The organism is Klebsiella planticola ATCC 33531, from assembly GCF_000735435.1.
GTDB lineage: Bacteria > Pseudomonadota > Gammaproteobacteria > Enterobacterales > Enterobacteriaceae > Klebsiella > Klebsiella planticola.
On sequence record NZ_JMPP01000051.1, the window covers coordinates 1 to 57671 of the forward strand.

Consider the following 57671-nt stretch of genomic DNA (forward strand, 5'->3'; position numbering starts at 1 on the left):
GTTTTTTATGAGTTTTCCGTGGCGGAATCCGCGGCGGGCTTCTTGTCTTTCGTTTTCGCTTTGCTTTTACCTTTGCTAAAACTCTTTTTACCGCCGCCCGGGGCGACAATGCCGCGGAACTGACGCACCGGCGTACTCCTGGCCTGCTCAATCAGCTGATAAAGCGTGCCGACCAGCGGCTGCATAAAGTCCTGATAACGGCACTGCTTCTCGCTGATTTGCGTCAGTACCGACTCCCAGTGGGCGGTCATATCCGGCCGCGCAGCCATCTCCGGCAGGGAGTGAATCAGCGCGCGTCCGGCATCGGAGGAGTGAATATAGCGTCCCTTTTTAACTAAAAAGCCCCGCTTAAACAGCAGCTCGATGATCCCGGCGCGGGTCGCTTCCGTACCCAGACCGTCAGTCGCACGCAGAATCTTTTTCAGTTCTTTATCCTGCACAAAACGGGCAATCCCGGTCATCGCCGACAGCAGCGTTGCATCGGTAAAATAGCGCGGCGGCTGAGTTTGCCGTTCCACCACTTCGCCCTTTTCACACAATAGCTCGTCGTCTTTTGCCACGACCGGCAGCGGGGTACCGTCGTTCTCTTCATCCCGCTCTTTGTTACCCAGCAGCGCGCGCCAGCCGGCTTCGGCGAGGAAACGCGCTTTGGCGACAAATTTGCCATTGGCAATATCAAGATCGATCTGACACTTGCGGAACACCGCATCCGGGCAGAACTGCATCAGATACTGGCGCGCAATCAGGCTATACACCTTCTGTTCGTTATCGGACAGTTTCACCTGACTACTGCGGGCGGTCGGGATGATCGCATGGTGCGCATCAACTTTTTTATCGTCCCAGCAGCGGTTGCGGATTTCCGGATCAACCGCCGGCTGCGGCAACAGATCCGCCGCATGAACCCCGATGGCATTAAGAACCGCATGCCGACCGGCAAAATGCTCTTCCGGCAGATAGCGGCTGTCCGAACGCGGATAGGTAATCAGTTTGTGGGTTTCATACAGTTTCTGGCAGATATCCAGCACGTTTTGCGCGCTAAAGCCAAAGCGCTTCGCCGCCTCAATCTGCAGCGTCGAAAGCGAAAACGGCAGCGGCGCCGGCTCCGAATCTCGCTTATCGTTGTAGGCGGTCACCCGCGCTGGCTGGCCCGCAATGCGCGCAACCACGTGTTCGGCCAGCGGACGATGCAGCAGACGCCCCTCTTCATCCTGATACGGTTCGCAGGCATCGCTCGGCACCCAGGTGGCGACGAAACGCTCATCCTTCGGCGTCACGATATGCGCCTTGACGTCAAAGAAATCTTTGGCGACAAAGTTCTCAATCTCTTCGTCACGCCGCACTACCAGCCCCAGCACCGGCGTCTGCACCCGCCCGACCGACAGCACGCCCTGGTAACCGGCATTGCGGCCGAGCAGCGTATAGGCGCGGGTCATATTAATCCCGTAGAGCCAGTCAGCGCGGGCGCGGGCCAGAGCCGAAACGCATAGCGGAATAAACTCGCTGTTAGCGCGCAGGCGAGATATCGCCCGCTCCACCGCCTGCGGGTTAAGATCGTTAATCAGGCAGCGCTGAACCTGCTGGCGCTTTTCCGGCGCCAGCTGCAGATAGTCGAGAACTTCGTCGACCAGCAGCTGTCCCTCTCTGTCCGGGTCACCGGCGTGAATCACCTCCTGCGCATCGCCCAGCAGACGCTTGATGACGTTGAGCTGTTTGGTCACCGACGGTTTTGGCTGCAGCTGCCACTTTTCCGGCACAATAGGCAGGTCGAGCAGATTCCAGCGCGCATAGCGCCCGTCATAGACGTCCGGCTGAGCCTGCTCGAGCAAATGGCCGATGCACCAGGTGACCACCTGCCCGTTACCGCACTCAATATAACCATCACCTTTGCGATGCGGTTTGGGGAGCACGTCGGCGATGGCGCGACCAAGACTGGGTTTTTCCGCAATAAACAACCGCATGTAATCAACGGATCTCGATCATGGGACGTCCGCCGCGTGCGGTCACCAGCTCGCCGATGGCGGCAAGCTTAATTCCGAACTCTTCGGCTGCGGCACGCACTTCGGCTTCCGCTTCCGGCGTCACCGCCAGCAGCAGACCGCCGGAGGTTTGCGGGTCACACAGCAGATCGCGCCACGCCGCCGGCATGTCGCCCATCAGATGGCCGTAGCTGGCAAAGTTGCGCCCGGTGCCGCCGGGAACGGCGCCCGCCGCAATGTACTCTTCAACGCCCGGCAGTTTCGGGATATCCGCGTAGTTCAGTAGCGCCTGAACACCCGCGCCGCGACACACTTCGCTCAGATGCCCCAGCAGGCCGAAACCGGTAACGTCGGTCATCGCTTTTACACCGCCGATGGTGGCAAAGGCCGCGCCGGCGAGGTTCATCTGGCACATGGTTTCCGTTGCCAGCCCCTGGTGCTCCGGTTTGAGCAGCGATTTTTTCTCTGCGGTGGTCAGCACGCCAATGCCTAGCGGCTTAGTAAGATAGAGTCTGCAGCCCGCCTCGGCGGTGCTGTTTTTCTTGATCCGCTCGGTGGGCACCACGCCGGTGACCGCCAGACCGAAAATCGGCTCCGGGGCGTCAATCGAGTGGCCACCGGCCAGGGAGATGCCCGCCTGCTGGCAGGCAAAACGCCCGCCGTCCACGACTTCGCGGGCAATTTCCGGCGCCAGGGTATTAATCGGCCAGCCAAGAATGGCAATCGCCATAATCGGTTTTCCACCCATCGCGAAAATGTCGCTGATGGCGTTGGTGGCGGCGATACGACCAAAGTCGAACGGGCTGTCGACTATCGGCATAAAAAAGTCGGTGGTGCTGATGATCGACGTCCCGTTGCCAAGGTCGTAAACCGCCGCATCATCACTGGTCTCATTCCCCACCAGCAGGTTCGGATCGATAAACTTCGCCCGATCGCTCTTCAGAATAGTTTCCAGTACTTTAGGGGAAATTTTACAACCACAACCGGCTCCGTGGCTGTATTGCGTTAAACGAATAGCTTGCTCGCTCATGGACATCTCCTGTCATTGCAATCCCGCTATGGTAGCGCTCAAACGCCAAGGTGGTAAGTATGACAGTCCGAAATCGCGAATGGTTGCTCATTAAGCAGACAAATAGACGATTTTGCGATGGACAACCCTCTTGAGCGCGCTATTTTCACTGTCGCTGAAAGTCCGATGAGGTTCAGGATTATCAGACATCTCAGACAAAATGCGGATCGGCGGGACGGTAAAAATCAGCGCCTTCCATCGCGAAATTCTGCGCCCGGGATCCTGCCGCCATTTTCACGCTTAGCGGGCCAGCCTGCCACCGAGCGGCAGCGCGCCGCTATGGCGCTTCTCGACGTAGCTCAAGCGTAAAATCATAGTAATCATTCAGGCACCAGGTCCGGGTGTATTCCACGGGCCTGTCATCGTAGGTGAAGCCAATCCGGGTCACCAGCAAAAGCGGCTCATCTTGTTTGATGTTCAGATAGTAAGCCAGCTGACTGTCCGTTGATACGGCCCTGAAGTGCTGAGTTGCCCGCAGTACCGGTGAGCCTTTGGTCTCCAGGTGCTGATATAACGATTCATCCATTTCGCTGATTTTATCCAGCAGAAGCGCCGGCAAAACCGCCGTCTGCAAAGAAACGGCGATACCGTTAATTTTCCTGAGCCGGGTCAGTTCGACAATTTCACTTTGACCTTCTGTCAGTTGCAGAGCATGGCGCTCCTCCTGGGTTGCTAACCGCCGCAGATATCCCACCAGCTCGCTTTGTGCTGTGCCTCCGCTCGCTGCCGCCATTTCAGTAAAACTTTCCAGCGACGGCAGGGACTGGCGCACATGAGGAGCCACGAAGGTCCCGGATCCCTGATTGCGGATCAGCACCCCCTCCTCCAGCAACTGCTGTAATGCTTTTCGGGCTGTGCCTCGCGCAATATTCAGCATCTCTACCAGCGCCCGTTCTGACGGCAGAACATCGCCAGGACGGAGCCGGCCTTCAGAAACGGCTAACTTAATGGCATTCACCAGTTGCATATACAGCGGCAACGCGCTGGATTGATCGAGATAAAACCCGGGATGCGAAGTTGTGTTCATCGTCTCTCTGCGCAAGTGGTAACTGGTCCAGTTTCTGTGAACCAATTCTTAACCAGGAATCGCTCGTTGTCATCCTCAAATCAGCGACAGAGAAAAGCCTCTCAGATCACAAAATGGCCATTTTGTCGTAGGCAGGATCCATTTTTATTCTGTATGGTTCACTAATGGTACACAAGTGGTTTAGTTTTAACTGAACCAAAGATGGCTGATGATGACTGAGGTAAATTGATGCAGGGAATTTTTTCCGCCAGCATGCCGCGGCGGGTCGAGGCGCTGATACTGCCTGCTCAGGCCGCAGGAAAAATCAGAGAACTGACTCAGCAACGAGGCATATATCAATGACAACTAAACGTTTACTGGACTGCTGTGCTTCCGATTTTGTGTCGATGAATAAAGCGCAGCTGCTGTATGCCATTCGCGCCAGCGAAGGCCGGGTCATGGTCAGTGAATCTATCGCCATCACTCAGCCATTGCTGAACAATGTCACCAATGCCGAGCTTGCCGCATCGCAGGGCGCGGATATCCTGCTGATTAATATGTTTGACTGTGAAAACCCGCATATTGAGGGGTTGCCTGCCGATATCGCGCCGGAAAAAACGCTGCATGAACTGCAGCGCCTGACCGGGCGCATTATTGGTGTCAATCTGGAGGCCGTAGACCCGGAATTTGCGGTTGCCCATGACGATATCTGGAAAATGAGACCGGGGCGCTCGGCAACGGCTGACAATGCCCGTAAGCTGGTCGCCATGGGGGCGAAAATTCTGGTGTTAACGGGCAACCCGGCTAACGGAGTCAGCAACCGGGCGCTGGGGATCGCCGCCGAAGAGATTCGCCAGGCGGTGGGCGACAGCGCGGTGATTATCACCGGGAAAATGCACGGTGCGGGAGTGGTGCGCGAAAGCGGCAGCAGCATTATCAGCGAGCAGGATGTTAGCTGGTTCGCCGCCCAGGGGGCGGATATTGTGTTGCTCCCGGCCCCAGGCACGATACCGGGAATGAGTCAGCAACGTGTGGCATCGCTTATCGATACGGCGCATGCGCATGGCGTGCTGGCGATGACGGCGATTGGGACCTCCCAGGAAGGCGCTGATGTCGGCACCGTTCGTCAGATAGCGTTGATGAGTAAAATGGCGGGCGCCGACCTGCACCATATTGGCGATACGGGTTATATGGGGATGGCATTACCGGAGAATATTCTGGCCTACAGTATTGCTATTCGTGGGGTCAGGCATACCTACACCCGCATCGCACGTTCGGTTTATCGGTAAACAGGTATCAAAGGTACCTGAGTCGTCTCTCATCCGGCAAAGAAAAACGCGCCGGATGAGAGAGTTTAGCGTCTATCCCGGCAGGCGTTATTGGCACAGGCAGGTTGCGCACGGGCCGCCCTGAAAGGTGAAATCGTTGTCAGCGTTGCCCGGGGCAAAATGCTCCGCAAAATAGCCCTGAGGAGACAGACTCTTAATTTCAGCAAAACAATGGATCTTAATGCGTCAGTTTCGCTCCATTGTCCCCCTCCACCACAATAAGGATATCTTGATGAAAAAGCGTGTACTCGCCCTTTGCCTTGCCAGCCTCTTTTCAGTTAGCGCCTTTGCGCTGGTTCCCGCCGGCAATGATGCCACCACCAAGCCCGATCTCTACTATCTGAAAAATGCCCAGGCCATTGACAGCCTGGCGCTGTTGCCACCGCCGCCGGAAGTGGGCAGCATTGCGTTTTTAAACGATCAGGCGATGTATGAGAAAGGCCGTCTGCTGCGCGCCACCGCCCGCGGCAAGTTGGCGGCAGAGGATGCCAACCTGAGCGCGGGTGGCGTGGCCAACGCCTTCTCCGCAGCATTCGGCTCCCCGATCAGCGAAAAAGACGCCCCGGCGCTGCACAAACTGCTCACCAACATGATTGAAGACGCGGGCGATCTGGCGACCCGAGGCGCGAAAGAGAAGTATATGCGTATTCGTCCGTTTGCCTTCTACGGCGTGTCCACCTGCAATACCACCGAACAGGATAAGCTGTCGAAAAACGGCTCCTACCCTTCCGGACACACCTCTATCGGCTGGGCGACCGCCCTGGTGCTGGCCGAAATCAACCCGCAGCGCCAGAATGAGATTCTCAAGCGCGGCTATGAGCTCGGTGAAAGTCGGGTGATCTGCGGTTACCACTGGCAGAGCGATGTTGACGCCGCGCGGATTGTCGGCTCGGCGGTGGTTGCAACCCTGCATACCAATCCGGCCTTCCAGCAGCAGCTGCAAAAAGCCAAAGACGAGTTTGCGAAACAGCAGAAATAGTCGGCGCGACAGCCCGGCGGTTCACGCCTGCCGGGCTGTTCTGACTCTGCGTTGCTCAGAAACGGACCACAAACGGCGCGGTGTCCGGCAGAGAAACGGTCGTGGAGGCTTTAAGCTGCGGCGTTCCCAGATAGAGAAAACCGACGATTTTATCCTGCTCGCGGCAGGCAAAACCTTCCCGGACGATCGGGCTTTCGGTCAATGCGCCGCTGCGCCAGATACCGTTAAAGCCCTGCGCCAACGCCGCCATCTGCATGGCCATCACGGCGCAGCCGGCCGACATTTCCTGCTCCCATTTCGGCACCTTCGGGTGATCTTCACAGCGGGCGACGACGGTGATAATCAGCGGAGCGCGGAACGGCGCACTGCGGGCCTTTTCAATACCTTTGTCATCATGCCCGGCCTCAATCGCCCCTTTCTCCAGCAATTGACTGAAGCGTTCACGGCCTTCATCAGAAATAATAAAGAAACGCCAGGGTTGCAGCGTCCCATGATCCGGGGCGCGCAGTCCGGCGCGGAGAATGTTTTCCAGTTGTTCACCGCTCGGTGCCGGCTCTGCAAGACGAGAAGCGCTGCGGCGGTTTATCAGTAGTTCGAGAGCATCCATCTGTGTAACTCCTGTGATGTCATTTTGCATAAAATTAACATGCGCAAGAATTTTGTTACAGCACGACCGGTGATTCCTGCTGACAACCGTCAGCCGTCTCTTTAGGATAACCAGACGCGGCAACCCATGCGGTTAGCCCATTTTTAACAATGTTAGGGAGAATACATGCGAACTCTTTGGCGGCTGCTCGCCGGATTTTTTAAATGGACATGGCGGGTACTCAACTTTATTCGCCAGCTCGCACTGAACGTGGTTTTCCTGTTGCTGGTTCTGGTTTGTGTCGGTATCTGGGCACAGTTCAGCAGCACCACAACGGAACATACCGCTCGCGGCGCGCTGCTGATGGATATCACCGGCGTGGTGGTCGATAAACCGTCCGCCAGTAGCAAACTCGGCGTGATCGGTCGTCAGCTCTTTGGCGCCAGTTCCGACCGTCTCCAGGAAAACTCGCTGTTTGATATCGTACAGACCATTCGTCAGGCGAAAGATGATCGCAATATCACCGGTATCGTCCTCGATCTGAAAAATTTTGCCGGCGGCGATCAGCCTTCAATGCAGTATATCGGTAAGGCGCTGCGCGAATTCCGCGATAGCGGTAAACCGGTGTATGCCGTGGGGAGCAGCTACAGCCAGGGGCAGTACTATCTGGCAAGCTTCGCCAATAAAATCTGGCTTTCGCCGCAGGGTGAGGTCGATCTGCACGGTTTTGCCACCAACGGCCTGTATTACAAATCTCTGCTCGACAAGCTAAAAGTCTCAACCCACGTTTTCCGCGTCGGGACCTATAAATCGGCGGTCGAGCCGTTTATCCGCGACGATATGTCGCCTGCCGCCCGTGAAGCCGACAGCCGCTGGATTGGCGAGCTGTGGCAAAACTACCTCAATACCATCGCCGCTAACCGCCAAATCACGGCTCAGCAGCTGTTCCCTGGCGCTCAGGGGCTGATTGACGGTCTGCGTAAAGTGGACGGCGATACGGCGCAGTACGCGCTGAACAACAAGCTGGTAGATGAGCTGGGTACCGCCACCGACGTGGAGAAGGCGCTGACCAAACAGTTCGGCTGGAGCAAAGCGGATAATAACTATCGCGCGATCAGCTATTACGATTACAGCGTGAAAACGCCGTCTGACCAGGGCGCTACCATTGCGGTGATCTTCGCTAACGGCGCGATCATGGACGGCGAAGAGACGCCGGGTAACGTCGGCGGAGACACGACCGCCGCACAGATTCGCGATGCCCGCCTCGATCCGAAGGTGAAAGCGATTGTCCTGCGCGTCAACAGCCCGGGCGGCAGCGTCAGCGCCTCGGAAGTGATTCGTGAAGAGCTGGCGGCGGCGAAAGCCGCAGGTAAACCGGTGGTGGTCTCCATGGGCGGCATGGCCGCTTCCGGCGGCTACTGGATCTCCACGCCGGCCAACTATATCGTCGCCAACCCAAGCACCCTCACCGGCTCGATTGGCATCTTCGGCGTCATTAACACCGTCGAAAATACGCTGGATTCGATCGGCGTCCATACCGATGGCGTGGCGACGTCGGCGCTGGCCGATGTCTCCACCACCAAATCGCTGCCGCCTGAGGTTCAGCAGTTGATGCAGCTGAGCATCGAAAACGGCTACAAACGTTTTATCACGCTGGTGGCCAACGCGCGTAACAGTACGCCGGAGAAAATCGACCAGATTGCCCAGGGCCATGTCTGGACCGGTGAAGATGCGAAAGCTAACGGGCTGGTTGATAGCCTGGGCGACTTTGACGACGCGGTGGCAAAAGCCGCGGAGCTGGCGAAGCTTAAACAGTGGCATATCAACTACTATCAGGAAGAGCCGACGTTCTTCTCAATGGTGATCGATAGCCTGACCGGTTCGGTCCGCGCGTCGCTGCCAGCGGCACTGCAGGCCTGGCTGCCGGCGCCGGTTGCCGCCGCGGCCAATGCCGTCAAGGCTGAGAGCGATAAGCTCGCCGCGTTCAACGATCCGCAGAACCGCTACGCGTTCTGCTTAACCTGTGCCAATATCCGCTAATTCCTCCATCTGGCCCCTCTCCCCCGACAACGTCAATGTTGTCGGGGGAACACGCGCCCCAACGCACCTGCAACTTGAAGTATGAAGGGGATTGCGCTGTATTTTTTTTAGCGGTCACCTTATACTGCGCCTGTCTATGTACAACCTAAGCGATGATATGCAAAAGAAATCGATTTACGTTGCCTACACCGGTGGGACCATCGGTATGCAGCGCTCAGAACACGGTTATATTCCCGTTTCCGGCCACCTGCAGCGTCAGCTGGCGCTGATGCCTGAGTTCCACCGTCCGGAGATGCCGGACTTTACGATTCATGAATATGAACCGCTGATGGACTCTTCCGATATGACGCCAGAAGACTGGCAGCACATCGCCGACGACATCCGCGCGCATTACGACGAGTACGACGGCTTTGTTATCCTGCACGGCACTGACACCATGGCCTTTACCGCCTCAGCGCTGTCGTTCATGCTCGAGCATCTGGGTAAACCGGTTATTGTGACAGGGTCACAAATCCCGTTAGCCGAGCTGCGCTCCGACGGGCAGATCAATTTGCTGAATGCTCTGTACGTTGCCGCTAATTACCCGATTAATGAAGTGACGCTGTTCTTCAATAACCGTCTCTATCGCGGCAACCGCACGACCAAAGCCCATGCCGATGGTTTCGATGCCTTCGCCTCCCCTAATCTGGCTCCTTTACTGGAAGCCGGGATCCACATTCGTCGCCTCGGCACGCCGCCAGCGCCACACGGTATCGGCGAGCTGATTGTGCATCCCATCACGCCGCAGCCAATTGGCGTCGTTACGATTTATCCGGGCATTTCTGCCGATGTGGTGCGAAATTTCCTGCGTCAGCCGGTGAAAGCGTTGATTCTGCGCTCCTATGGCGTCGGCAACGCCCCGCAAAACGGCGAGTTCATCCAGGTTCTGGCGGAAGCCAGCCAGCGCGGGATCGTGGTCATTAACCTGACCCAGTGCATGTCCGGCAAGGTCAATATGGGCGGGTATGCCACCGGTAACGCCCTCGCCCAGGCAGGCGTCATCAGCGGTTTTGATATGACCGTTGAGGCCACGCTGACCAAGCTACACTACCTGCTGAGTCAGAATCTGAGCGTCGATGAGATTCGCAACCTGATGCAGGAAAACCTGCGTGGCGAACTGACCCCCGATGAGTAAGGAGAACCGATGACGAATCGCGCACTACTGCTGGTCGATTTACAAAACGATTTTAGCGCGGGCGGCGCACTTGCCGTACCGGAAGGTGATAGCACCATAGATATCGCCAACCGACTTATCGACCATTGTCTCGCCCGCGGCGAAACCGTTGCCGCCAGCCAGGACTGGCACCCGGCAAACCACGGCAGCTTCGCCAGCCAACATCAGGTCGAACCTTATACCCAGGGACAGCTCGATGGCCTGGCGCAAACGTTCTGGCCCGATCACTGCGTGCAGAACGGCGAAGGTGCGGCGCTGCATCCGCTGCTGCAGCAGCAGGCGATAGCCGCGGTGTTTCATAAAGGGGAAAATCCGGCGATCGACAGCTACAGCGCATTTTTTGACAACGGACATCGGCAAAAAACCCGGCTTGATGAGTGGCTGCGCCAACGCGATATCACCGATCTGATCATTCTTGGGCTGGCGACCGATTACTGCGTCAAATTCACCGTGCTGGATGCGCTGAATCTCGGCTATACCGTCAACGTCATTACCGACGGCTGCCGCGGGGTCAACCTCCAGCCGCAGGATAGCGCGCACGCCTTTATGGAGATGGCCGCCGCGGGCGCTACGCTGTACACCCTCGACGACTGGCTGGAAACTCAGGCTTAAAACAGGCCGGCGGGAAACCTGCCGGCCTGTTATCTCAAACCAGAGTTGAAATCTCTTCCAGCGAAACCTTGCGCGTTTCGATGCCAAAGCAGAACAGAATCAGCGCACAAAGCACCAGCATCACGCCGAGGACGATAAAGACCGTAATCGAGCCGTAGCGGGTCAACAGAATGGCGACGCCGTAGGGCGTAAATACGGCGACAATTCTCCCCACCGCGTTAACAAAGCCCGAACCACGTAATCGGAGATGCGTTGGCCACAGCTCCGGTACATACACCGCCGAGGCAAAGCAGACATACATGTACAGGAAAAAGATCATCACCAGGCCGTAGCTCAAAATAGCCCACTCTTCTGTTTGAATGGAATAGAAGTACCCGAGCATTGCAATAATAATCAGCAGGGATGAGCCAAATAATCGCCGCGGAAAACGGTCAATAATCAGTGCAGCAATAAATATCCCAACCGGCGCGCCAATCATAATAATCGCGGTCATCAAGATAGATTTTGTCACGTCGATCCCCGAATTGACAAAAATCGTCGGGATCCACACCGTAATGGTATAGAGCGAAATATTCATGGCGATAAGTACCGTGATCGCCACCAGCGTTCGCCGCAGCATCTGGCCTTTAAACAGTAGCCAGAACGACCCGCTTTCCACGCCCGGGTCCGCCATATGGCCAGCGCTGTGCCAGGCGGGCAAGGTGATTTTTTTCTCTTCCTCGATTTGTGACTCCACCTGCAGGAGGTGCTTTTCCGCCGCGCTTCGCTGTCCTTTGCCCGCAAGCCAGCGAGGAGATTCAATAAAATATTTCCCCGACAGATACCAGGCCAGCAGCATTGCCGCACCGCCAAGCAGGAACATCACCCGCCAGCTTAAAAAGGCAATAACCACGACGCCAATTGCCGCCGATAGCATTGGCGACCAGTTGCCGACAAATGACAGCCGGGCAGACCATTTCCCGCGCACCGCGGGAGGAATAAATTCGGTAAATGAGGCATAGCCCACCATAATTAGCGCCCCCATTCCAGTGCCCATCAAACAGCGGAAAAAGATAAGCCAGTACATGTTGGGTACAAAGGTTGCCGCGCAGGCAGAGACCCCGACGATCAGTAAATTCACGCGAAATGCTTTACGTCGTCCGAGATAATCGCCAATAAACCCACCGGCCAGCGACCCGAGAAAGTAGCCAAACATCAGTGCCGAGGTGAATGCCGCATTGAGGTAATTATTTGACCAGCCGTTACTGACTAACTTGGCCAACACCACGTTACCGGAATAGCTGAGAAAGCCAGTGATTAATAAACTAAAACTAATGATACCGAAAATACGAAAATGAAATCGGGATAAGGGTAAGCGATCTAATCTTGCGCCGATAGGGTCACATTGTTCCATCTGGATGCCTCAAATTCAGCTAAAATATAGAATATGGCGAGCGCAGCAGAGTCATTTTCCCGCGCCACCATCATCATTAAATTTTTATGGCATGATCCAGGTACAAGCTAAAATAATATCGACACGACCAACCCTGGAGTTAATAAACGAGTTGAATATTATTTTCTTTACAAAATGCAATCCACTCTGCACCCGGAGCCTTATTGGTTATAAGATAATTAATATGGCTAAAATCCACGAGTTGGACGAAAGCTTTACGATCAAATTTTGAATGATCGACCAGCAGAGCCACTTCCGTGGCCTGGCGGATCATGGTTTTCTTGATTTCTGCTTCCGCTTCGTTAGAGTCAAGCGCCCCGCTCTGCATATCCAGACCTTTGCAGCTCATCACCATAATATCAACATGATAACGACTAATAATTTCCTTAGTGATCCTTCCCTGCAGCGACAGCGTATTCTTATTCAACTCGCCGCCGGTAGAAACCACGTTGATTTCAGACTGCGCCAGCTCATGAAAGGCTTCAGCCGAGTTGGTTAGCAGCGTGAGATCGTTGCGTTCCTTCAGCAGCTTTAATAATTCCATCGCCGTACTGCTGGAGTCGGCAGCCATAGTAGTTTTATTTTTAATAAATGGTAATGCATTACGAGCGATGGTCTGCTTCTCTTCTAAAAAAGACTTTGCACGTTTATAAAAATGAATATTGTCGGACAACGCGGTAGTATTTAATACCGCACCACCATAGGTTCGGGTCAAAAAACCTTCATTTTCTAGTTTTTCCAGATCGCGGCGAATGGTTTCTTCAGTAACCTGAAAAATTGAACTTAAATTAGAAACCGCCACCCTCTTATCGTTCGCAACCATTTGCTTGATGGTCTGAATTCTGTCTTTTGCCGCCACGATGACACCCCTGTTTCCTGCAAAGTAATAATAAGACCCAAGTATCTCACAGACTATATTTACTTTCAAAAAAACATGTCTGAATCACAGATTTTAATGTTATTTCACACAGAAACAGAGGTCAATACATCAATCTTATTTCGTCTCCAACGCTTCCGCCATTCGCCTCATCAACAATGAGTCCTCATCGGTCAAGGCAATGGTCAGGGCGTCGACATTTTCACGCACCTGCTCTGGCGCCGTTGCGCCGCTCAACAAAGTGATTAAAGCGCTTTGCTTTAAAATCCACGCGAGCGCCAGTGCGGGGATAGTACAGCGATATTTATCACAAAGCGGCTGCCACTGCTCAAGCATATCAATCACCCGCAGCATGTTTTCACGCTGGAACCAGACTTTATTGGCCCGCGCACCGCCCGGGATATAATCTCGCGCGATAGTGCCCGTCAGCAGTCCCTGCTCAAGCGGTGAATAGACCTGTAACACGATGCCATGCTGCTCGCATAACGGCAGTAGTTCTGCTTCCAGCGCTCGATCGAGAATGCTGTACTTAGCCTGCACGATATCCAGCTCGCCATGCCTGAGATACTCCCTGATATGCCCGGCATCCACGTTAGCCGCACCAATTGAACGTATTTTCCCCTCCTTCTTCAGCTCGTTTAGCGTGCTGACGGTTTCAGCAATCGGCGTAAAAAAGGGTTCAACCGACTGCCAATGGGTCATATAAATATCGATGCTTTCGATGCCAAGTCTTTGCAGGCTGGCATCCACCTCCTCCCGAATCGACTCGGGGGTAAGGTTTTTATACAGCTGGCGATCGCCGACTTTATTAAACAGACTGCCCGTACGCTCCCAGACAATACCGCATTTGGTTTCAACCACGATCTCGCTGCGCGGCAGGTGCTTCAGCGCCTGACCGACAATGACTTCGCTGTTACCGAAGTTGTAGCCTGGCGCGGTATCAATCAGATTAATGCCACAGCGATGCGCCTCAACAATGGTGTCGATACAAATCTGCAGGTCGAGATCGCCGTTCCATGCCGGGCCGCCGCCAATGGCCCATGTCCCTAATCCCATGCGAGAAAGCGTAATATCCGTACTGCCTAAAGGAATCATATTCATCTGCCGCTATTACCCTTCGTATTCGTCGAGAAGTTGTTCAACCAGCTTTCTGTTTTTCACGCCCGTCGTGGCGCCCACGCTAAGCACCGAGATCGCAGCCGTTGCGTTAGCAAACAATGCGCACTCGCGCAGCGGCTTACCTTCAAGCAGCGCGGAGATAAATCCCGAGGCAAAGTTGTCCCCCGCGCCGATGGTGTCGATGGCGGTAATTCCTGAAACCGCCGGAACCTCCATCTTCATATCAGCACGCTTAATAAAGCAGCCTCTCTTGCCGGTCTTAATGACCACCGTTTTCACGCCGCAGCTCAGGAAACTGTCGGCAATCTCATTCAGCGTCTCTTTGCCGGTGAGCAGTTTTGCTTCGGCAAAATTGGGAAACAAATAATCTACGTAGCTCAGCGCCTGTCGAATATCTTCCAGCGTTTCGTTAAGCCGCGGCTTAATCATATCGGCACAAATAATTAATCCGTGCGCTTTCGCCTGAATGAAAATCTCCGTTAACGCTTTACCGTCGAGCAGCGGACTATTAAAAATACTCGCCAGCGACAGCAGCTTTGCCTGAGAGAAGCGGTCAAAATCGACATCATTAATATTCAGCTTCCACAGACTGCCGTTGCGGTTAGTCACAAAAGTACGCTCGCCATCAGCGGTAACTAAGCCCACGTTGATTGAGGTATCAATTTCGCCATCCTGCCTCAGACTGTGAATATCAATATTCTCACGCCGGCAGTGCTCTACTATAAAATGCCCGGCAGCGTCATCCCCTATCCGGCTAATTAACGCGGTACGATGACCAAGACGAGAAATAATAGTCGCTTCATTAATTGCGTCTCCCCCGGTGGTCATGGCGATTCGTTCTAAAGGATAAGAGTCGACATCAAAAATATTTTTACTCACCGGCTGTAAGGGAATATCAACGATTGCCGCCCCTATACAAATAACCTCGATATGATCCATATTGTCATTCCGCTTTACCGTCAGAGCCAAACAGTTTGATTTTCTCCAGCGCGCGCTGTTTTACCGCTTTGCGGACTTCGCGCTCAACGTGCAGGAAAGGCTGATTCTGGTTCTCCTGCACAGCCGACATTGCCGCCTGACACAGTTCAGTGTGGATATTGATTTTCGAAATACCTAATGAAATGGCCTTCTTAATATCCGCATCGCTAATGCCGGACGCGCCGTGCAGAACCAGCGGCACGGAAACCGCCTCGCGCACGCGTTTAACCACATCAAAATTCAGTTTCGGTTCAGAAGTATAAACGCCGTGCTGGTTGCCAATCGCCACCGCCAGTGAATCGCAGCCGGTACGCTCGACAAATTCCGCAGCCTGATCCGGGTCGGTATAGTGATAGCCCGCCAGCGCTTCTTCGTAGACCGTTTCATTCCCCACGTGCCCCAGCTCCGCTTCGACCGGAACACCCAGCGGATGGAAGTAGTCCACCGCCTCTTTGGTCAGGCGAATATTCTCTTCGAAATCAAAGGCGGATGCGTCGCGCATCAGTGAATTCATGCCGTGGGTCCAGGCGTTGTGGATAATCTCCATACTGCGCCCGTGATCCCAGTGGGTGATCACCGGTACCGAAGCCTTTTTCGCCATAGAAACCATCATATGCGAAAAATCTTCAAACGAAGTATTTCCCACAAATCCGGTGCCGAAAGAGATAATCACCGGTGATTTAGACTCTTCCGCCGCATCAATTACCCCCATTAACATTTCTGCATTCCACACGTTAAAGTGGGCAATCGCATAATGTTTATTCTGAGCATCGTTTTCCCAATATTTAATATCTGCCAACATGGTTGTTTCTCCCTTTCCAATAAATTAATGATTAACTTTAATAACGCCTTTAATAATTTCGCGTTTGTTGTTAACGGATTCATCAAACGCGCGCTGAACATCCTCATAATCGTAAATATGTGTCACCATCGACTTCACATCGAAACGCCCGGAAGAGATAGCTTCAATGGTGACCGGATAGCGGTTGGCATAGCGGAAGACAGTCTGAATCGAAACTTCACGGTTAATCTTGAGGAAGTTAATCGCTGAATCGCCGGGAACCGTACCGACGATCATGATTTTTCCCCCACGCATAACCAGATAGGGTGCCTGCTTAACGGTGATGGCCGAACCGGCAGTTTCGAAAACGATATCGGCCCCCATCTCGCCGGAGAACTGCTGGCAGCGCGCAAGGGTGTCCTCGTTTGCCCCGTTGATAACGGTTTTGGCCCCGAGCTTCCCGGCCATGGCAAGGCGTTTATCCAGCACATCAACGACAGCGATGTCGGTTGCGCCCATGCACTTACACGCCTGGAGGGTCATTAAACCAATACAGCCTGCGCCAAGAATAACGATCTTCTTACCCGGCTTAACGTCCGCCAGCATCGCAGCGTGCATACCGACCGCAGCGGGTTCCACCAGCGCCCCTTCCATGGTGTCCATGTTATCAGGTAGCCTGTAAGTGAAGCTCTCTGGATGGCACAGATAGTGGGTTAGCGCGCCGCGGTAATTAGGCTGCGTGGCCATAAAGTCAACGTCGGGACAAATATTATATTTCCCCTCCAGGCAGTAGCGGCAGTGGCCGCACGGCACGCCGGGTTCAATATTCACCCGGTCGCCCGGCTTAAATTTGCTAACACGATTTCCTACCGCCACCACCGTACCGGCGCATTCGTGCCCCAGGCCAATTTCCTGATGGGGATCTTTCGGCGGAATAAAGGGGCCTGACTCAAACCCGTGAACATCTGAACCGCAAATACCGACGTATTCAATTTTGATCAGCACTTCATGTTCTTTGGGCACCGGGATATCGGCAGCAATAATTTTCATTGTGCCCGGAGTTTGCAATATCGCTTTCGAATTTTTCATTTTATTTCCTGTGAATATTATTTACTGGTAACTGCATCAATACCGAGACTTTCGACAGAGACGCCTTTGGTTTCAATTCCGATAGTAGCGATAGCAATAGCGACAATAATTGAGACGGCCCCCAGTAGCACAAACACCCCCGTCACGCCGTAAGCGCTAAGCAATACCGCAACTGCATAGGGCGCAGCGATACCGCTGATTCGCCCGACCGCGTTCGCCAGGCCAGAACCGCGGAGCTTCGCTTCGGTTGGCCATATTTCCGGGACATAAACCGCAGAGGCGTAACAAACGTACATATAGACAAAAGTAATCAGGAAGAAACCAATTAACGTAATCAACAGCATGCTAGTTTGCAGCGAGTAGATATATCCCAGGACGGCAATTAACACTAACAGTCCCACCCCCATGGTCTTTCTGGGTATTTTATCCATCACCAGCATGGCAATAAAAATCCCGAACGGTGCGCCGAACATACTCATGGTATTTAAAACTATAGAGTCTTTCAGATTAATTCCCTGGGTCATAAATATCGTCGGCAGCCAGTTAATCAAGGTGTACTGCACGACATTCATGGCAATCAGGACGAAGGAGCCTAAAATAACCCGTCTGAGTAATACGCCCGTTAACAAGGCCGAATAGGGAACGGCACGCGGCGGTTTTCCGTCATCTTCGAGAGCCACCGGCGGCAGCGGCTTGCCCGTCTGCTGAACCACGCCCTCTTCAATGGTCAGCATCACCTTTTCAGCTTCCGCATAGCGTCCGCGAGACTCCAGCCAGCGGGGCGATTCAGGGAAACTGCGCCAGGCAATAACGGTGGCAATCAGCGACAGCACGGCAGGGATCAGCAATTGCACGCGCCAGTTCCATTCCGCGCTAATTAGCGGCGTTAATCCCATTGCAATCAGTGAACAGAGTGGATAGGACCAGTTGCCGATGAACGAGACCCGACTGGACCAGGTGCCACGATTTCTACCGGGCATATATTCAGTAAAACCGGCAAATAAGGTCACCAGCAGCGCGCCTAATCCCACTCCCATGACAAAACGGCAGGCGATCAGGAAGTGCATATTCGGGGAAAACGCCCCGACGACCATGGCAATAATATGAATCGCTTCATACAGAATGAACGCGTTTTTACGGCCGATCTTATCGCCAATGATGCCGCCGCCGAGCGCCCCAAGAAACATTCCCGCCGTCGTCATGGCGGAAAACGTAGCGGTAGTAGAATTATCAGTCCAACCGAGTTCTTTTAACTGCGCAAGAATTAACCCGCCGACGGCATTACTCCAGCAGACCAGTAGTCCGAAAGCGACCATGGCAAACATCGTAGTGTGCCAGCGACAGTCAGGCAGGCGATCCAGCCTGGCGCCGCAGTGCGGTTTTGCTATCTGTTCCATCCGAAAACCTTCCTTAATATGCCCTGAATAATTCGAGTTGAAGGAAGGCGGCAATTGAACGAAACCCGATGAGCTTACGGTAGTAAGTGATTCGGGTGAGCGAACGCAGCCAGCACACCTGCAACTTGCTGTATGACGGGTATAAATGGATTATTTATCAAAGTCGTAAGTCATAATGACCTTAATCGCGGTTTTATCGACCATGGCGTCAAAACCTTCGCGCCATTGCGACAGGCCAATGCGGTGAGTAATCATCGGCTTGACTTTGATCGCGCCGCTGGCGAGCAGGCGGATGGCGTGGCGCCAGGAAGTGGAGTCATAGGCCATATGGCCAATAATGCTTTTATTCCAGGCGGTGATGTCGTTGATGGAGAAGTCCAGCGGTTTGAAGCCCATACCCACGCGAACCACTTCACCGTTTGGACGCAGCATTTCTATAGCTTGTTTGAGGGCAATATTGGCGCCCGAACATTCGATGACCAGCCCCAGATTGTCTTTACCGCAGATATCCTGACAACGCGCGACCACATCTTCGGTCGAACCGTTGACCACTGCCGTCGCGCCCAGCGCTTCAGCAATCGGGAAGCGCACCGCCACATCCTCTTCCAGCCCAACCATCACGATATTGACGGCCCCCATAATGCGCGCCATCTGTACGGAAAAGAGCCCTAATGGGCCGGTACCGAAAACCACGACATCCTGACCGGGAAGAAATTTGGATTGCTGGGCGATAGATTTGTAGGCGTTGCAGATAGGATCCAGCACAGCGGCTTCTTCATAATCAACACCCTGCGGGATTTCCCACAGCGCATGACGGTGAATTTTGAGGATTTCCCCCGGTACCAGGCAGTATTTCGAGAAGCCGCCCCCCCAGGTATTGTTGTCCAGACCGAGGTTGACTTTTTCTGTACAACACAGAAAATCACCTTGTTCGCAGGCAGGACAAACGCCACAAACGTGTCCGCTGTTGTCAGAAACCACCCGCTGACCAACTTTCCAGTCTTTAACCTTGTCACCCACTCGCACAATTTGACCGGCGAATTCGTGACCACGAACCGAGTTGAATTGATCGGATCCGCTATCAACATTGTAGTGTTTCATGTCCGCACCACAGATGGCCGCTGCTTTGATTTCAATCACTACGTTGTCCGGGCCACACTTTGGTTCTGGTACGTCAATCAACTTATAGCCGCCAAAGGCCTTACCAAATCTTGCCAGTGCTTTCATTGCCTCTTCCCTTATGTTTGGTGTGCTTCAGTGACAGCAATACTTAACCACAAAATCTTTAAGGTCAATGTGAAATCTTTAAAAAGCAGATATTGATCTGCTTTTCACAACTTAGATCACAAATACGCCTGCGCAGTTTCAGGGAATGACGCAAGGAGGGACGACTATCGCAACGCTGATACAGCCGTGAACCTCTTCGCAGTTTTACTCTGCGGAAGATGCTAGTCTTTACAGGCTGTTTTTTCGCCACGCCATTCACGTGGCGTGTTTGTTTTTTAATGTCACTTATTTAAGTCAAAGAGGATCTGATATGAAGCTTTTGCCTTTACTGGCAGCATTACCCCTGCTCTGCGTTTCCGTGGTCTCCGCCAGCTCCCTGATGTCCGTCGGCTACTTTAACGGCGGCGGCGACGTCACTGCCGGTCCCGGTGGCGATATCGATAAGCTGGACGTGCGGCAGATAACTCATCTCAACTACTCGTTTGGTCTGGTCTATAACGACGAAAAAGACGAAACCAATGACGCTTTAAAAGATGCCAGCAAGCTGCATCAGATTTGGCTGTCGCCGAAAGTACAGGCTGACCTGCAGAAAATCCCGACATTGCGCCAGCAGAACCCGAATCTGAAAGTCCTGCTTTCCGTCGGCGGTTGGGGGGCGCGCGGATTCTCCGGCGCAGCGGCGACGAAGGAATCCCGGGCGGTGTTTATTCAGTCCGCGCAGGAGATTGTTGAAAAGTATGGTCTGGATGGCATCGATCTCGACTGGGAGTATCCGGTCAATGGCGCTTGGGGACTGGTCGCCAGCCAACCGGCCGATCGCGATAACTTCACGGCCTTACTGAAAGAGCTGCGCGCGGCATTTGGGACGAAGAAACTGGTGACCATCGCCGTGGGCGCTAACGCAGAGAGCCCGAAAAGCTGGGTGGATATCAAAGCGATTGCTCCGTCGCTCGACTATATCAACCTGATGACTTACGACATGGCCTACGGTACCCAGTACTTCAACGCCAACTTGTACGATTCAACCCGCTGGCCGACGGTAGCGGCTGCGGATAAGTACAGCGCCGATTTTGTGGTCAATAACTATCTCGCCGCCGGTTTAAAACCGAGCCAGATGAACCTGGGGATCGGCTTTTATGGCCGGGTGCCAAAACGCGCCCTTGAGCCGGGTATCGACTGGACGAAGCCGGATGCGCAAAAAAATCCCGTCACTCAGCCGTGGTTCGGACCACAGCAAATCGCCCTGTTTTTATCGCTGGGCTTTGATCTGACTAAAGACACGTACGTGAAATATAACGACATCGTCGAGAAAATGCTTAACGACCCGCAAAAACGCTTTACCGAACATTGGGATGATGAGGCGAAGGTGCCGTGGCTGTCGGTCCAGTCGGCAGACGGCAAAGCGCTGTTCGCATTGTCGTACGAGAATCCGCGTTCGGTGGCGATAAAGGCTGATTACATTAAGCAAAAAGGTCTGGCGGGGGCTATGTTCTGGGAGTATGGCGCCGATGACCACAATCAGCTGGCGAAGCAGCTCGCGACATCGCTTGGGATTAAACATTAATCGGCGATCGGCCGTCGGGTGATTGAGCGGCGTCTTACCCGAGTTGTCAATTGTCACAACCTTGCCCGGTAGCGGCGTTGCCTTACCGGGCCTACGTCATTCAACCTCAGGCCCGGAAGGGTGACTTAACGGGCCTGCGCTATCCAACTACAGGCCTGCCGGAGTTGCCTTAACGAGCCTGCGCTATCCAACTACAGGCCCTGAGCCGGGCATCAGGCGCTGGGCTACTGCATTTTCAGCGTTGCAATCGGTTTGGGCGCGATGCCAAAATCTTCTTTCAGCTGCTGCTTGCTCTTCATCACCATCTGGCCGTTGGTGTCGATGGTCATGTGCTGCGCGTCGCTGTTATGTCGCGCCTGATAAAGCATCACCAGCTGCAGGCTGTTCTCTTTCTGCCCGGAAGTTAAGGCCACACCATCCGGCCATTTTCCCAGCTCCACCGCCGTCGCCAGGCGCTGATACACTTCCGGCGTCATACTGTCTATTATTTGCTCGATTTCCATGGTCCGCTCAACTCCGCACTGGAATAATTTGCTGAATCGTTTCTTTAGCCTTTAATCTGCTCGCCATTATCGTCGTCATTGAAGCTTAATGAGGCCGAATTGACGCAAAAACGCTCACCCGTCGGCTGCGGTCCATCGGGAAACACATGTCCCAGATGCGCATCGCAGTTTCCGCAGCGAATTTCAGTGCGCTGCATACCGTGAGAGTAATCGTTCAGATAGCGAATCGCCTCCTCGCTTACCGGCTCGTAAAAGCTCGGCCAGCCGCAGCCTGAATCATACTTCGTTTGCGAGTGAAACAGCGGCGCGTCGCACACCAGGCAGTGGTAGACGCCGTCCCGTTTGTTATGGAGCAGTCGTCCGGTGAACGGCGGCTCAGTACCGTGATTCTGCGTCACGTAAAACTGCATCTCGCTCAAATTTTTTTTGAGCTCGTCCGAGGAGGGTTTATTCGCCATGTGCTTGCTTCTCACTGTGAAAGGACAACTTTACGCCTCGATTCTAACAAAACATTAACAATGAAGCGTGGACTTTTGTTCTAAACTTATTCGATGCCAAAAGGCAGCCCAGATAATTGTGATTAACATCACATTTTTATCTTTAACGCCCTTTAAAATTCCGGGCGCGGCCCCAATATGGAATTGGGCTCAAAGGGAGAGTGAGGCAAAACATTCGAGCAAAGGTATGCTCAGGATTGATTTGTCGCAATGATTGACACGATTCCGCTTGACGCTGCGTAAGGTTTTTGTAATTTTACAGGCAACCTTTTATTCACTAACAAATAGCTGGTGGAATATATGACTATCAAAGTAGGTATCAACGGTTTTGGCCGTATCGGTCGCATTGTTTTCCGTGCTGCTCAGGAACGTTCTGACATCGAGATCGTTGCAATCAACGACCTGTTAGACGCTGACTACATGGCATACATGCTGAAGTATGACTCCACTCACGGCCGTTTTAACGGTACCGTTGAAGTGAAAGACGGTCATCTGATCGTTAACGGTAAAAAAATCCGTGTTACCGCTGAACGTGATCCGGCTAACCTGAAGTGGAACGAAGCAGGCGTTGACGTTGTTGCTGAAGCAACTGGTCTGTTCCTGACTGACGAAACCGCTCGTAAACACATCACTGCTGGCGCGAAAAAAGTCGTTCTGACTGGCCCGTCCAAAGACAACACTCCGATGTTTGTTAAAGGCGCTAACTTTGACAAATACGAAGGCCAGGACATCGTTTCTAACGCATCCTGCACCACTAACTGCCTGGCTCCGCTGGCTAAAGTTATCAACGACAACTTCGGCATCATCGAAGGCCTGATGACCACCGTTCACGCGACCACCGCTACTCAGAAAACCGTTGATGGCCCGTCTCACAAAGACTGGCGCGGCGGCCGCGGCGCAGCACAGAACATCATCCCGTCCTCTACCGGTGCTGCTAAAGCCGTCGGTAAAGTACTGCCAGAACTGAACGGCAAACTGACCGGTATGGCGTTCCGCGTTCCGACTCCGAACGTATCCGTTGTTGACCTGACCGTTCGTCTGGAAAAAGCAGCGTCTTACGAAGAAATCAAGAAAGCAATCAAAGCGGCTTCTGAAGGCGCAATGAAAGGCGTTCTGGGTTACACCGAAGACGACGTTGTTTCTACCGATTTCAACGGCGAAGTTTGCACTTCCGTGTTCGATGCTAAAGCAGGTATCGCACTGAACGACAACTTCGTGAAACTGGTTTCCTGGTACGACAACGAAACGGGTTACTCCAACAAAGTTCTGGACCTGATCGCTCACATCTCCAAATAAGTTGAGATGAGACATTGATCCAAAAAGGCGACTTCGGTCGCCTTTTTTTATGGCTTCACGTTTACGGCTAACCTTTAGGATTGCACCATGATTAACAAAATTTTTGCTCTCCCGGTAGTTGAACAACTTACCCCTGTCCTCTCCCGCCGCCAGCTTGATGAGCTGGAGCTTATCGTTGTTGACCATCCGCAGGTGAAAGCCTCCGTTGCGTTTCAGGGCGCGCACCTGCTCTCCTGGAAACCGGCTGGCGAAGAAGAAGTGCTGTGGCTCAGCAACAATACGCCATTCAAAAACGGCGTGGCCCTGCGCGGCGGCGTGCCGGTTTGCTGGCCGTGGTTCGGCCCGGCGGCGCAACAGGGTTTACCGTCCCATGGCTTCGCCCGCAACCTGCCGTGGGCGCTGAAAGGCCACGATGAAGATGAAAGCGGCGTGATGCTGACCTTTGAACTAAAAAGTAGTGATGCAACCCGCAAATACTGGCCGCACGAATTTACGCTCTATGCGCGTTTCAAGCTGGGTAAAACCTGCGAGATCGAGCTGGAGGCGCACGGCGAATTTGAAACCACCTCCGCACTGCATACCTACTTCAACGTCGGCGACATTGCGGCAGTGAAGGTCAGCGGTCTGGGCGACCGTTATATTGATAAAGTGAAAAATGCCGAAGAAGGCGTATTAAGCAACGGAACAGAGACCTTCCCTGACCGTACCGACCGCGTATATCTGAATGCCGAAGCTTGTAGCGTGATTCACGACGCTGCGCTGAACCGCAACATCGATGTTGTCCACCACCACCACAGCAACGTCGTGGGCTGGAACCCAGGTCCGGCGCTCTCCATCAGCATGGGCGATATGCCGGATGACGGGTACAAAACCTTTGTTTGTGTCGAAACCTGTTGCGTCACCGAAGCGCAGAAAACCAGCGAAGAGAAACCGTCTCGCCTGGCGCAAACTATCCGCGTGGTAAAACGAGGCTAGTCCCTTCCACTCCCGATTGCCGGGAGATGAGGGATTAAAAACAGGGCGATATCGCCCTGTTTTGTTTGCTGACACTCGTGACGTTTTTCCGTTACCAGAATCCCACCAGTTTCATCCACGCGCCTCCCAACACTAACCAGATAGCAATAGAGGCCAGCGATACCACGAAACTGACTCCCCACCACTGCCCTGTCGTGTTATATCCCGAGCCAAACAGCGCTGGCCCCGGGCCCCCGGAGTATTGCGTGAGCCCCATCGACAAATTAGAGGTATACCCCAGCACCAGCGCGGCAAAAAGCGGCGGTACGCCGACGGAAACGGCCACGGCAAGAAACGCCAGATACATCGCGGAAATATGCGCCATCGCCGACGCGAAAAAATAGCGGGTGTAGAAATAAACCACGACAAGCAGTAAAAAAACCGTTATCCATTCGAAGTGACCGACATAGCCGACAATTCGCTCAGATATCCAGCTAATCATGCCGTACTTATTGAGCGCATTTGCCATCATCACCAGTACGGCAAACCAGAACATGGTGTCCCAGGCCGTTTTTTCTTCAATAATATTCTTCCACGACATGATGTTGCTGATAAGCAGCACCATCAGCCCAATAAACGCCGAAAGCGTCGCGGGAATCGAAAAGAAAATATCACCGACGGTCCATAGCAATATCAGCAGGACAAAATCAAACGCCAGAATTTTTTCTGCCAGCGACATCGGTCCCATTTTGCGCAGCTCTTCCCGGGCAATCGATGGTATCTCCGGCGTCTTCTTCAACTGCGGCGGATAAATCGCGTAAATCACCAGCGGCAGCAGGATCAGTGAGACAATCCCCGGAGCGATGGCCCCGACAAACCACGTCGTCCAGGTGATCTCTATTCCCTGGCTTCTTGCCAGTTCGGCGACCAGCGGGTTACCCGCCATCGCCGTTAAAAACATGGTGCAGACGATGGCATCGATCTGTGAAACGCAAATCATTAAAAAGGCGCCGGCTTTTCTCGCCGTCGCGCCAGGTTCTGACTGGTACGCCGTGGCAATGGACTGCGTAATCGGGTACATAATTCCACCGCCCCTCGCTGATGCCGAGGGGATCCCCGGTCCGAGGACGACATCTGACAGCGCCAGTCCATAGGCAACACCCAACATGCTGGAACCGCATTTAGAAATAAACCACAGCGCCACCCGCTTACCCAGCCCGGTCTTGATCACCGCCCGGGAGATGAACATAGCGATACCAATCAACCAGATAGTACCGTTGGCAAATCCGGATAACGCCGCAACTTTGTCGCTTTTACCCGGCGAGAGAGGCGTCACGCCCAAAAACGCAGAGACGATCAGCGCAATCATCGTCACCGCCCCCATCGGGAGCACCTTAAGAATGATGGCAAAGATAGTGGCGGCAAAAATGGCAAACATTTGCCATGCGTGGAGGGCGAGTCCATCAGGCGGCGGAGTAAACCAGATAATAACGCCAAAGAGTATCGTGAGAATCGCTTTCCACAGCGGGAAAGCCAGCTTCACATCCAGAGGCTTGTTCAGTTCAGTCATGTAAATCTCCTTTTTCTTTTATCTTTAAGGAGATAATCACCACTGAACCTTGATTTTCATCAACTAAGCGCCAGTGTTTTGGCGAATAATTGTTCTTTATACCATATCGAGCGGGACTTTTTTGCCCGGCGCGGGAAAGGCATTATCCAGCTGCGCCAGCTCCTGCACGGTGAGCGTTATCGTCAGCGCATCGGCATTTTGGGCCACATGTTCTACGCTTGCGGCTTTCGGGATAGCCATGACGCCCGGATGACTGATAACCCAGGCCAGCAGAATTTGGGCCGCGCTCACCCCTCGCTGTTCAGCAATATTTTTCACAACGCTGTGATTTAAAAGTCCATCGCGCAAGCGTCCGGCCTGAGCCAACGGGCTGTAGGCCATTACCGGCAGCGACCGTTGCTGACACCACGTCAGCAGGTCATGCTCAATTCCTCGCGACGCCAGGTGGTACAGTACCTGATTGGTCGCGCACCGTTGGCCACCGGCAACCTGCCACAGCGCCTGCATCGCGGCAGTATCGAGATTCGATACGCCCCAACGGCGAATTTTTCCCTGCGCCACCAGCGTCTCCATGCCCTCAACGGTTTGCGCAAAGGAAAATTCGCCGGCCCAGTGCAGCAGGTACATATCGAGGTAGTCGGTCCCCAGGCGGCGCAGGCTGGCTTCGCAGGCATCCATCATCTTCTGTCCAGCGGCATGCCACGGGTATACTTTGGAGACCAGTACGACGCGATCCCGCAGGCCGCGAATCGCCTCTCCGACCACCTCTTCCGCACCGCCATGCGCGTACATTTCAGCGGTGTCGATGACCGTCAGCCCGCGTTCCACGCCCGCTCGTAGTGCAGCAACCTCCTGCGCGCGTCGGGCCCTGTCTTCACCCATATACCAGGTGCCCTGCCCGATGGCAGGAACTGCCGCACGATCGCCAAAAGATACCGTTTTTTCCATCATCGCCCCCTTCGGTTATGCCGTTGCACCACCGTAATGCAAAACAGGGCGCGACGCCCTGTTTTGATGCACGAATTTCTTCGTTATGGTGCACGATCGTCTGCTCGACGATCGCGCTCGTGTTCAATCAGAAGGTGTAGGTAATCCCCGTGGAGATCAGACCGCTCCAGGATTTGTCCACCATCGGGCTGTCGGTGATTTCATTAGACAGGCGGGTGTAACGCGCCGCGCCATACACGCTCCAGTCGCCGAGGAAACGGTAGTTAGCCGACAGCTCAAGATACGGGTTCCAGCTGCTATCCGGGTCGTAGCTACGCATGCCGCTACGATTCGACTCATGCTGTGAAACGCCGTAGTAGTATTCGTTCTGGTTATCGCTGTTCCACTCCAGGCCAATCCCCGGCGTCAAGGTCAGGTTGCCGTTGGTATAGCGATAAAGCCAGGCCGTATCCCAGGTGATACCGTTGCTGTTACCCAGCGTGTCGCCCGCAAGCGTAGTACGCAAGAAGCCGTACTGCGTGTTGTGGACATAAGAGAGCCCGGCCATCATGGTTGTTTTACGGCGATCCAGCTTGCGCATTTGCTCACTATCGCTGTCGCCCGGCTTGAAGTACATCGGCGACCAGTAAGCGGTCACGGACAGCTTATCGGTGTTGTCATTCCACAAATAGTAGCCGCCGCCGAGACCACGAAACCAAAAGCTGTCGCTCTCATAGCTAATTGCCGGGACGGGGAAAACATCGGCATCGTATTGTTTATAAGGGTTCTCGACGATACCCACGCCGGCCCCTAACGTAAATTTCCCTTCCGCGTGGGCAGCCGAAACAGAGGCCGCAAGGCACACGCTGAGTGCCAGAGGTTTGATCTTATTCACAATCCATATTCCCGTTTGTCAATTAATACGCCGGGGCAGTTTACCGTCGTAGGCCTCATGCCTCAAATTCTTTACCCGTCATTACATAAACCATTCAATTTCTCATCGCCAGATGACCATAACTTGCAGCCGGATGACAGCACCATGACGCGGCCTGGCAAGACGTGCGAAAAAGCGCCTTTTTTCCGGATGAGTTATTGATATGTCATTGAAATTGATTTTTGACGGCATGCAAGTTTTCTAAATGCATCTACGCTTTAATTTAGAAGAAGTGATTTTAGCGCACGTTGTCTGTGTCGCTTCGACAACCTGGCATAAGGGTTGCTGGAGAATCGATGAACGTCGCGCAGTTTACCTCTTCCGGGAGCTCCCACTATTCATATGAACGGCTCTCAACTTGTGCTAAAAACGAAAGGACGGCATGCCATGAATATATTCGATCACTATCGCCAGCGTTATGAAGCTGCCAAGGACGAAGAGTTCACACTGCAGGAGTTTCTTACCATCTGCCGGCAAGATCGCAGTGCTTATGCCAACGCGGCAGAACGGCTGCTGATGGCCATTGGTGAGCCAGTCATGGTCGACACGGCCCTGGAACCCCGGCTGTCCCGTCTCTTTTCAAACCGGGTTGTCGCGCGCTATCCGGCATTTGAAGAGTTTTACGGTATGGAAGATGCTATCGAGCAGATCGTCTCTTACCTGAAACACGCCGCACAAGGTCTGGAAGAGAAGAAACAGATTCTGTATCTGCTGGGCCCGGTGGGTGGGGGTAAATCGTCGCTGGCTGAACGTCTGAAATCCTTAATGCAGCGTGTACCTATCTATATCCTGAGCGCCAACGGTGAACGTAGCCCGGTCAACGATCATCCGCTGTGCCTGTTTAACCCGCAGGAAGACGCGCAGATTCTCGATAAAGAGTATGGCGTGCCTACCCGTTATCTCGGCACCATTATGTCGCCGTGGGCGGCAAAACGCCTGCATGAGTTCGGTGGCGACATCACCAAATTCCGCGTGATCAAAGTGTGGCCCTCTATCCTTGAGCAAATTGCCATCGCCAAGACCGAACCGGGTGATGAGAATAACCAGGATATCTCCGCGCTGGTCGGTAAAGTGGATATTCGTAAACTGGAGCATTATGCCCAGAACGATCCGGACGCCTACGGCTACTCCGGCGCCCTGTGCCGCGCCAACCAGGGGATTATGGAGTTCGTCGAGATGTTTAAAGCGCCTATCAAGGTGCTGCATCCGCTGCTGACCGCGACCCAGGAAGGCAACTATAACGGGACCGAGGGCATTTCGGCCCTGCCGTTTAACGGCATTATTCTCGCCCACTCCAACGAATCCGAATGGGTGACCTTCCGTAATAACAAAAACAATGAGGCCTTCCTCGACCGCGTGTATATCGTCAAGGTGCCTTATTGCCTGCGCATTTCCGAAGAGATGCGTATCTACGAAAAACTGCTTAACAACAGTGAGCTGACCCACGCGCCGTGCGCCCCGGGGACCCTGGAGACGCTGTCGCGCTTCTCAATACTGTCGCGGCTGAAAGAGCCGGAAAACTCGAGCATTTACTCCAAAATGCGCGTGTACGACGGTGAAAGCCTGAAAGATACCGACCCGAAAGCGAAATCCTATCAGGAGTACCGCGATTATGCCGGCGTCGATGAAGGGATGAACGGTCTGTCCACCCGCTTCGCCTTCAAAATATTGTCGCGCGTGTTTAACTTTGACCACGCCGAGGTCGCCGCGAACCCGGTCCATCTGTTCTACGTCCTGGAACAGCAAATCGAGCGCGAGCAGTTCCCGCAAGAGCAGTCGGAACGTTATCTGGAGTTCCTCAAAGGCTATCTGATCCCGAAATACGCCGAGTTTATCGGTAAAGAGATTCAGACCGCCTATCTTGAGTCCTACTCCGAATACGGGCAGAACATCTTTGACCGTTATGTCACCTATGCGGACTTCTGGATTCAGGATCAGGAATACCGCGATCCGGACACCGGCCAACTGTTTGACCGCGAGTCGTTGAACGCAGAGCTGGAAAAAATTGAGAAGCCGGCCGGGATCAGCAACCCGAAAGACTTCCGTAATGAGATAGTCAACTTCGTCCTGCGCGCCAGGGCTAATATCAACGGACGGAACCCGAACTGGACCAGCTATGAAAAACTGCGCACGGTTATTGAGAAGAAAATGTTCTCCAATACCGAAGAGCTGCTGCCGGTGATTTCGTTTAACGCCAAAACGTCCACCGACGAGCAGAAAAAACACGACGATTTTGTCGATCGTATGATGGAGAAAGGCTATACCCGTAAGCAGGTCCGTCTGCTGTGCGAATGGTACCTGCGCGTACGTAAATCATCCTGATAACGGAAATTGCCCGGCGGCGCGTTGCCTGCCGGGCCTACAACAACAGCGACCTGTAGGCCGGGTAAGCTCAGCGCCATCCGGCATTTCCGTCGCAGCGTAAGGTTGGCAATTGCAGCACAGGAGGGCATATGACCTGGTTCATAGACCGGCGCCTGAACGGAAAGAATAAAAGTGCGGTGAATCGCCAGCGCTTTTTGCGCCGTTATAAGGCGCAGATTAAACAGTCCATCTCCGAGGCGATCAATAAGCGTTCAGTGACGGATATTGACAGCGGAGAATCCGTTTCTATCCCGACGGATGATATCAACGAACCGATGTTTCATCAGGGACGCGGGGGGCTGCGTAACCGTGTACATCCGGGAAACGATCACTTTGTACAAAATGACCGCATCGAGCGGCCTCAGGGCGGCGGTGGCGGTGGCGGGAGCGGCCAAGGGCAAGCCAGCGCCGACGGCGAAGGCCAGGATGGTTTTGTCTTTCAAATATCGAAAGATGAGTATCTGGATCTGCTGTTTGAGGATCTCGCCCTGCCGAACCTGAAGAAAAATCAGCAGCGCCAGCTCACCGAATTTAAAACTCACCGGGCAGGCTTCACCGCCAACGGCGTGCCGGCCAATATCAGCGTGGTGCGATCCCTGCAAAACTCGCTGGCGCGACGTACCGCGATGACGGCGGGCAAGCGTCGCGAACTACGGGCGCTTGAGGAGGATCTGGACACAATAGCCAAAAGTGAACCGGCGCAGTTGCTGGAAGAGGAGCGTTTACGTCGGGAAATCGCCGAGCTGCGGGCAAAAATCGAACGCGTGCCGTTTATCGATACCTTTGACCTGCGTTACAAGAATTACGAAAAACGCCCGGAGCCTTCCAGTCAGGCGGTCATGTTCTGTCTCATGGATGTCTCGGGCTCGATGGATCAGGTCACCAAGGATATGGCTAAGCGTTTTTATATCCTGCTGTATCTGTTCCTCAGCCGGACCTATAAGAACGTTGAAGTCGTCTATATTCGCCACCATACGCAGGCCAAAGAGGTGGACGAGCACGAATTTTTCTATTCTCAGGAAACCGGCGGCACTATCGTCTCAAGCGCCCTGAAGCTCATGGATGAGGTGGTTAAAGCACGATACGACCCGTCGCAGTGGAATATCTATGCCGCACAGGCCTCGGACGGCGATAACTGGGCGGATGATTCACCGTTGTGCCATGAACTGCTGGCTAAAAATATTCTGCCGGTGGTGCGTTACTACAGCTACATAGAGATAACCCGCCGCGCGCACCAGACGCTGTGGCGCGAATATGAGCATCTGCAGGAAACCTTTGAGAACTTTGCTATGCAGCACATTCGCGACCAGGAAGATATCTATCCGGTGTTCCGCGAACTGTTCCACAAGCAGGGTTCCGAGGTCAGAAACTAGCCAATAAAAACAGTCAGTTACATTAAGATCCTGACTGTTTTCCTTGAAGGCTGGCCGTTAAGTATTTGCGCGTCAATTCCAATAATGACGTTTGAATAAGCCTGAATCAGTGTCTGACTGGAAGCGACTGCCGCTATGCGCCTTACCGCCCACCTCTACGTTCGTCTGCCCCTGCTGATTTCTATCGTTCTGGGCGTCGTCTGTTTTTTCTTGCTTCCGGCACACCTGGGAACCTTGCAAAGAGTGCTGATCGGCTGGAATACGCTGGCATGGCCTTATCTGATTTTTATCTGGATCCGCATGTTGATTACTGATGTATCGGGCATTCAGCGCATTGCCCGATTACAGGACCAAAGCGCGATGCTCGTGCTAACGATAGTGATTGTGGCCTGTGCAGCCAGCATTGTCGCCATTTTAAGCGAACTCTCCGCGTTGAAAGAGCTCTCCGGCACGCCGCGCATAGTGCATCTGCTGTTGACGGTGGCAACCCTCATTGTCTCCTGGGCCCTCCTGCCCAGCTCTTTCGCTATGCACTATGCCCATCAGCACTATCTGCATCGGACGCAGGACGTCACCCCGATGATATTTCCTGAAAAGCCGGAGGACCCTGGATACTGGGACTTCCTGTACTACGCGTTTACGATTGCGGTGGCCTCGCAAACCGCCGATGTGGCCACCGGGACAACCGGGATTCGTCAAATCACGCTGCTACAATCGGTTATCTCCTTTGTGTTCAATCTCGCGATACTGGGTCTGTCGGTCAACGTCGGCGCAGGTCTGCTGAATTAGTCCCTCCGGATCCCGTTTCAACTGGCGCAACCAAAGCCGACTGTCGTTCCAACATGACGCGGCGGAGGTTGCCCTTCCCCCAGCCCCCTCTCCCAAGCGGCTCCTCAGGGTCAGCGTTGCCTTTAAAACGCTTATTTTTGTGCGTTAGTCCACAATTTAATATTCCGCAAGGGCAATATTTACTTTTAAATAAATGTGCTGTTTTAGAGCCGCAGGTTACACCATACACTATGCCTGAACGTGCAATAGCGCCTGAAAAATTAATATTCTTTTATAGCAATTAAAATATTTTACCTTTTTAACCGCCACCAGCAGCGGCTGAAATTTAATAATTAAATCCCGTGCAATTTGTTACGGAAATTATATTTTAAAACACCAGGAATTAATTAATGAAAAAATCTTTATTGCCCCTTGCCATTGCGTCGTCACTTTCAATGGTGTCCACAGCCGTATTTGCAGATGATAAAACAGATGCCCCATCCAAAACCGTTACCGCCACCGACACCTTAGCCGGCATTGATTTTTATGGATATTTCCGTTCAGGCATGGGCGCCAGTGACGGCGGTGGTTCGATGAAAGACGCGACCGGTGGCAGCTTCGAGAAGAATAAACTCGGCCGTCTGGGTAATGAATTTGACACCTACGCTGAAGTTGGCTTTGGTAAAGAACTATATCGTTCAGGAAGTCAGTCTGTATATATTCAGACGATGATCAATATGTACGACGGCGATACCAATAGCAGCCACGAAAATAAGTTCGGCTGGGAAAATATGAATATCCAGTTCCGTAACTTCATGGGCCTTGATGAAACAACCTGGGCGGGTATTCGCCAGTATAATAAATACAGTATTGACGCCAACGACTACGATTACTGGAACCATACCAACGTCGGCGGCGGTATTGAAAAAATGAGTCTCGGTCAGGGGAAACTTTCTGTCGCATTCTTACATCGCGATATTGATGAAGATCTTTCTGCCTTTGCCGAAGGCGAAGTGGACGCTCAGCAGCTGATCGATTCCAATCAACTTGAACTCATGTATGACAGCCAGCCTCTGTGGGATGGCGCAACGTTAGCGGTGGGTTATAAATATCTCCACGCAGATGCTAACGATGAACAAGTCGAGCGAGCCAACCACGATTATGTCGATGGCCAAACCGCGATGGTGGTGTTGAAACAGCCGATCTTCGACAAAGGCGTTAACAATACGGTTATCCAGTATTATGGCAAAGGCTCTGCCCTGCAAGGCGTGACCTTCGGCGCTGCGGACACGCTCAATGGCACGGTTAAAGAGGGTGAAGGTTGGGCACTGCGTAACTACGGCACCATCCCGGTTGCCGCGGATTGGGATGTCAGCCATGCGCTGAACTATGCTGCCGCCAACGATGTTGAGCTGTGGAATGGTGATAAGGGCGATGCGTCAACGGCGTCCGTCAGCGCGAAAGTGACCTATCACTGGTCTGATTACACCCGAACGTATCTTGAAATGGGTTATTTCGACGACAAGAAAACGGTTAACGGGACTGACTACGATCGCAGCGGAGCAAAGTACACCCTTGCTCAGGCGCTGTCCTACGGTCGCGATAAGCCAGAATTACGCGTATTCGTCAGCCACTACGATAGCGACCGGGATAACTGGACGGATGCCAGCGAATCGTCCTTCAATAATGGTCTGGACAACGACACCTGGGCTGTGGGTATTCAGGCTAACGTCTTCTGGTAATCATGCACTGTCTACTGCGGGCGACTGGCATAAGCTGCCCGCAGTCGGCAAACCGGCGAAGGGTGCTGTCTGAGCGAATGCGCCGGGCAGCAAAGTCGCGGTGATAAGCCAGACCTGAACCACGCAAAGATGCGCCTGTCAGGGCGGCTCAGGCAGCCCTGTGCCAGCAGGAAAGATGGCTGATTTTATGACTTCTTATTGAGCATCGATTTTAAATCCGCAAAGGGATTATAGGTTGCGGCGGCTACATCCTTTTGCGCATCCTCCCCCGCTACCACTCGAGTGCCGTACTGGTCCGCCTCGGTGTATTTGGAGTGCTCATGGTCGTGGCAGTACAGACACAATAACTCCCAGTTGCTGCCATCTTGCGGATTATTGGTATGGTCGTGATCGATATGGTGGACCGTTAATTCGCGCAGGTTGGAATAGACAAACTCCCGCGAGCAGCGCCCACATACCCACGGATAGATTTTTAGTGCTTTTTCACGATAGCCGCTTTCCAGCCGGGCATAGTTTTTAGGGATCAGAGCCATTGGAGAGGTTACCTGTTACAAAGAGATAATGGGTTAGATAGTACCTCCAATCGGGTCCGCAAGGGAACAGAAGGCCTGATGAAAGCGCAACAGGCAACGGACGAGAGTCTGGAAGCAAAACGGTGAGGCGCTCCCCGGCATCAACGTAAGACGGCCTTCCGCTTACCGCGAGCGCCTTGGTTTTGAATACGCGCCATTATAATTAGCCGTCGCAAAATTCAGGCTAAAAGGTCTTTCGTTTTACATGACCTGCCGTTCGGCTGACTGCCGCTCCCCGTTGGCCGGCCCTTCCGCCGGATTATCCCTGTGGCGTAAATCCCCCCTTTTTGACTCCTGCTATTGTGCTGGTTGACCGGGAATCTGGTGCATAAAAAAGCCAGCGATCTTGTATCGCTGGCCACGTGATGATGCCCTGCTGCCGGACGTACCCTCTGCCAGCAGCGACGATTATCGATCGTTGAGACCATCCCGCCCGGGCTCTTTTGCCAGCACGCCACCTTCAATCTCACTCATAATCAGACTGGCCAGATTCTCCATGTGATGGACCTTGCCGCATTTGACAATGATCTGCCGCGCGTTGTCATATCCCGGCGCCCACAATCGGTTGTTCATGCGCACATCTTTATAGATAGCCACCAGCGGTTTTCTCCACGCTGCCGCCATATGGACCACCGAGGTATCCGGTGAGATAACCAGATCGGCATCGGCAATCAGCGCCATGGCGTGATGCAGCGTTTTGAAAGGGTTAATGCGAACCTTTTCTGGCAGCGGGAGTCGGATCTCATTGCGGTGATCGAGCAAAATGATCTGTACATCGGGATAGGCCTCCTGCAGTTTGCCGATGAGGGATGACAACTGCGCCTGCGACAGGCTGCGGTCCGGATGCCCGGCAAAAATATTAATGATGACTTTTCGCCCGACAATCCCCGCCAGATACTGCCGGGTTTGCTGATAAATATCTTCTGGAATATGGAGGTCATAGCGCTCCAGATGTTTTTTATCCAGATTCAGATGCTCGGCGATAAACGTATAGGTTTTGCTGACATGCCAGTTTTCACAATCAAAATCAAAGGATTTTGAATAGTGATTAATAGATGCCCATTTATTAAACCCCAGGACCGACTTTGCTTTTATTTGCCGCAATAACAGCATCCGGTGTATGGGCATGTCGAATAAAGAGGGATCGATAACAATGTCATACTTATTATTCGCAAGCTCATTAATAACGGACTCAGGAACATTATGGGTAAATTTATGCAGGAAATCACCGGAGGCTACATTCTCAGCCTCATAGATCCGGCGAATGCCCGGATGATACCGCATCACCTGGCTATTCGATTTTGTCAGCAGGAAATCCACGATAAACCCTGACTGATGAAGGCACTTAACCAATGCAGAATCGACAACCACATCCCCGATAGCGCCTTCATTGCGCATCAGCAGCACCGTTTTTGCCGATGACAAATCCGGCTCATGACGCGCAGGGCTATCCCACAGCGTTTTTGCGATATAAACCCGTAAGGCGTTACGCACTCTTTTTGTAAAATAATTACGGCGCCTGTTAAGTTCCCTTATTTTTTTAAACTTCTTCGGGGATACCCGCACCGCTGTGTTATCTATCATCATATCCTCGTAACCACAATTAACCGCACTACTATCGATTTTGTTAAGGACTCAATAAAATGAGAAAAGTTCTATTGCTTAATAAATTCTTTCCATTTTGTCGTGAGGAGTGCTTTGGCCAACGATAAATTGAAGAGAATTTGCTTAAATTATGAATTAAATACGAATAATCCGATGAGAAGATATGAATTGGCCCTCACCGTTCGCGGAGGTATTGATCGTTGAGCATCATGTCGTTTATCCCTCTCCTCTCAGGTCAACATTCACCGCGCAAGCAATCAGAACAAAATGCTCCTACGGGCTCCGTGGGTTCTCATCAGGCGTGAAGAAGATTATGCTGACGGCTTTGTCATGCTGGAAAGATTGAGATGAACATGCCGGAAAAACGCAACACCCACCGTCAGCTGCTCGCGCTGCTTGAACAGCATCAGGCACGCTATCGCGTCGTAGAACATGAGGCCGTGGGGAAATGTGAGGCCGTGTCGGAAATTCGCGGTACCGCTTTGGGCCAGGGCGCAAAAGCGCTGGTCTGTAAAGTCAAAGGGAACGGCGTGAACCAGCATGTGCTGGCGATCCTCGCCGCCGATCAACAGGCAGACCTGTCACGCCTGGCGCAGCATATCGGCGGCAGCAAGGCGTCGCTGGCCAGTCCGGCGGAAGTCGATACGCTCACCGCCTGCGTTTTTGGCGCCATCCCACCGTTCAGCTTTCATCCGGACTTGCGGCTGATTGCCGATCCGCTGCTGTTCGATCGCTACCCTGAAATTGCCTTTAACGCCGGCCAGCTGGATAAATCCATTATCCTCAACACCAGGGATTATCTGCGCATCGCCCGCCCGGAACTGGTCGCCTTTCGCCGCGAAAGCTGAGGTGTGATAGTACGCCGCCACGCAAAATTGTGCAGATGCCTGAATACGCGGTCGTTCGTCAAAAAAAGCCTGTCTATTCACGCTATTACGCGTAAAGTAGACAGGCTTATTATTTTGGCAAGGATCTCCCTTCATGTTCGATACAACCCTGTTTATTCTGCTGGGGCTGGCCGCGCTGGGTTTTATCAGCCATAACACCACCGTGGCCATTTCTATCCTCGTTTTAATCATCGTTCGCGTCACGCCGCTCAACGTCTTTTTCCCGTGGATTGAAAAACAGGGGCTGACGATCGGTATTATTATTCTGACCATTGGCGTCATGGCCCCCATTGCCAGCGGCACGCTGCCGCCGTCGACGCTGCTGCACTCGTTCGTTAACTGGAAGTCGCTGCTGGCGATTGCGGTGGGCGTATTCGTCTCATGGCTGGGCGGTCGCGGCGTGGCGCTGATGGGGTCGCAACCGCAGCTGGTCGCCGGGCTGCTGGTCGGCACGGTCCTTGGCGTAGCGCTGTTCCGCGGCGTACCGGTTGGCCCGCTGATCGCCGCTGGCATCATTTCACTGTTTATCGGGAAGTCGTAACCAGACTCGCCAGGTAGCGCCCTGGCGTCTGGCCCAGCCCCTTTTTAAACATCGTAATAAACGCGGTCGTCGAGTCATATCCCAGCGTTTGCGCGGTCTGCTGGACCGTTTGCCCGCGAATCAACATCTGCAGGGCCAGGATCAGCTGCAGCTGATGTCGCCAGCGGCGAAAGCTCAGCCCGGTCTCACGCACCACCAGCCGCGCCAGATTCCGTTCGCTCATCGCAAATTCCGCCGCCCACTGCCCCAGCGTCTGCCAACGGGCCGGATCAACCGCCATGAAATCCGCCATCTGGCGAATCTTCGGATGGGGGGAAACCGGCAACTGCAGATGTTCCTGCGGCTGTCGTGGGAGCTCATCGAACAGCACCTGTACCAGCCGTTGAGTAGTCGGATGGGCAAACGCCTCCCCGTGACGTCCGGCGAGGGTCAGGATAAGCTCGCGAACCAGGGGAGAAATTTTTAAGGTACAACAGTGCGCCGGCATTGCCGCAGCATCCGGTTCAATAAACAGAAAACTGATTTGCGCCCCCGGCGTGGCGCGGTTGCTGTGGGGCATCTGACCCGGTACCCACACCGCGTACTGCGGCGGCACCATCCACATAGCGTTCTCCACCTCGCAAGTGAGCGCTCCATGCAAGGCGAGGATCAGCTGGCCTTTGCGGTGCTGATGGCGAGGGATGAACTGCTCGTCCTCCACCACCTGAATGCGAAAAGCGAGGGCCGATTCATGGCCGCTGTCCGGATCGTAGCCATCCAGGCCAAGTCCTATCATGATTTTGTCCGATATTAGCGATAATCTGTCATTTTAGCTTGATTTAAACCATCGGCAAACGCGCTATTGTAGCCGCCCTGTTTACTCGTCAGAGATTGCCATGAGTTCTGTTCTGCCTTCTACCGGCCGCCGTCATCTGCTGCTGATTGCCGGGATTTTATTGATTGCCTCCACGCTACGCGTGACTTTTACCGGCGCAGCCCCGCTGCTGGACGCCATTCGCGCGGACTATGGTCTCTCCACCGCACAAACCGGGATGCTCACCACATTGCCGCTGCTGGCCTTTGGCCTGGTATCGCCGCTAGCGGCAGGCGTCGGTCGCCGGCTAGGCATTGAGCGCAGTCTGCTGGTCGCGTTAGTCCTTATTTGTCTGGGTATCGGATTGCGTTCGCTTCCTTCCACCGCCTTACTGTTCGGCGGTACGGCGATCATCGGCTGCGGAATTGCGCTCGGTAACGTTCTGCTGCCAGGTCTGATCAAACGCGATTTCTCACAGCATGTTGCGAGGATGACCGGGGCCTACTCGATCACTATGGGCGGAGCGGCCGCGCTGGGTTCAGCCATGGTGGTGCCGCTGGCGCTGGCGGGTTTCGGCTGGCACGGCGCGCTCTTGATGTTAATGGTCTTTCCGCTGCTGGCGCTGCTGGTATGGTTACCGCAAACGCGCAAGACCGCGACTGCGCCGCTCACCGGTTCCGGCGCCATGCACAATCGCGGAATCTGGCGCTCCGCGCTCGCCTGGCAGGTCACGCTGTTCCTCGGCATCAACTCGCTGGTCTATTACGTTATTATTGGCTGGCTGCCGGCCATTTTGCAGAGCCTTGGCTACAGCGAGGCGCAGGCGGGCTCTCTGCATGGTTTGCTCCAGCTGGCCACCGCGGCCCCCGGGCTGGCGATTCCGCTGATTCTTCATCGCCTTAAAGACCAGCGCGCCATCGCGGTCATTGTGGCGCTGATGTGCGCCATCAGCGCCTGCGGGCTGTGGTTCTGGCCGGGACAGGCGGTAGTCTGGACGCTGATCTTTGGTTTCGGTTCGGGGGCGACCATGATTCTGGGATTGACGTTTATCGGCCTGCGCGCAAACTCTGCGCACCAGGCAGCGGCCTTGTCGGGGATGGCACAGACCATCGGATACCTGCTGGCCGCCTGCGGACCACCGCTCATGGGGAAAATTCATGATGCCAACGGCGACTGGCAGATCCCGCTTATCGCCGTGGCGCTGATTTCAGTCGTCATGGCGCTGTTCGGTGCACTGGCCGGACGCAACCGGGAGATAAACGGATAGCGCTTTGATAAGCCGCCATTACGATGGCGGCAATATTTTCCTGCTCGCCCGCGCCGCCGGGGTGATGCCGGCAATGCGGACTCAATCCAGTAAGATTAACCGGCGGTGAGATTACTGGCTTGCGGCATGTAAAAACGCCTGCACCAGCGGTGCGGGACGCCCTTCGAGGGCATGACGTTCATGCTGAAACAAGGTCGCCACAAAGAACGGATGTGTGACCAGTTCCACCGCGCGAATCTCCCCCTCTTCATCCCATCCGGTTACCCGCAGCTCCCCCTGCTCCAGTTCACGGGCAAAGCTGTCGGCGATACCGTAGTTGCAGTGGTAGCCCTCTTCAATATGATCGCGACCGTACGCACGGGCAATCAGGGTATGAGCGCGCAGCTCAATGGTGTCCGACTTTTCAACCAGCGAACAGCTGAGCGGCGCTATCACCATCCGTCCTTCGGTATCGGTTTCAGCATGTGCCGCATCCTGCCAGCCCATCACGTTACGCGCATATTCGATTATCGCGTGCTGAAAACCACCGCAGGTTCCAAGGAAAGGCACGCTGTTTTCGCGCGCGTAGCGAATGGCGGTAAACGCGCCTTCGGCATTTTCGTACGGACTGGCGGGCACGACCCAGATAGCAGCGTAATCCACCAGCGCATCGGCATGATGAATATCACGAGTTGCCAGCCACTCATAGCGCACGGGCAGCTCCAGCACGGCAGCAGCATCGTCGATAGCCAGGGGGATAGCTTTATGGGCAATCACGTCAGGATTGTAGTCGCCAACCAGGGCAATACGCAGGGGGGTGTTCATAGCAGGATCCTTATGTCAGAGCGATTTTCGGGCAACACAAGGAGCCTCAGATTAGCGATCTCCGTCGCGGAACACAACCCCTGTTTTCACCACGGCAGAAGGCCATTCGTGCTTTCGGATTGCTTTGTGCGCGGGTAATTTCCCCGCGCAGGCGCTATTGTATAGCGCCGAGGAATAATGATGGACCGCCTATGAAAAGCAAAATTTTGGTCAGCGCCTGCCTGATGGGTTTTCAGGTTCGCTATAATGGCAGCCAAAAAGCGCAGCTTGCCGACGCGCTGGCGCGCTGGCAGCGCGAAGGTCGGCTGGTAATTCATTGCCCGGAGCTGGCCGCCGGGCTGCCGGTCCCCCGACTGCCGGCCGAAATCCTTCACGCCCAGGGCGCGGATGTCATGCAAGACCGCGCGCGTATCGTTGAAAGCGACGGTCAGGACGTCACCCCGCACTATCAGCTGGCCGCATGGCTGGCCCTGCGCGCCGCACAGGATGCCGGCTGCGAGGCCGCGTTGTTAACCGATGGCAGCCCGACCTGTGGCAGCCAGTTTATTTACGACGGGACGTTCAGCGGGCAGCGAAAGCCGGGCTCAGGCGTGGCGGCGGCGCTGCTGCGTGAACACGGAATCGCCGTTTTTTCCGACCAACAGCTGCCCCAACTCCTCGCCTGGATGCAACAGAGAGAAAATAGCGATGATTCACTGTAAACGCGTTTATGATCCGGCAGAGGCCGGCGACGGTTACCGCGTCCTGGTCGACCGACTCTGGCCGCGCGGGATGAAAAAAGAGGCTTTGCGCTACGATGAATGGTGCAAATCGCTCTCGCCCTCTTCGGCGCTACGTAAAGCGTTCCACGGCGAGGCGATCGATTTTGCCAGCTTCAGTCAACAGTATCGCCAGGAACTCGACGCCCGGCGTGACGAAGGATTACGTCTCGCCGGGCTGGCTCGCCAACAGCCCTTAACCTTGCTGTATGCCGCCAAAGATACCCGGCAAAACCATGCGCTGGTGCTGGCTAACTGGCTTGAGAATCTACCGGTTACGGCTTAGCGGGGTGATCCCGGCGCCACAGTTCCCATTCATCGAGGGTTTCCCCGCCGGGCAGCTTACAGTCGCTGCGCACGCCCTGCGGCGTCTGAACCGGAATCAGACTACCGCCTTTTTGCGTACAGTAGACGGAAGCCGGGTTGGCCATGCCGATAGTCTGCGGCGGCGGCGGGGCATCTTGCGGCTGCGGTTGCTTCGCGCATCCGGCCAGGGTCAGCGGCAGTAGCATTATCATCCACTTCATTTCTGCTCCTTCTTTGCACAGAGCAGGTATTTGCCCTGATTCTTCATGGTTTCTCCATTTTAACTACACTTTTGCCCCGTAGAGTAGCGCTTGTTCTCGAACTGACCAGAGAACAGATCATTCCATAATCAATGAGTTTTCCCCGTCGCCCCCGACGGGGCTTTTTTTCCCCGCTGCGATCGCAGGTATTCCCTTCATTAATGTGTTAAATTTGTTGTATCTATGTTTACTCTTCGTTGGTAGCCGTTTTCCAGCATAAATGACTGACGGCCCCACCCGCGATCGGGAGCCGTACATTCATGTCAGATTTTATTCTTGCTCGCGTCTCGCAAACGCTCGCCAATGAACATTCCCTCGAAATGTTAGTCAGGCAGCTGCTAGAGATGCTGGAGCTTGTGACCAGAATGGAGTCGACTTATCTGACTCGTATTGATTTAAAAGCGCAGCGCCAGCTGGTCCTGTACGCGCATAACAGCAGCGAAATGCAGATCCCGGAAGGGTTTTCGGTGCCGTGGAATGAGTCGCTGTGTAAACGTGCAATCGATGATAACTGCCAGTTCAGTAACGATGTCAACACCCGCTGGCCGTCGTGCATCGCCGCTCAGGGCATGGGTATTATCACCTTCTTCAGCATTCCCGTGCGCCTCGCCGACGGTTCGCTGTACGGCACATTGTGTGCAACCAGCCGCAATAAGCAGCCCTATAACCTCGAAGGCGAGCAGGTGATGGAGCTGTTTGCTAACTTAATTTCTCACTATATTGAGAAAGAGACGCTGGTTGATCAGCTTCGCACCGCCAACGTCGCGCTGGAAATGCACTCCTATACCGACGAGCTGACCGGCTTAGCCAATCGCCGGGCGCTGTTTAAGCATCTGTCGTCAATGTTTCCCCGCGAGCGCGAACGGCAGCGCAATCTGCTGATGATCTTTATCGACCTCGATGATTTTAAAGCGATCAACGATCGCTTTGGTCATCAGTGCGGCGACAGCTTTTTGATCCAGATTGGCGAACGGCTGAAGGCGAATATTCGCCAGGGAGACCTGGTGGGGCGTCTGGGCGGCGATGAGTTTTTGGTCGTCGGCACCGAACTGGACACTGTGCAACAACAGTCCTTTGTTGCGACCCTGCGAGAGGCCTTACGCGGAGTTTACTTTCTGGGTGAACACCGAATTAACTATCCCGGTGCCAGTTTTGGCGTCACTGAGGTGAATCCGCAGATTCAGGATGTCGAAAGTGCGCTGCGCGCTGCGGATGATGCGATGTATCAGGATAAAAAGTCCCGTCGGCGTGATTCCTTTCTGAATATTGATTAAAACCTGACGGCGATATCCAGTATGATAGCGAGGTTTTCCGGTAAGCTGTGGCGATGTAATGCAACGGCTTAATGGTTTTGTGGCAGGACAGGTCATATTTTTAGCTTCAGGGGTAACATCATGAGATTGGGTATTCTTTTCCCGGTGGCCATTTTTATCGTCGCCGTTGTTTTTCTCGGTTGGTTTTTTGTCGGCGGCTACGCGGCTCCGGGCGGCGCGTAATGAAAAAAAGTACCATTCTGATGATTATCATCGCGATCGTGGCCCTGGCCGGCGTTCAGTTCGGCTGGTGGTAGCGCCTGCGGCCGGGGATCATTCGTCAGAGCGTTATTGCGGAGTTATCCTATCCACTCAATAAGTTAACGCTATACACTCACTTCATCAGCCGACTCCGCAAGCTCTTTGCCCGCGGACGGTGGACAACGGAGAAGTGAGAAATGAAAAAACCGATCGTGTTATCGTTGATTCTTGCGCTATGCACGCTGTTATCGGGATGTATTGTTGAGGACGGCTATCACCACAGGCACCACCACCATCATCATGACGGCCGCGGCTGGTGACGGAAGGGTTAAACAGGGCGAACGCGCGTTCGCCCCATAGTCTTAGTCCTGACGGTCAGAACCTAAAAAGAAGAAACCCAGCGGGATGGAAAACAGCAGCGTGAACACGATGCTGTACACGGTCACCATCGCCCCCTGCAGGAAAAACATCGATGTGCTCCATTCGGAGTACGGCATATTGTATTCGCTAACGACCCCGCCAAACGTTGCGCGGCCCACCACGGTAAGCGCGATGGCAAACACAATCCCTATCGACAAGAAGAATTTCTTGCTGTTTTTGTTACTGATGAGCTTTTGCAGAATCATCCGGGTTCCCTTTTCTCTGACCGATAATCGGCTGTATATGTAACATTAATGCAATAAAAACTGAAGGGTTTTTGTTACAAGCCAGAGGATATCGCTATCAGGCCGGAATCACGACCGGCCTGCGGTTTACGATTGCAACGTTGCCAGACGCGCAGCAAAACCGACAAACACCAGACCAATCAGACTGTTGCCGATTTTTGCCAGTTTCTTTCTGGTCTTCACGTAGCGCGTCACGAACGAACCGGACAGGATCAAGAAGCTCATGTACATAAAGCTAATCACTTCCAGCGTCAGCGCGAGGATAAAGAACGCCAGCCCGGGCGTTTTCGCGCTAACGTCGATGAACTGCACGAAAAAAGAGACATAGAAAAGAATGGCTTTGGGATTCGTCAGGCTAAGCGTCAGCGAGCGTTTCAGAATCGCGCTTCCCGGTTCAGCTCCGGCGTCCGCGTGCCCTTCCCGCTGGGTCAGAACGGAATAGAGCATTTTGCCCCCCAGCCACAGCAGGTAAATCGCCCCCAGATAGCGAACGATATTAAACAGCACCGGCGTGGTCTTAATCAGGGTCGCGACGCCGGCAAACGCCAACAGCATCAGCACAGCGTCGCCGATAAACACGCCAGCCGCCGCCAGATAGCCCTTTTTAACGCCGTGCGCAATACCGGTTTTCAGAACAAAAAAGGTATTAGGGCCGGGCACCAGGATGATAAAAATAGCCCCGACCAGATAGGTCAGATAATTCAACACACCAAACTCAGCGAACACGCTGCACTCCTTCGCTTTCAACAAAAAACATGATCGCGCTCACGTTAACGCAACTGCCGCGATTTTGAAAGCGCTTACGGTGCTTGTTGGCTTAGTAGAGTGAGCCCTCGCCCAGCGGGCGGGTTTTGAAACGCCGATGTACCCACAGATATTGCTCCGGCGCGCGCAGAATCTCTTTTTCAATCACCCGGTTGATGTAGCTGGCCGCATCCTGTTTATCTTCACCAGGATAGTCATTCAGCACATCGCTGATGTATAAGGTGTAACCTTTCCGGTCCATCTTGCGCACCATACTGATGCTCAGCATCTTCGCACCGGAGAGACGCGACAGGACGTAGGTACCGTTTGTCGTCGCCGCCTGAGGGACGGAGAAGAACGGCGCAAACACACTGCCTTTCGGGCCATAATCCTGATCCGGGGCGAACCATACCGCTTCGCCGGCTTTCAGCGCGTGCACCAGACCAGATAAATTACGGCGATCGATCATCGCTTTATTCGAACGCAGGCGTCCGCGGGTTTGAACCCACTCCATCAGCGGGCTGTTGTGCGGGCGATAGGTCGCCATCATTGGCCGACACAGGCCCATGGTACGGCCACCGAGTTCCAGCGACATGAAGTGCACGCCAACGACCATAACGCCCTGCCCGGCGCTTAATGCTTTGCTCAGATTCTCAAAGCCTTCAACGTCGAACCATTTTTTAACCCGCTCGTCGCTCCAGAACCAGGCCATACCGGTTTCGATAAGCCCCATCCCCAGCGACATAAAATTCTGCTCAATCATCTTATCCCGCGCTTGCGGCGACATGTCCGGAAAACAGAGTTCAAGATTGCGGCGGGCAATATGTTCGCGGCGCTTAAGGAAGCGGCGCGACGCCTTTCCTGCGCTGGTGCCGATGATATGTAACAGAGGATAAGGCAATTGCACGATTAACCAGAGAATGGCCAGGCCAAACCAGGTCCCCCAGTTGCGAGGGTGCAGAAGACTTTTATTAAAAGCGCAAGGCATGATTTTTCCTGTAAACGTCTATAAATGAGTAGCGCTTAAGGAAAAAACGAAGTCCATTCATCAGTCGTTAGGCGGTACGTATAGCAACTCTGACAATAGTAATCCGGCTAAATTCACTCCGGCAAGTAAAAAACATCCCCGCGGTGAAAAAAGCATAATACCCTCACAGTTGTAACAGAATGTAAAATAAAAAAGAAGATCTCATTACAAATATTTACTATGGCAACCCTTTTCTCGCTAATTATTTCGATTCGCTGATTGCACATTATTAAATCAATTTGTACTTTTCAGTATCATATTGCTTCGCAACCCCTGCTGTCACTGGCCGGCGACATCCTACCGCCCTCTCATCCTGCGCGCGGCGGCGCGGAGGTAAAAAGTATAAACGTCGCTAAAGAATCGCGGCAATCAATATAACGCTTCTCCATATATCAGAGTCATAACCTATGAAATAGCATGCAACGTATCTTTTCATTCCTTTTCTATATATCAAATAAGAATCACCTTATTTTATAAATCCGCGCAATATCTGGCGCCTTCAGAAAATAAATCGCACATCATTCGTTTGTAACGAACAATTATCATTTTTTATCCCCCAATCTTCGGCGATCAGCCGCCCGTAACGCAGGCCTGAGAGCGGATACCGTGAAATCAACAACATTTCCCAATCGCAACAGTCACTTATTGAAATTATTGTTCGCGCGGCCCATTTTTGCGCCGCCTTTTAATTGTAATGATAACCATTCTCATATTAACATATCACTATTGATAACCTGTTCTGAATCTGCTCATGTCTCAGCTTTCCGCCGCCACACCGTTCACGCTCGCCTCTCTGTATCAGGCCCATCACGGCTGGCTGACAACCTGGTTAACCGGCAAGCTGCAATCCGCCTTTGACGCCGATGATGTCACTCAGGATACCTTTCTGCGCGTCATGGGCAGCGAATCTCTGCCCGCTATCCGCGATCCTAAGTCCTTCCTGTGCACCATCGCCCGACGGGTGATGATCGATCTGTTTCGCCGTAACGCGCTGGAACGCGCGTGGCTGGAGATGCTTGCCCAGCTTCCGCAGGCCATGGTCCCTTCGCCGGAACTACAGCACATCCAGCTGGAGACGCTGCAGCAGGTCGATGCCATGCTGGATGGCCTGAGCCGGAAAGCCCGCGCGGCCTTTTTATTTTCGCAACTGGAGGGGCTGACGTATGCCGAGATTGCCGAACGCCTGATGGTCTCGGTCAGCTCAGTGAAAAAATATGTTGCCAGGGCAACTGAGCACTGCCTGCTTTTTCGCCTGGAGAATGGCCTGTGAGTTCCGCATTAACCGAATCCCGTCGCCTGGCCCTGCGTTCCGCATCGCGCTGGTACGCGGTATTAAGCGATGGTCGCGTTAACCCACAGCAAGAGGCCCGCTGGCAACAGTGGTATGAACAAAACCGCGATCACCAGTGGGCGTGGCAGCAGGTCGAAAACCTGCGCCAGCAGATGGGACAACTTCCCGGCCCCCTTGCCAGCCGGACGCTCAACGACAGTCGCCTGACGCGTCGCCAGGTACTGAAAGGGCTGATGCTGCTGGTCGCCGCCGGAGGCGGCTGGCAAATGTGGACCAGTGAACTGGCGGAAGGATTGCGCGCCGATTACCGCACGGCAAAAGGCCTGCCGCTGCGGCAAACCCTCAACGACGGCACTCTGCTGACGCTCAATACCGACAGCGCCGCCGATGTGCGCTTTGATGATCGCCTGCGCCTGGTTCGCCTGCGCTACGGCGAAATTGCCGTTACTACCGCCCGTGACCGCCGACAGCGACCGTTTCGCGTCCAGACCCGCGATGGTTTACTTACCGCGCTGGGCACCGAATTTACCCTCCGCCAGTTTCCCCGTGACACGCGCCTGACGGTGCAAAAGCACGCTGTCGAGGCGGTGCTGTCAGGCGGACAGCGCAAGATTGTCCACGCCGGCGAGAGTCTGTGGTTTACCCACGACACCTTCTCCCACCTTCAGCCGCTGAATGGCAGCGACGTAAGCTGGACGCAGGGCGTCCTCAGTTTCCGCGATCGTCCCCTGCATGAGGTGCTCGCCACACTCTCCCGCTATCGCCCGGGGATCTTGCGCTGCGATCCCGCCGTCGCCGGTTTACGTCTGAGCGGCACCTTTCCACTGGGCGACACTGATGCGATTTTGCGCATCATCGCGCAGACCCTGCCGGTAAAACTGCAGTTTGCCACCCGCTACTGGGTCACTGTCGTCGCGGCCTGAGAAAAAAACAAAAAATTAGCCTTCTCCATTGTCCCTTTTCACCTGCTCGTTCGACTTAACAGGTGATGACAACCAAAACGATTGTGGAGAACACATGACGCCTTTACGCGTATTACGCAAACCGATGCCTCTGGTGATGGCAATCCGTTTAAGCCTGCTGCCTCTCGCGGGGCTGGTCGCTGCCCCCACTTTGGCGGCAACGCAGTTTGACATTGCCGCCGGGGATTTAGACAGCGCCCTGAACCAATATGCCGCCCGCAGCGGCATTACGCTCTCGGCGGACGCCGGCCTGACTCGCGGAAAACACAGCGATGGCCTGCACGGCAGCTATGAGGTGGAAGACGGTCTGCAAACGCTGCTCGACGGTAGCGGGCTGCAGCTGAAGTCTCTGGGCAATCAGGCCTGGACGCTGGAACCGGCGCCGGCGAATACGGAATCCACGCTGACGGTGGTCGGCGACTGGCTTGGCGACGCCCGGGAAAACGATGTTTTTGAACATGCTGGCGCCCGCGATGTTATCCGCCGCGACGATTTCGCCAAAACCGGCGCCACCACCATGCGCGAAGTCCTGAATCGCATTCCCGGCGTCAATGCGCCGGAAAATACCGGTACCGGCAGCCACGATCTGGCGATGAACTTTGGCATCCGGGGGCTGAACCCACGCCTCGCCAGCCGTTCTACGGTACTGATGGACGGTATTCCGGTACCTTTCGCCCCCTACGGTCAACCTCAGCTATCGCTGGCGCCGGTATCGCTGGGCAACATGGATGCTGTAGATGTGGTTCGCGGCGCAGGCGCCGTGCGCTACGGACCGCAAAACGTGGGCGGCGTAGTGAACTTTGTCACCCGGGCCATCCCGCAGGATTTTGGCATAGCGGGCGGCGTGGAAGGTCAGCTCAGCCCGACCTCCTCGCAGAACAATCCCAAAGAGACCCACAACCTGATGCTGGGGGGGACCGCCGATAACGGACTGGGGGCTGCCCTGCTCTATTCCGGTACCCGCGGCAGCGACTGGCGTGAACATAGCGCCACGCGCATCGATGACGTGATGCTGAAAGGCAAATATGCGCCAAACGCGGTGCACACGTTCAACAGCTTGCTGCAATACTACGATGGTGAAGCCGATATGCCCGGCGGCCTGTCCCGCGCCGATTATGCTGCCGATCGCTGGCAGTCCACCCGCTTAAAAGATCGCTTCTGGGGACGACGTCAGCTTGCCAGCCTCGGCTATCAGTTCCAGCCGGATGCACAGCACAAGTTCAACATTCAGGGCTTCTATACCCATACGCTGCGCAGCGGTTATCTGGAGCAAGGGAAGCGCACCACGCTTTCCCCGCGTGAATACTGGGTGCGTGGTATCGAACCGCGCTACAGCCAGAGCTTTATGCTTGGCGCTTCCGCTCATGAAGTCGGCGTCGGCTATCGCTACGTGAATGAATCCACGCACGAGATGCGCTACTACACCCCCACCATCAGCGGCAAGTTGCCCGACACCGCCAGTCCGTACGACCGCGATACCCGCTCTGGCACCGAGGCTCACGCCTGGTATATCGACGATCGTATTGATATCGGCAACTGGACGGTCACGCCGGGCATGCGTTTCGAACATATTGAGTCTTACCAGGATGACAGTCTGAAAGGCACCCGTCAGCAGGTCAGCTATAACGCCCCGCTGCCGGCGCTTAACGTACTTTATCATCTCACCGACAGCTGGAATCTTTATGCCAACACAGAAGGATCGTTCGGTACCGTACAGTACAGCCAAATTGGCAAGGCTGTGCAAAGCGGCAATGTGGAACCGGAAAAAGCCCGTACCTGGGAAGTCGGTACTCGCTACGACAACGGCGCGCTGAGCGCGGAAATGGGACTCTTCCTGATTAACTTCAATAATCAGTACGACTCCAACCAGACCAACGATACCGTCACCGCTCGCGGTAAAACGCGCCACAGCGGACTGGAGACGCAGACGCGTTACGACCTTGGCGATCTCAATCCGCAGCTGGAAAATCTGTCGGTCTATGCCAGCTATGCCTATGTCAACGCCGTCATTCGTGAGAAAGGCGATACCTACGGTAACCAGGTGCCTTTCTCACCCAGACATAAAGGTACGCTTGGCGTGGACTACAAACCGGGTAACTGGACGTTCAACCTCAATAGCGATTTTCAGTCCAGTCAGTTTGCAGACAACGCCAACACCGTGGCGGAGAGCGCTGACGGCAGCAACGGCCGCATTCCGGGCTACATGCTGTGGGGCGCCCGCGTCGCCTATGATTTTGGCCCGCAAATGGCCAATCTCAACCTGGCATTCGGCGTGAAAAACATTTTCGACCATGAGTACTACACCCGCTCATACGACGATAACAACAAAGGCATCTATGTCGGCCAGCCGCGGACCTTGTATCTGCAAGGTGCCATGACATTCTGATGACGACCTGGGGGTGAGCAAAAGGTTGTGCGGGTATTCCGTCACCGTCCCGCCATAGGGCGGTGACGGTGACGTTTTAGCACGCCTTTCAGCCTTGATGCCGACGTTTGGCGCTGTAAAGGCGTCTCGCCCCCGACAACTCGCGAGGAAACTGCGTCTCCGTCAGCGGCGGCCGGCAAGCGTTCATCACCCCATCACGCATCTTGTTCTAAAATTCGTTTTGCCGACGATCGAATCAGATATGTATCATCCCGGCAGCGAGATAACGCAAGTGGCTCACGACAATGTATTTTCTTTTTATGAGCAAAATGATTAACTGACGTCTGTTAAAAACTTTTTCACGCTTTTATGCGTCTTTGTCGCCATGCATTTCGGGCTTGAGTATTGCTATAAATGAAATTATTTCGGGATTTACTCGCCGATCATTTCGCCACGTACTGGCGTCTCTACCCTCTGCTGGCGTTATCTGGATACAGACCACCGGAATGAGCCGATATTATCCCAATCACGCGGATGGAGAAAAACGATGCGTCTCGCCTTAAAATCAGCATTGATGCTAACCACGCGCGTTATACAGATAATCAACCCGGAACTTCAGTTGCATATGCAACGCACGGCGCTAATTGCTCTCGAGCTCGCGTTAGCTCTGGAACTGCCGCGGTCGCAGCAGCAGACCATATTTTGCGCCGCACTGCTTCACGATATTGGCGTGCTCGGGGATAAGCGAATCGTCACTTCGCTGAATGACATTGATAATATCGAAGACCCCCACCAGCATCGGGGCGCCGAGATGCTCGGCGGCTTACCCACCTTCGCGCCTGTTTTGCCTGTTATTCGCCATCACCACTTTAACCCGGCGTATAAAGGTAACCTCGAAGAGCATATCGTTTTTTTTGCCGATGCTTTTGAACGTCTGCTCTCCAGCGGAAATATCACCACAGATCATCACCCCGACATTATCATCGACACCTTTCGCACATCGCATCATGAGATTGATCCGATGCTCTGTGACACCGTCTGCCAGCTCGCGCAAAAAGAGCATTTCTGGCTGCATCTTCATCCCGGACATATCCAAAGGATGCTGGAGATCATCGGCCCGATTAACGAGCTGTACATCGATATCGACGGGCTGAAAGATATTTGTTTGTTAATTGCCAAAATTGTCGATACCTACAGCAGCTTCACCGCCAGTCACAGTATTATGGTCGGCGAAATATCCTGCCTGCTGGCAACCTATATGCATCTGCCGGAAGAGGAGTGTAAAAAAATCGAGATTGCCGGCTATTTGCACGATATTGGTAAAATTAATATCCCGTTGGATATCCTGGAAAAGCAAAGCGAACTCACGCCTGATGAACTGCGTCAGGTGCGAGAGCATAGCTATATGACCGGTGAAATTCTCAGCGCCTTTAGTGAACTCGGTGAAATCATTAACTGGGCGGCCAACCACCATGAAAAACTCGATGGCAGCGGCTATCCGCTGCATCTGAATCAGGATTATCTGCAACTCCCTGACCGTATCATCGCCATTGCCGATATTTTTACCGCCCTGACCGAAGATCGCCCCTATCGCGTTGCCATGCGTTATCAGGATGCATTACAGCTGATAGAGAACGATGTTATAAATGGCGCCCTGGATAAAGATGTTTTTTGTACGTTATGCCAGCATGCCGACACGCTACATAGCACGATTATTCGGAAAAAACGCGACTAACCCTCTGCCCGCAAATGGGCAGAAGCGGGTTCTATAATTAGACGTAACGTCATTTGTTCATCTGCATGCAAGGAAAATTCGGGTGAGAATCGCCACCATGACCAACTGGGCCTACGGGATCACCGTTTGCCTGACCATCACTTCCGGTATTGCCATGCTGATGGCGTCCAACGCGGAGACCGCCGAACGCCAGGTCGTACAACAGCGGCAGATCTTCGACCAGCTAACCGAAACGGTTGAAACCGAGAGCTGGGAATTATCCGACCTCGCTCGCGCTTACGTCATTAACAAAAATCCGGATGTGTTACAGGAATACCGCCAGCAGGCCCGTTCGCTGACGACGATAGAGCACCGGCTGGAAAAGCTGAAAGATCGGGGAGCGACGCCGCAGGAGCTGATGTTGCTGCGCGAGGGGCTGCAGATAGCGGATGAGCTGCAGGATGAACAGCAGGCCGCGCTTGCCAGTATTGAACGTGGAGCAGACAGCGAGGCGCTCACCCTGCTCTACGGCAAGCCTTATGAACAGGAGCTTGAACGGGTACAGACACAGATCGATCACTTCCGCCTTATGCTGGAAGGCCGGGCCGCCAGCGCCATTGCGCAAGCCACGGAAAAATCGCACACCTGGCGTACGTTATCAGAAATAATGGTCGCGCTGACGGCGCTGATGTTCCTGTTTGTCCTCGGATTTATCCTGCAACGGCGGGTATTGTACCCGGTTGTTCGTTTAAGTGATGTGGTACAACGTCTTGCCTCACAGGATTATGCCGTCGAAGCCCCCCAGTTCACGCAGATCGATGAGATTGGCGATATGGCCCAGGCGATCCGTATTTTCCGCGAAAATGGCCTGGCGCGTCAGCGTCTTGAGCAAGAGCGGGATGCCGACTGGGCGATTCGGGAACTGCTGGCGCGCATGACGCAGCGTCTGCAGGGCTGCGAATCTTTTGACGATGTTATCAAGGTCGCCGAGCTCTTCGCTCCGAATATCGCCCCCGCAATTCCCGGGCGCCTGTATGTTCTCGAAACCAATCCCTGGCAGTTGCGCTGTGTGGCTCAATGGCTCTCGCCGCCGGATGAACCCGAGGTCTTTTATCCTGACAACTGCTGGGCCGTGCGCCGTGGATTAAGCCATCCGCCGGTCAATGGTGAGCCTGACATCGCCTGCACCCACCTGCCCGACGCCTGCATTCATCAATCGCTTTGCGTGCCGCTGGTTGCGCAAGGAGAAGCGATCGGCCTGCTCTCCTTCAGGAATGTCACTCCCGCCACCGCCCCTTCTCGCGCCTATCTGGAGCTGATGGCCGAAGCGCTGGGTCTGGCGCTGGCAAACCAGCGTCTGCGCAGCGCGCTGCTGGAGAAAGCGCTGTTTGATTCGCTGACCGGGCTGCGTAACCGTCATCATCTGGATGATGCCCTGCATACGCAAATCAATCTCGCGGTGCAAAACCATGCTCCGCTGAGCTGCCTGATGATCGATATCGATCACTTCAAAACGATTAACGATCGGTATGGTCATGAAGCCGGCGATCTGGTGATCAAGAGCGTGGCGGTCATTGTCCAACGCGCGGTACGCGACAAAGGCATGGCTTTTCGCTACGGCGGCGAGGAGTTTCTGGTGCTACTTGCCGGCGCCAATGAAGAGACGGCCCGGGCCTGCGCAGAGGAGATTTACGACAGTGTCCGCAGCCTGACCCTGCGCGATGGTCTCACCGAGATTGGCCAGGTGGATGTCTCAATCGGCATTGCCAGTTTCCCGCAGCATACCCAGAGCGACAGTCTGCTGCGAGCCGCGGATGCCGCACTTTACCGGGCCAAAGAGCAGGGGCGCTCCCGGATAGTCAGTTTCGGCATGCTGAAATCCGACTAAACGCCATACGGGGATAAGCTGTCTGCTTATCCCCGCAACAGCAAATGGGTGGCTATCCCCCATTTCACCAGCGATAACCGACCTTCCGCGCGCTCCAGAACCGAGTAGCTGCCATTCAGATGCGCATAGCGGGGAAAGTTCTCCGCACCATGGCCGTCAAGCGTAGAGATAACCGCCTGCATGACCTGGCCATGAGAAACCACGCACACGCACCGGTCCCCCGCCTCACCGGCTTCAAGCAGCGCCGCTGTTGTTCTGGCGACGGCAGCGGCCAGCGACTCGCCGTGCGGTGGCGTCACGTGCGGATCGCCGGAGTAGATCGCATCGAACAACCTCCGCTGCTCGTCGTTGAGCTGCGAGTAGACCGTTCCCTCTAATGGCCCGAAGCCCCTTTCAATGAGCCGCGCATCAAAACGGATCGGACAGGCAAAATGGGCCGCGATCGGCGTGGCCGCCGCGACGGCGCGACCTGCGGGAGAAGAGACCACTCGATCGATTTTCTCACCGTCAAGCGCGCGGATCAGCGCCGCAATTTGTCTATGCCCGCGCGCGGTCACCGGGCTATCAAGGTGCCCCTGCAGGCGGTTAACGCCATTCCATTCAGTTTCACCATGTCTTACGAGCAATATCTTCATTAGCAGCATCGGGTTACCCGTTATCGGGCAACATTACCATCCGTCGGGAATAAAAAGAAAGTGATGCCCGGTCCGGTTTTCCCTGACGCGCACTCCGTGACGGTCAGAGCACCCGGCAGGACAGAAAATCAGACCGTTGCACTCAGGACGTTGTTCGCGTTCTGCTATCCACAACGCGGATGGCAGATAAAATGAAATAAGGATGATATGATCTTCGGCAAATGATACCGGCATTAACCTAAGGGCCTACTTAATGAATAATGAAATACCGCTAAAGTATTATGACATCGCCGATGAGTACGCGACGGAATGCGCAAAGCCGGTCAGTGAATCAGAACGCGAACCTCTGGCGCACTATTTTCAACTGCTGCTCACTCGTCTCATGAACAACGAGGAGATCAGCGAAGAGGCCCAGGCAGACATGGCGCGCGAAGCCGGTCTCCCCGCGGATCGTATCGATGAGATCGCGATGTTCCTCAATCAGTGGGGCAATGAGTAGCCTCAGCAGGGCTCTCTGGCCAGGATAAACGGGCGTGTTGTTATTCTGACGCACGCTATTCCCCCTCGCATAGCCAAAATTTATCGTCCAGACTGAAAGCAAAGACGTGGTCTGCGCAGGCGTTGTGCATTACACTGCGCGCTGCAAAAATTGAGTTAATACACGATTAAGTAGGTGGTAACGGCGATGAACGGAACAATCACAACCTGGTTTAAAGATAAAGGTTTTGGATTTATCAAAGATGAAAACGGCGATAACCGCTATTTTCATGTGATTAAGGTCGCCAATCCTGATCTGATTAAGAAAGATGTGGCGGTGACCTTCGAACCCACCACCAATAACAAGGGTTTGTCAGCTTATGCGGTGAAAGTGGTGCCGGAAAGCAAATACATCTATATCGCCGGCGAGCGCCTGAAGCTCACGTCGATCAAATCCTACCTGGTCTACAGCGAAGAAGTGCCTGCCGATACCCGCATTGATAAAGAAAATGCGGTGCTGTCCGTGGGGATCCTGATGAGCAGCATCAAGCCGAAATCCGACGTTAAGCCCGGTGACATGCGCTCGCTGAAAAAACTGGCGATCACCACTTTTCAGGGAACGACATTGATCTTCTCAGAAGATGAGATTGACATTGATGCCACGGTGAAACTGCTTAAAGTCTGATTGCCTTCTGACCGCCCCTGGGCCGACATTCTGCCGCTTTCTGCCGCAGCCTGGCGGCCCTTCAAACCGCTCTCCATACGCATTCTCTTGCCGCCGGTTCTGCGACTGCATTGCAATATGGCGGCCATAATGCAAGCCCTGTGCGGCGTCCATTGGGGCCGACCTCCGGTTAACACAGCGTGGGGATGTGTTCATTGATGCCATGATTGGCCGAATGGCACAAATGGAAAGATGCCCCTCCCGCCTCCTGTGCACAATCACTTCCGTGTCCATGCTTGTCACTCACCAGGAGTCAGTTGATGTTGAGAGGTAAAAGAGCCGTTATTACGGGCGGAGGAAGCGGATTTGGGCAGGCGCTGGCCGTCTGGCTGACCCGCGAAGGGGTCAGCGTCGATTACTGCGCCCGGCGCCCGGCGGATATCCAGGAAACCAGCACTCTGATCGCGGCGGAGGGCGGGACGGCGCAAGGATACCTGTGTGATTTAGCGCAACCGGCATCCATTGCGCAGTTTTCCGCGCAGCTATTACAGTCTGAGACGCCGGTGGATATTCTTATTCTTAATGCGGCGCAATGGTTGTCCGGCAATTTAGACGATCGCTCGCCCCCGGAGATCGTCGATACCCTTCATTCCGGGTTAACAAGTTCGGTGTTGTTAGTTCAGGCGTTATTACCGGCATTAAGACGCTCGGAGCAGGCGGATATTGTATCCATGATCTCCGCCTGCGGTATCCCGCACTTTACCGATTCAATCGCGCATCCTGCTTTCTTCGCCAGCAAGCATGGTCTGAGCGGGTTTACCCAGACGCTCTCGCACCAGCTGGCGGCTGAAAACATCCGCGTCACCGGGCTGTATCCGCCGGATTTTGAACTGAGCGGTTTAGACGAACATGTCGACGATAGCGTCAAAATGGGCGAACGCCTGCTGAACGGGCGATCGGTCTGGGAAACCATTCGCTTTGTCCTCACTCAGCCCCGCAGCTGTCATATCAGCACCCTCTATTTTCAGGGGCCTACACGGGAAGATCTCGCGCGCAAGAGCCGCCTGCGCGAATAAGTACAACGTTCGACGCAGGACTCTCCGCCAGCCTTGGCGCAGTGGGGTTGCTCTTCGACCATGAAGATGACTCATGTTGTAATGAAATTATGTCGCTTTCACTCATCCAGGGACTCTGGCATAAAATATGTTCTATTAATCAGAGACAATATGATGATTACTGAATGACATAACCAGATAAAAAGAAAGGATATGCTGGGATTCAGGGAATACATTCAGTTTTCATATCAGACTTAGGGTGCACCATCGCGATGAATAAAGATTTTACTTTTACGATTAAACGTAGTTGTTTTGACGCGCATTATAACCCCGCTGAAAATACGCGAATTACAACCAATTTCGCGAATTTGGCCAGAGGGGAAAACCGCGAGGACAACTTACGTAACACGCTGACGATGATTGACAATCGTTTTAATGCGCTGGCGTACTGGGATAACCCACAAGGCGATCGTTATTCTGTCGAACTTGAAATTATTTCAGTTGAAATGACACTCAATGACCAGCACCGCAGCGGCAGCTTTCCGGTCATTGAGATCTTAAAAACAAACATTCTCGATAAAAAAACGCACGAACGTATTGACGGCCTCGCCGGGAATAATTTCTCCTCTTACGTACGCGATTATGATTTTAGCGTGCGGTTGTTAGAGCATAACAA

At 54.0% G+C, this 57671-nt stretch carries 55 protein-coding genes (1 of these 55 running past the window's edge); 29 read left to right on the top strand and 26 right to left on the bottom strand.

The genetic code is table 11. The features are described 5' to 3' along the window. Positions 1–5: 5 nt before the first annotated feature. The 3 genes from GRPL_RS06335 to GRPL_RS06325 all read right to left on the bottom strand — a co-directional run bounded on the left by GRPL_RS06335 (position 6) and on the right by GRPL_RS06325 (position 4072). Positions 6–1958, bottom strand: coding sequence for a DNA topoisomerase III (locus GRPL_RS06335; RefSeq protein WP_032688194.1), 1953 nt, complete (start codon positions 1956–1958; stop codon positions 6–8). Between the two features lie 4 nt (positions 1959–1962). Beyond that, positions 1963–3006: a selenide, water dikinase SelD gene (gene selD, locus GRPL_RS06330; protein ID WP_032688196.1), complete on the bottom strand. Its 1044-nt coding sequence runs from the start codon at positions 3004–3006 to the stop codon at positions 1963–1965. Positions 3007–3322: 316 nt separating this feature from the next. After that, a complete protein-coding gene (locus GRPL_RS06325) occupies positions 3323–4072 on the bottom strand; it encodes a GntR family transcriptional regulator (protein ID WP_032700217.1) in 750 nt (249 codons plus the stop codon). 338 nt (positions 4073–4410) lie between these two features. On the opposite strand from GRPL_RS06325, the gene GRPL_RS06320 reads away from it, so the two are divergent. Both GRPL_RS06320 and phoC read left to right on the top strand, forming a co-directional pair. Continuing rightward, positions 4411–5340: a DUF7916 family protein gene (locus GRPL_RS06320; protein ID WP_032688199.1), complete on the top strand. Its 930-nt coding sequence runs from the start codon at positions 4411–4413 to the stop codon at positions 5338–5340. A gap of 271 nt (positions 5341–5611) precedes the next feature. Beyond that, on the top strand, positions 5612–6358 hold the full coding sequence (phoC, locus tag GRPL_RS06315) for an acid phosphatase PhoC (protein WP_032688200.1): 747 nt from the start codon (positions 5612–5614) through the stop codon (positions 6356–6358). Between the two features lie 55 nt (positions 6359–6413). On the opposite strand, the gene GRPL_RS06310 is transcribed toward phoC, so the two are convergent. Beyond that, positions 6414–6965 carry an NAD(P)H nitroreductase gene (locus GRPL_RS06310; RefSeq protein ID WP_032700219.1) on the bottom strand — a complete coding sequence of 184 codons (552 nt, stop codon included), beginning with the start codon at positions 6963–6965 and terminating at the stop codon, positions 6414–6416. Between the two features lie 165 nt (positions 6966–7130). Between GRPL_RS06310 and sppA the strand changes: the two genes are divergently transcribed. The 3 genes from sppA to pncA all read left to right on the top strand — a co-directional run bounded on the left by sppA (position 7131) and on the right by pncA (position 10809). Further along, entirely contained in the window at positions 7131–8984 is a 1854-nt protein-coding gene (sppA, locus tag GRPL_RS06305) for a signal peptide peptidase SppA (protein ID WP_032700221.1), read from the top strand. Between the two features lie 157 nt (positions 8985–9141). Further along, complete coding sequence (gene ansA, locus GRPL_RS06300; RefSeq protein WP_032688358.1) at positions 9142–10158, top strand: asparaginase; 1017 nt, start codon at positions 9142–9144, stop codon at positions 10156–10158. Between the two features lie 9 nt (positions 10159–10167). Further along, on the top strand, positions 10168–10809 hold the full coding sequence (gene pncA, locus GRPL_RS06295; protein WP_032695839.1) for a bifunctional nicotinamidase/pyrazinamidase: 642 nt from the start codon (positions 10168–10170) through the stop codon (positions 10807–10809). A 34-nt stretch (positions 10810–10843) separates the two neighbouring features. Here pncA and GRPL_RS06290 read toward each other — a convergent pair whose 3' ends face one another. The 8 genes from GRPL_RS06290 to GRPL_RS06255 all read right to left on the bottom strand — a co-directional run bounded on the left by GRPL_RS06290 (position 10844) and on the right by GRPL_RS06255 (position 19709). After that, the gene (locus GRPL_RS06290; RefSeq protein WP_032700222.1) at positions 10844–12202 is read right to left on the bottom strand and encodes an MFS transporter; all 1359 of its coding nucleotides are present in this window, start codon (positions 12200–12202) and stop codon (positions 10844–10846) included. Positions 12203–12341: 139 nt separating this feature from the next. Then, positions 12342–13100: a DeoR/GlpR family DNA-binding transcription regulator gene (locus tag GRPL_RS06285; protein ID WP_032695837.1), complete on the bottom strand. Its 759-nt coding sequence runs from the start codon at positions 13098–13100 to the stop codon at positions 12342–12344. 135 nt (positions 13101–13235) lie between these two features. Then, on the bottom strand, positions 13236–14219 hold the full coding sequence (gene ydjG / locus GRPL_RS06280) for an NADH-dependent methylglyoxal reductase (RefSeq protein ID WP_032695836.1): 984 nt from the start codon (positions 14217–14219) through the stop codon (positions 13236–13238). 9 nt (positions 14220–14228) lie between these two features. Next, entirely contained in the window at positions 14229–15176 is a 948-nt protein-coding gene (locus GRPL_RS06275) for a sugar kinase (RefSeq protein WP_032688212.1), read from the bottom strand. Between the two features lie 4 nt (positions 15177–15180). Beyond that, the gene (locus GRPL_RS06270; RefSeq protein WP_032700224.1) at positions 15181–16017 is read right to left on the bottom strand and encodes a ketose-bisphosphate aldolase; all 837 of its coding nucleotides are present in this window, start codon (positions 16015–16017) and stop codon (positions 15181–15183) included. A 24-nt stretch (positions 16018–16041) separates the two neighbouring features. Further along, positions 16042–17085 (bottom strand): NAD(P)-dependent alcohol dehydrogenase, encoded by a 1044-nt coding sequence (locus tag GRPL_RS06265; protein ID WP_032688214.1) that lies wholly within the window; start codon positions 17083–17085, stop codon positions 16042–16044. Between the two features lie 17 nt (positions 17086–17102). Next, positions 17103–18482, bottom strand: coding sequence for an MFS transporter (locus tag GRPL_RS06260; RefSeq protein ID WP_032700226.1), 1380 nt, complete (start codon positions 18480–18482; stop codon positions 17103–17105). A gap of 150 nt (positions 18483–18632) precedes the next feature. Next, the gene (locus tag GRPL_RS06255) at positions 18633–19709 is read right to left on the bottom strand and encodes a zinc-binding dehydrogenase (RefSeq protein ID WP_032700232.1); all 1077 of its coding nucleotides are present in this window, start codon (positions 19707–19709) and stop codon (positions 18633–18635) included. 310 nt (positions 19710–20019) lie between these two features. On the opposite strand from GRPL_RS06255, the gene chiD reads away from it, so the two are divergent. Further along, the gene (gene chiD, locus GRPL_RS06250) at positions 20020–21273 is read left to right on the top strand and encodes a chitinase ChiD (protein WP_032700234.1); all 1254 of its coding nucleotides are present in this window, start codon (positions 20020–20022) and stop codon (positions 21271–21273) included. 224 nt (positions 21274–21497) lie between these two features. On the opposite strand, the gene GRPL_RS06245 is transcribed toward chiD, so the two are convergent. Beyond that, positions 21498–21776, bottom strand: coding sequence for a YeaC family protein (locus GRPL_RS06245; RefSeq protein WP_032695832.1), 279 nt, complete (start codon positions 21774–21776; stop codon positions 21498–21500). A 44-nt stretch (positions 21777–21820) separates the two neighbouring features. Continuing rightward, positions 21821–22234 carry a peptide-methionine (R)-S-oxide reductase MsrB gene (gene msrB / locus GRPL_RS06240; RefSeq protein ID WP_004860809.1) on the bottom strand — a complete coding sequence of 138 codons (414 nt, stop codon included), beginning with the start codon at positions 22232–22234 and terminating at the stop codon, positions 21821–21823. Between the two features lie 339 nt (positions 22235–22573). Between msrB and gapA the strand changes: the two genes are divergently transcribed. Next, on the top strand, positions 22574–23569 hold the full coding sequence (gapA, locus tag GRPL_RS06235; RefSeq protein WP_004860805.1) for a glyceraldehyde-3-phosphate dehydrogenase: 996 nt from the start codon (positions 22574–22576) through the stop codon (positions 23567–23569). An 87-nt stretch (positions 23570–23656) separates the two neighbouring features. Next, positions 23657–24544: a D-hexose-6-phosphate mutarotase gene (locus GRPL_RS06230; RefSeq protein WP_032700235.1), complete on the top strand. Its 888-nt coding sequence runs from the start codon at positions 23657–23659 to the stop codon at positions 24542–24544. 91 nt (positions 24545–24635) lie between these two features. On the opposite strand, the gene GRPL_RS06225 is transcribed toward GRPL_RS06230, so the two are convergent. From GRPL_RS06225 to GRPL_RS06215, 3 genes are all read right to left on the bottom strand, one after another. Then, positions 24636–26093 (bottom strand): DASS family sodium-coupled anion symporter, encoded by a 1458-nt coding sequence (locus GRPL_RS06225; protein ID WP_004860800.1) that lies wholly within the window; start codon positions 26091–26093, stop codon positions 24636–24638. A gap of 96 nt (positions 26094–26189) precedes the next feature. Continuing rightward, complete coding sequence (locus GRPL_RS06220; protein ID WP_032700237.1) at positions 26190–27044, bottom strand: aldo/keto reductase; 855 nt, start codon at positions 27042–27044, stop codon at positions 26190–26192. A 124-nt stretch (positions 27045–27168) separates the two neighbouring features. Continuing rightward, entirely contained in the window at positions 27169–27915 is a 747-nt protein-coding gene (locus tag GRPL_RS06215; RefSeq protein ID WP_032688224.1) for a MipA/OmpV family protein, read from the bottom strand. Between the two features lie 426 nt (positions 27916–28341). On the opposite strand from GRPL_RS06215, the gene yeaG reads away from it, so the two are divergent. From yeaG to GRPL_RS06195, 4 genes are all read left to right on the top strand, one after another. Next, positions 28342–30276, top strand: a complete 1935-nt coding sequence (yeaG, locus tag GRPL_RS06210) for a protein kinase YeaG (protein ID WP_004860792.1) — start codon at positions 28342–28344, stop codon at positions 30274–30276. Positions 30277–30407: 131 nt separating this feature from the next. Next, a complete protein-coding gene (locus tag GRPL_RS06205; RefSeq protein ID WP_032688226.1) occupies positions 30408–31691 on the top strand; it encodes a YeaH/YhbH family protein in 1284 nt (427 codons plus the stop codon). 135 nt (positions 31692–31826) lie between these two features. Further along, a complete protein-coding gene (locus tag GRPL_RS06200; protein ID WP_032700239.1) occupies positions 31827–32480 on the top strand; it encodes a DUF1345 domain-containing protein in 654 nt (217 codons plus the stop codon). Between the two features lie 389 nt (positions 32481–32869). Beyond that, on the top strand, positions 32870–34201 hold the full coding sequence (locus GRPL_RS06195; RefSeq protein WP_032700241.1) for a carbohydrate porin: 1332 nt from the start codon (positions 32870–32872) through the stop codon (positions 34199–34201). A 185-nt stretch (positions 34202–34386) separates the two neighbouring features. Here the strand turns inward: GRPL_RS06195 and yajD are convergent, their stop codons facing one another. After that, positions 34387–34734, bottom strand: coding sequence for an HNH nuclease YajD (yajD, locus tag GRPL_RS06190; protein WP_032688230.1), 348 nt, complete (start codon positions 34732–34734; stop codon positions 34387–34389). A gap of 447 nt (positions 34735–35181) precedes the next feature. Beyond that, positions 35182–36357: a glycosyltransferase family 9 protein gene (locus GRPL_RS06185; RefSeq protein WP_032700278.1), complete on the bottom strand. Its 1176-nt coding sequence runs from the start codon at positions 36355–36357 to the stop codon at positions 35182–35184. Positions 36358–36725: 368 nt separating this feature from the next. Between GRPL_RS06185 and GRPL_RS06180 the strand changes: the two genes are divergently transcribed. Continuing rightward, positions 36726–37226, top strand: coding sequence for a YbaK/prolyl-tRNA synthetase associated domain-containing protein (locus GRPL_RS06180; RefSeq protein ID WP_032688232.1), 501 nt, complete (start codon positions 36726–36728; stop codon positions 37224–37226). Between the two features lie 133 nt (positions 37227–37359). Next, positions 37360–37806 (top strand): DUF441 domain-containing protein, encoded by a 447-nt coding sequence (locus tag GRPL_RS06175; protein WP_004860772.1) that lies wholly within the window; start codon positions 37360–37362, stop codon positions 37804–37806. Here the strand turns inward: GRPL_RS06175 and GRPL_RS06170 are convergent. Continuing rightward, positions 37790–38584, bottom strand: a complete 795-nt coding sequence (locus GRPL_RS06170) for an AraC family transcriptional regulator (protein ID WP_162180105.1) — start codon at positions 38582–38584, stop codon at positions 37790–37792. The two genes, GRPL_RS06175 and GRPL_RS06170, sit on opposite strands and share 17 nt — an antisense overlap. A gap of 97 nt (positions 38585–38681) precedes the next feature. On the opposite strand from GRPL_RS06170, the gene GRPL_RS06165 reads away from it, so the two are divergent. Continuing rightward, complete coding sequence (locus GRPL_RS06165) at positions 38682–39866, top strand: CynX/NimT family MFS transporter (RefSeq protein ID WP_032700245.1); 1185 nt, start codon at positions 38682–38684, stop codon at positions 39864–39866. A gap of 111 nt (positions 39867–39977) precedes the next feature. Here GRPL_RS06165 and GRPL_RS06160 read toward each other — a convergent pair whose 3' ends face one another. Beyond that, positions 39978–40670 carry a CTP synthase C-terminal region-related (seleno)protein gene (locus tag GRPL_RS06160; protein ID WP_032688240.1) on the bottom strand — a complete coding sequence of 231 codons (693 nt, stop codon included), beginning with the start codon at positions 40668–40670 and terminating at the stop codon, positions 39978–39980. A gap of 191 nt (positions 40671–40861) precedes the next feature. On the opposite strand from GRPL_RS06160, the gene GRPL_RS06155 reads away from it, so the two are divergent. Both GRPL_RS06155 and GRPL_RS06150 read left to right on the top strand, forming a co-directional pair. After that, positions 40862–41371: a 2-thiouracil desulfurase family protein gene (locus tag GRPL_RS06155; RefSeq protein ID WP_032700247.1), complete on the top strand. Its 510-nt coding sequence runs from the start codon at positions 40862–40864 to the stop codon at positions 41369–41371. Next, positions 41358–41714, top strand: coding sequence for a DUF488 domain-containing protein (locus GRPL_RS06150; RefSeq protein ID WP_032688243.1), 357 nt, complete (start codon positions 41358–41360; stop codon positions 41712–41714). Before GRPL_RS06155 ends, GRPL_RS06150 begins: the two co-directional genes overlap by 14 nt. Here the strand turns inward: GRPL_RS06150 and GRPL_RS06145 are convergent. After that, positions 41704–41955, bottom strand: a complete 252-nt coding sequence (locus tag GRPL_RS06145) for a putative hemolysin (RefSeq protein WP_032688245.1) — start codon at positions 41953–41955, stop codon at positions 41704–41706. The two genes, GRPL_RS06150 and GRPL_RS06145, sit on opposite strands and share 11 nt — an antisense overlap. Before the next feature lie 299 nt (positions 41956–42254). Between GRPL_RS06145 and GRPL_RS06140 the strand changes: the two genes are divergently transcribed. From GRPL_RS06140 to GRPL_RS27865, 3 genes are all read left to right on the top strand, one after another. Further along, on the top strand, positions 42255–43268 hold the full coding sequence (locus GRPL_RS06140; protein ID WP_032700249.1) for a sensor domain-containing diguanylate cyclase: 1014 nt from the start codon (positions 42255–42257) through the stop codon (positions 43266–43268). A gap of 120 nt (positions 43269–43388) precedes the next feature. Beyond that, a complete protein-coding gene (locus GRPL_RS27860) occupies positions 43389–43490 on the top strand; it encodes a YoaK family small membrane protein (protein WP_004101234.1) in 102 nt (33 codons plus the stop codon). A gap of 215 nt (positions 43491–43705) precedes the next feature. Beyond that, complete coding sequence (locus GRPL_RS27865; RefSeq protein WP_152632131.1) at positions 43706–43828, top strand: hypothetical protein; 123 nt, start codon at positions 43706–43708, stop codon at positions 43826–43828. 42 nt (positions 43829–43870) lie between these two features. Here the strand turns inward: GRPL_RS27865 and GRPL_RS06130 are convergent, their stop codons facing one another. From GRPL_RS06130 to lpxP, 3 genes are all read right to left on the bottom strand, one after another. After that, a complete protein-coding gene (locus GRPL_RS06130) occupies positions 43871–44134 on the bottom strand; it encodes a DUF2534 family protein (protein WP_004860746.1) in 264 nt (87 codons plus the stop codon). Between the two features lie 126 nt (positions 44135–44260). Then, the gene (gene leuE / locus GRPL_RS06125) at positions 44261–44899 is read right to left on the bottom strand and encodes a leucine efflux protein LeuE (RefSeq protein WP_032695767.1); all 639 of its coding nucleotides are present in this window, start codon (positions 44897–44899) and stop codon (positions 44261–44263) included. A gap of 91 nt (positions 44900–44990) precedes the next feature. Continuing rightward, entirely contained in the window at positions 44991–45905 is a 915-nt protein-coding gene (lpxP, locus tag GRPL_RS06120; RefSeq protein WP_032688289.1) for a kdo(2)-lipid IV(A) palmitoleoyltransferase, read from the bottom strand. Positions 45906–46695: 790 nt separating this feature from the next. Here lpxP and fecI point away from each other — a divergent pair. The 5 genes from fecI to GRPL_RS06095 all read left to right on the top strand — a co-directional run bounded on the left by fecI (position 46696) and on the right by GRPL_RS06095 (position 54164). Further along, positions 46696–47214 carry a ferric citrate uptake sigma factor FecI gene (gene fecI, locus GRPL_RS06115; protein ID WP_032688290.1) on the top strand — a complete coding sequence of 173 codons (519 nt, stop codon included), beginning with the start codon at positions 46696–46698 and terminating at the stop codon, positions 47212–47214. Then, positions 47211–48158 carry a ferric citrate uptake sigma factor regulator FecR gene (gene fecR / locus GRPL_RS06110; RefSeq protein WP_032700250.1) on the top strand — a complete coding sequence of 316 codons (948 nt, stop codon included), beginning with the start codon at positions 47211–47213 and terminating at the stop codon, positions 48156–48158. Before fecI ends, fecR begins: the two co-directional genes overlap by 4 nt. 94 nt (positions 48159–48252) lie before the next feature. After that, entirely contained in the window at positions 48253–50583 is a 2331-nt protein-coding gene (gene fecA, locus GRPL_RS06105) for a TonB-dependent Fe(3+) dicitrate receptor FecA (RefSeq protein ID WP_032700252.1), read from the top strand. Between the two features lie 526 nt (positions 50584–51109). Next, complete coding sequence (locus tag GRPL_RS06100; protein ID WP_032688293.1) at positions 51110–52297, top strand: HD-GYP domain-containing protein; 1188 nt, start codon at positions 51110–51112, stop codon at positions 52295–52297. An 82-nt stretch (positions 52298–52379) separates the two neighbouring features. Next, on the top strand, positions 52380–54164 hold the full coding sequence (locus GRPL_RS06095; RefSeq protein WP_032688294.1) for a sensor domain-containing diguanylate cyclase: 1785 nt from the start codon (positions 52380–52382) through the stop codon (positions 54162–54164). A 26-nt stretch (positions 54165–54190) separates the two neighbouring features. On the opposite strand, the gene GRPL_RS06090 is transcribed toward GRPL_RS06095, so the two are convergent. Continuing rightward, positions 54191–54799, bottom strand: a complete 609-nt coding sequence (locus GRPL_RS06090) for a histidine phosphatase family protein (RefSeq protein ID WP_032688362.1) — start codon at positions 54797–54799, stop codon at positions 54191–54193. 253 nt (positions 54800–55052) lie between these two features. Between GRPL_RS06090 and GRPL_RS06085 the strand changes: the two genes are divergently transcribed. The 4 genes from GRPL_RS06085 to GRPL_RS06070 form a co-directional block, all read left to right on the top strand. Continuing rightward, positions 55053–55298, top strand: coding sequence for a YmjA family protein (locus GRPL_RS06085; protein ID WP_032688295.1), 246 nt, complete (start codon positions 55053–55055; stop codon positions 55296–55298). 186 nt (positions 55299–55484) lie between these two features. Then, entirely contained in the window at positions 55485–55961 is a 477-nt protein-coding gene (locus GRPL_RS06080) for a cold-shock protein (RefSeq protein WP_032700254.1), read from the top strand. 299 nt (positions 55962–56260) lie between these two features. Then, positions 56261–57016, top strand: coding sequence for an SDR family oxidoreductase (locus GRPL_RS06075; RefSeq protein WP_032700256.1), 756 nt, complete (start codon positions 56261–56263; stop codon positions 57014–57016). A gap of 251 nt (positions 57017–57267) precedes the next feature. After that, positions 57268–57671 carry the 5' portion of a DUF1852 domain-containing protein gene (locus GRPL_RS06070; RefSeq protein WP_032695763.1) on the top strand. 580 nt of this gene lie beyond the right edge of the window, so the window shows 404 of its 984 coding nt (coding positions 1–404); its start codon is at positions 57268–57270; its stop codon lies off the right edge, out of view.

Coding starts and splice junctions, on each gene's coding strand:
- GRPL_RS06175 (WP_004860772.1), top strand. CDS start 37,360: ATGTTCGATACAACCCTGTTTATTCTGCTGGGGCTGGCCGCGCTGGGT.
- GRPL_RS06150 (WP_032688243.1), top strand. CDS start 41,358: ATGATTCACTGTAAACGCGTTTATGATCCGGCAGAGGCCGGCGACGGT.
- GRPL_RS06325 (WP_032700217.1), bottom strand. CDS start 4,072: ATGAACACAACTTCGCATCCCGGGTTTTATCTCGATCAATCCAGCGCG.
- GRPL_RS27860 (WP_004101234.1), top strand. CDS start 43,389: ATGAGATTGGGTATTCTTTTCCCGGTGGCCATTTTTATCGTCGCCGTT.
- pncA (WP_032695839.1), top strand. CDS start 10,168: ATGACGAATCGCGCACTACTGCTGGTCGATTTACAAAACGATTTTAGC.
- selD (WP_032688196.1), bottom strand. CDS start 3,006: ATGAGCGAGCAAGCTATTCGTTTAACGCAATACAGCCACGGAGCCGGT.
- GRPL_RS06185 (WP_032700278.1), bottom strand. CDS start 36,357: ATGATAGATAACACAGCGGTGCGGGTATCCCCGAAGAAGTTTAAAAAA.
- gapA (WP_004860805.1), top strand. CDS start 22,574: ATGACTATCAAAGTAGGTATCAACGGTTTTGGCCGTATCGGTCGCATT.
- phoC (WP_032688200.1), top strand. CDS start 5,612: ATGAAAAAGCGTGTACTCGCCCTTTGCCTTGCCAGCCTCTTTTCAGTT.
- ansA (WP_032688358.1), top strand. CDS start 9,142: ATGCAAAAGAAATCGATTTACGTTGCCTACACCGGTGGGACCATCGGT.
- fecA (WP_032700252.1), top strand. CDS start 48,253: ATGACGCCTTTACGCGTATTACGCAAACCGATGCCTCTGGTGATGGCA.
- GRPL_RS06155 (WP_032700247.1), top strand. CDS start 40,862: ATGAAAAGCAAAATTTTGGTCAGCGCCTGCCTGATGGGTTTTCAGGTT.
- yajD (WP_032688230.1), bottom strand. CDS start 34,734: ATGGCTCTGATCCCTAAAAACTATGCCCGGCTGGAAAGCGGCTATCGT.
- chiD (WP_032700234.1), top strand. CDS start 20,020: ATGAAGCTTTTGCCTTTACTGGCAGCATTACCCCTGCTCTGCGTTTCC.
- GRPL_RS06200 (WP_032700239.1), top strand. CDS start 31,827: ATGCGCCTTACCGCCCACCTCTACGTTCGTCTGCCCCTGCTGATTTCT.
- GRPL_RS06080 (WP_032700254.1), top strand. CDS start 55,485: ATGAACGGAACAATCACAACCTGGTTTAAAGATAAAGGTTTTGGATTT.
- GRPL_RS06220 (WP_032700237.1), bottom strand. CDS start 27,044: ATGATGGAAAAAACGGTATCTTTTGGCGATCGTGCGGCAGTTCCTGCC.
- GRPL_RS06255 (WP_032700232.1), bottom strand. CDS start 19,709: ATGAAAGCACTGGCAAGATTTGGTAAGGCCTTTGGCGGCTATAAGTTG.
- GRPL_RS06230 (WP_032700235.1), top strand. CDS start 23,657: ATGATTAACAAAATTTTTGCTCTCCCGGTAGTTGAACAACTTACCCCT.
- GRPL_RS06290 (WP_032700222.1), bottom strand. CDS start 12,202: ATGGAACAATGTGACCCTATCGGCGCAAGATTAGATCGCTTACCCTTA.
- GRPL_RS06320 (WP_032688199.1), top strand. CDS start 4,411: ATGACAACTAAACGTTTACTGGACTGCTGTGCTTCCGATTTTGTGTCG.
- GRPL_RS06310 (WP_032700219.1), bottom strand. CDS start 6,965: ATGGATGCTCTCGAACTACTGATAAACCGCCGCAGCGCTTCTCGTCTT.
- GRPL_RS06225 (WP_004860800.1), bottom strand. CDS start 26,093: ATGACTGAACTGAACAAGCCTCTGGATGTGAAGCTGGCTTTCCCGCTG.
- GRPL_RS06245 (WP_032695832.1), bottom strand. CDS start 21,776: ATGGAAATCGAGCAAATAATAGACAGTATGACGCCGGAAGTGTATCAG.
- GRPL_RS06085 (WP_032688295.1), top strand. CDS start 55,053: ATGAATAATGAAATACCGCTAAAGTATTATGACATCGCCGATGAGTAC.
- GRPL_RS06145 (WP_032688245.1), bottom strand. CDS start 41,955: ATGAAGTGGATGATAATGCTACTGCCGCTGACCCTGGCCGGATGCGCG.
- GRPL_RS27865 (WP_152632131.1), top strand. CDS start 43,706: ATGAAAAAACCGATCGTGTTATCGTTGATTCTTGCGCTATGCACGCTG.
- GRPL_RS06265 (WP_032688214.1), bottom strand. CDS start 17,085: ATGAAAAATTCGAAAGCGATATTGCAAACTCCGGGCACAATGAAAATT.
- GRPL_RS06165 (WP_032700245.1), top strand. CDS start 38,682: ATGAGTTCTGTTCTGCCTTCTACCGGCCGCCGTCATCTGCTGCTGATT.
- GRPL_RS06205 (WP_032688226.1), top strand. CDS start 30,408: ATGACCTGGTTCATAGACCGGCGCCTGAACGGAAAGAATAAAAGTGCG.
- GRPL_RS06075 (WP_032700256.1), top strand. CDS start 56,261: ATGTTGAGAGGTAAAAGAGCCGTTATTACGGGCGGAGGAAGCGGATTT.
- GRPL_RS06275 (WP_032688212.1), bottom strand. CDS start 15,176: ATGGATCATATCGAGGTTATTTGTATAGGGGCGGCAATCGTTGATATT.
- GRPL_RS06160 (WP_032688240.1), bottom strand. CDS start 40,670: ATGAACACCCCCCTGCGTATTGCCCTGGTTGGCGACTACAATCCTGAC.
- GRPL_RS06100 (WP_032688293.1), top strand. CDS start 51,110: ATGCGTCTCGCCTTAAAATCAGCATTGATGCTAACCACGCGCGTTATA.
- GRPL_RS06195 (WP_032700241.1), top strand. CDS start 32,870: ATGAAAAAATCTTTATTGCCCCTTGCCATTGCGTCGTCACTTTCAATG.
- ydjG (WP_032695836.1), bottom strand. CDS start 14,219: ATGAATATGATTCCTTTAGGCAGTACGGATATTACGCTTTCTCGCATG.
- GRPL_RS06130 (WP_004860746.1), bottom strand. CDS start 44,134: ATGATTCTGCAAAAGCTCATCAGTAACAAAAACAGCAAGAAATTCTTC.
- GRPL_RS06270 (WP_032700224.1), bottom strand. CDS start 16,017: ATGTTGGCAGATATTAAATATTGGGAAAACGATGCTCAGAATAAACAT.
- GRPL_RS06335 (WP_032688194.1), bottom strand. CDS start 1,958: ATGCGGTTGTTTATTGCGGAAAAACCCAGTCTTGGTCGCGCCATCGCC.
- sppA (WP_032700221.1), top strand. CDS start 7,131: ATGCGAACTCTTTGGCGGCTGCTCGCCGGATTTTTTAAATGGACATGG.
- GRPL_RS06140 (WP_032700249.1), top strand. CDS start 42,255: ATGTCAGATTTTATTCTTGCTCGCGTCTCGCAAACGCTCGCCAATGAA.
- GRPL_RS06180 (WP_032688232.1), top strand. CDS start 36,726: ATGAACATGCCGGAAAAACGCAACACCCACCGTCAGCTGCTCGCGCTG.
- lpxP (WP_032688289.1), bottom strand. CDS start 45,905: ATGCCTTGCGCTTTTAATAAAAGTCTTCTGCACCCTCGCAACTGGGGG.
- msrB (WP_004860809.1), bottom strand. CDS start 22,234: ATGGCGAATAAACCCTCCTCGGACGAGCTCAAAAAAAATTTGAGCGAG.
- yeaG (WP_004860792.1), top strand. CDS start 28,342: ATGAATATATTCGATCACTATCGCCAGCGTTATGAAGCTGCCAAGGAC.
- GRPL_RS06090 (WP_032688362.1), bottom strand. CDS start 54,799: ATGAAGATATTGCTCGTAAGACATGGTGAAACTGAATGGAATGGCGTT.
- fecI (WP_032688290.1), top strand. CDS start 46,696: ATGTCTCAGCTTTCCGCCGCCACACCGTTCACGCTCGCCTCTCTGTAT.
- GRPL_RS06260 (WP_032700226.1), bottom strand. CDS start 18,482: ATGGAACAGATAGCAAAACCGCACTGCGGCGCCAGGCTGGATCGCCTG.